This is a genomic window from Neorhizobium sp. 05N33 (assembly GCF_056397445.1).
Genome location: NZ_JBFTNK010000006.1, coordinates 168,182 through 224,932 on the forward strand (window position 1 = coordinate 168,182; position 56,751 = coordinate 224,932).

The window sequence follows — 56,751 nt, forward strand, 5'->3', positions numbered from 1 at the left end:
ATCGTCGCACGACGCTCATCAATACGCCGGCTTCGCTCGGGAAACCCTTTGTCCCCGACCGGTGACCGCGGAACCAAAAACAAAACGTCTTCAAGCCAATAGAGGTCAGGAAATGAAGAAACTGATTATCGCCCTTGCCGCATCGGCCGCCCTGATGGGCGGTTTTTCGACAGGCGCCCAAGCCCAGGAGAAGAAGAAGGTCTGTTTCATCTACGTCGGTTCGAAGACGGATGGTGGCTGGACCCAGGCGCATGAACTCGGTCGCCAGCAGCTCGACAAGGCATTAGGCGCCAAGGTTGAAACGCCCTTCCTCGAAAACGTTCCGGAAGGCCCGGATGCAGAACGCGCCATCGAGCGCATGGCTCGCTCGGGCTGCTCGCTGGTCTTCACCACCTCCTTCGGTTTCATGGACGCCACCGTCAAGGTCGCCGCGAAATTCCCGGATGTGAAGTTCGAGCATGCGACCGGCTTCAAGGCCGCTCCGAACCTCGCCACCTACAATTCGCGCTTCTATGAAGGCCGATACATCCAGGGCCAGATCGCCGCGAAGATGTCGAAGAAGGGCGTTGCCGGCTACATCGCCTCCTTCCCGATCCCTGAAGTGGTGATGGGCATCAACGCCTTCGAACTCGGCGCGAAGTCGATCAATCCGAACTTCAAGCTGAAGGTCGTCTGGGCCAATACCTGGTTCGACCCGGGCAAGGAAGCCGATGCCGCCAAGGCGCTGATCGACCAGGGCGTTGATATCCTGACCCAGCACACCGACACGACCGCTCCGATGCAGGTCGCCTCCGAGCGCGGCATCCTCGCCTTCGGCCAGGCCTCCGACATGATCGCGGCCGGCCCGAAGACGCAGCTGACCGCCATCGTCGACACCTGGGGTGCGTATTACATCAAGCGCACCAAAGCGCTGCTCGACGGCACCTGGAAGTCCGAGCAGATCTGGGACGGCCTGAAGGACGGCATCCTGACCATGGCGCCGTATACCAATATGCCGGACGACGTGAAGGCGATGGCCGAGGAAACAGAAGCCAAGATCAAGTCGGGCGAACTGCATCCGTTCACCGGCCCGATCAACAAGCAGGACGGCAGCGCATGGCTGAAGGCCGGCGAAAAGTCGGATGACGGCACCCTGCTCGGCATGAACTTCTACGTCGAAGGCGTGGACGACAAACTGCCGAAGTAACGAGGATTGGTCGGCCCGGCCGACGAAACGATCGGCGGATCGTTTCGAGCGACGAACGTCCGGAGCTAAGCGACGGGCAGTGGTCGAGTTCACAGAATGGAGGGCGCTTTTCGGGGCGCCCTTTTTGTTTCCGGCGCACATAAGGCTTTTATCGCCCGTCAATCATCTTGCTGGTATGAAGCGGCAAATCGCCTGAGAAGGAGAATCCCCATGAGCCGTTCCTGCCTTGCCGTCATCCTCGCCGCCGGCGACAGCACACGCATGAAATCGTCGATGTCGAAGGTGCTGCATCCGATTGCCGGGCGTCCGATGATCGCGCATGTGATGGCGGCGGTGGCATCGACCGGCGTGACCGAGGCGGCTCTGGTCGTCGGCCGCGACGCAGACGGAGTGGCCAGGGCCGGCGCGGTCGATGGTGTTTCCGTCGAGGCTTTTCTGCAGGCGGAGCGCCGCGGCACCGGCCATGCGGTCCTGACGGCGAAGCAAGCGATTGTCCGCGGTTACGACGACATCCTGGTCGCCTATGGCGACGTGCCGCTGATCACTTCCGCGCCGTTCGCGGAGGCGCGGGAAAAGCTTGCCGCCGGCGCGGATGTCGTGGTGATCGGTTTTCATACGGACAAGCCGACCGGTTACGGCCGCCTGCTGGTTGAAAACGGCGAGCTGATCGCGATCCGCGAAGAGAAGGATGCGACGGACGAAGAGCGCAAGGTCACCTGGTGCAATAGCGGCCTGATGGCGATTAACGGCCAAAAGGCGCTGTCGCTTTTGGAGGGCATCACCAATCAAAACGTCAAGGGCGAATATTACCTGACGGATATCGTCGAGATCGCCCGCGCCGCCGGCGGCAAGGTCGTGGCGGTCGATGCGCCGGAAACGGAAGTCGCCGGCTGCAACAACCGCGCCGAACTGGCCATGCTCGAAAGGCTCTGGCAGGAACGCCGCCGCCACGAACTGATGATCTCGGGCGTCAGCATGATTGCGCCGGAAACCGTGTTCCTTTCATATGATACGCAGATCGGTCAGGACGTGTTGATCGAGCCCAACGTCGTGTTTGGTCCGGGCGTTCGGATCGACGGCGGGGCCGTGATCCACGCCTTTTCGCATATCGAAGGCGCTCATGTGAGCGGCGGCGCGACCGTCGGACCTTTCGCGCGGCTTCGCCCCGGAGCCGATCTTGCGGCCGGCTCCAAGGTCGGCAATTTCTGCGAGGTCAAGAATGCCAGGATCGACGAAGGCGCCAAGGTCAACCACCTGACCTATATCGGCGATGCCTTTGTCGGCGCCCATGCCAATATCGGCGCCGGCACGATCACCTGCAACTACGACGGCGTCAACAAGCACGAGACGCGGATCGGCGCCAACGCCTTTGTCGGTTCGAACTCGTCGCTCGTTGCACCCGTCTCGATTGGCGACGGCGCCTATGTCGCCTCGGGAAGCGTCATTACCGACAATGTCCCGGCCGATGCGCTGGCGCTTGGCCGTGCCCGCCAGGAAGTGAAGCCGGAGCGCGCGAAAATCCTCCGCGAGCGGGCACTCGCCCTCAAGGTCGCCAGGAAGGCGCAAAAGTAGCCCGGCCATTAACATTTGCGCGTTACTTTCCGACATCGAAAGTGACCGGCGGGCCGATTGCGCAAAACCTGCAATCGGCTAGGAGTTCGCGCGGGTTCCACGAAGCGAAGAGGGTCGTTCATGTGCGGAATTGTCGGGATCGTCGGAAATTCGCCGGTGGCGGCGCGTCTCGTCGATGCGTTGCGAAGGCTCGAATACCGCGGTTATGATTCCGCCGGCGTGGCGACCGTCCACGAGGGCCGGATGGACCGCCGCCGCGCCGAGGGAAAACTCTTCAATCTCGAAAAGAAGCTCGACGCCGAGCCGCTGCCCGGCACGATCGGCATCGCCCATACCCGCTGGGCAACCCACGGCGTCCCGAACGAAACCAACGCCCATCCGCATTTCGTCGATGGCGCCGCCGTCGTCCATAACGGTATCATCGAGAACTTTTCTGAGCTGAAGGACGAACTGCTGGCCGAAGGCGCCGTCTTCGAAAGCCAGACCGATACGGAAGTCGTCGCACATCTGCTCGCAAAATACACCCGCCAGGGCCTCGACCATCGCGCCGCGATGCTGGCGACGCTGAACCGGGTCTCCGGCGCCTATGCGCTGGTGGTGATGTTCGAGGACGACCCGGGCACGATCATGGCCGCCCGTTTCGGACCGCCGCTCGCGATCGGCCACGGCCGCGGCGAGATGTTTTTGGGGTCCGATGCCATCGCGCTGTCTCCGTTTACCAACGAGATCACCTATCTGGTCGACGGCGACTGCGCCGTCATGACCCACAAGGGCGCCGAGATCATCGATTACGACGGCAAGCCGGTGACCCGGCAGAGCCAGATTTCCCAGGCATCGGCCTTCATGGTCGACAAGGGCAATCACCGCCATTTCATGGAGAAGGAAATCTACGAGCAGCCGGAAATCATCTCCCATGCGCTCAGCCATTACATCGATTTCGCGACCCATACGGTGAAGGCGAACGATACGGCGATCGATTTCGGCAAGGTTTCCGGCCTGGCGATCGCCGCCTGCGGCACGGCCTATCTGTCCGGCCTGATCGGCAAATACTGGTTCGAGCGTTATGCGCGTCTGCCGGTCGAAATCGACGTCGCCTCCGAATTCCGCTACCGCGAACTGCCGTTGTCGCCGTCCCAAGCGGCACTGTTCATTTCCCAGTCGGGCGAGACAGCCGATACTCTGGCCTCCCTGCGTTACTGCAAGGACAACGGCCTCAAGATCGGCGCGGTCGTCAACGTCAGGGAATCGACCATCGCCCGCGAATCGGATGCGATCTTCCCGATCCTCGCCGGCCCGGAGATCGGTGTCGCCTCCACCAAGGCCTTTACCTGCCAGCTTGCGGTTCTTGCCGCGCTCGCGATCGGTGCGGGTCGCGCCCGCGGCACGGTGACGGCGGGCGATGAGAAGGCGATGGTGAAACACCTCGCCGAAATGCCGCGGATCATGAGTCGGGTACTGAACGACATCCAGCCGCAGATCGAGGCGCTGTCGCGCGAGCTGTCGCGGTTCAAGGATGTCCTTTACCTCGGCCGAGGCACCAGTTTTCCGCTTGCCATGGAAGGTGCGCTGAAGCTCAAGGAAATCTCCTATATCCACGCCGAAGGGTATGCCGCCGGTGAGTTGAAACACGGGCCGATCGCGCTGATCGACGAACATATGCCGGTGATTGTCATCGCACCGCATGACCGTTTCTTCGAAAAGACCGTTTCCAACATGCAGGAAGTGGCGGCGCGCGGCGGCAAGATCATCTTCATCACCGACGAAAAGGGGGCGGCGGCTTCCAAGCTGCCGACCATGGCGACGATAGCATTGCCGAATGTCGACGAGATCATCGCTCCGATGATTTTCTCGCTGCCGATCCAGCTGCTTGCCTATCATACGGCTGTCTTCATGGGCACCGATGTCGACCAGCCGCGCAACCTGGCAAAATCCGTCACGGTGGAGTGATATCCACCGGCTTTTCCTTGCATCGCAACATCGCATCCGGCATTGTCGCAACAGATGATTGCGGCGATGCTGAGGGTATGCAGGAAAATCGGATGAGCGACAGTCCAGAGCGAATATCGCTGGCCGGCCGTCTCAGGAACAACTTCCTAACCGGCCTGATCATCTGCGCGCCGCTTGCCATCACCATCTGGCTCACCTTCACCTTTATCGACTGGGCCGATAGCTGGGTTACGCCCTACATTCCGCGGCGCTACGATCCACAATATTATTTCAACATCACCATTCCTGGCACCGGTCTGCTGATCGCCGTGGTGCTCATCACCATTATCGGCTTTCTCGGCAAGAACCTGATCGGTCGCTCGATCGTCAAGTTCGGCGAATCGATCCTGCACCGGATGCCGCTGATCCGCAGCATTTATAAGAGCATCAAACAGATCTTTGAGACGGTGCTGAAGGAACAGTCGACCTCCTTCAAGAAATGCGGGCTGATCGAGTTTCCGAGCCCCGGCATGTGGGCGCTGGTGTTCATCTCCGGCGACGCGCAGGGAGAGATCGCCGCAAAGCTCAATGCGGACGGAGAGGAAATGGTCGGTGTCTTCCTGCCGCCGACACCGGTTCCGACCGCCGGCTTCCTGATGTTCGTGCCGAAAAGCAAGATCATCATGCTCGACATGACGCCGGAAGAGGGTGCCAAGCTGCTGATATCGGGTGGCCTCATCGCGCCGGACTACAAGCCCATCCCCGGCCTGCCGACCGCCGTCCTGCCGGCGCCATAAGCGCCCGTGCGGGGCGTCACGTCAGTGTCACCGCAGCCGCCTAAGAAGAAGCAGGGAGCGCGCGTCGCAACATTCATTCGACGCGCAACGGCGGGAAGCCGCTGGCCCTTCTAGGCTTGAACAAGGAACCATTCCATGGGTTATGCGCGTAAGGCCGCACTGCTTGCGGCCACAATGATTGCTTCGTCTTTGATTTCGAACTCGGTCCTGCTGGCCGAGACGAGTGCTACGGGCGCCGGCATCACCATCGTCAACAAGGGCCTCGTCGCCGTCGGCCGCATTCCGGCCGGCCAGCGTGACAAGTTCGGTGAGACTTTCGGGTCCGGTTCCGGCATGGCGATCGACCCGACCGACTGGAAGAAGGATGCCGATGGTTATGCCGGTTCCCTCTGGTTGCTGCCCGATCGCGGCTACAATGTCGACGGCACGACTGATTACAATTCGCGTATCAACAAGATCGAGATCCGGCTGGCGCCGGCTGCCGCCGGCCAGGCCCTGTCCTCCGACAAGCAGCAGGCTGGCGTTCAGGCAAAGCTCGCGGAGACCATGCTGCTGACCGACGACGCCGGCAAGAACATGACCGGTCTCGATCCGGAGTCGGGCGTTCGCGCCGCTGCGGCCAGAATGCCGGCCATGCCGCAGGCCTCGACCGGCAAAGTCTCCCTCGATCCCGAGGCCGTCATCCGCCTGGCGGACGGTTCGCTTTTGATCAGCGACGAATACGGCCCTTATATCTATCACTTTTCCATTGATGGTAAGCTGATCTCCGCTACTCAGCCGCCGAAGGCCCTGCTGCCGATGCGCAAGGGCCGGTTGGACTTCTCTTCCAACAATCCCGGCCCTGGCGGCAAGGTACCGGATCCGAAGGATCCGGAAAGTGGTCGCCAGAACAACCAGGGCCTCGAAGGCATGGCGATGACCCCGGATGGCAAGTTCGTGATCGCCCTGCTGCAGTCCGCGCCCATTCAGGATGGCGGCGACTCCAGCTCGACGCGCATGAATACCCGCGCCCTGGTCTATGACGCTTCCGACATCGACAATCTCAAGCTCGCGCATGAATATGTCGTGCCGCTGCCGACCTTCGACAACAAGGGCAAGGTTGCCGTTGCCGCCGAGAGCGAAATCCTGGCGCTGTCCGATAAGGCCTTCCTGGTTCTGGCGCGCGACAGCAATAGCGGCCAGGGCGTGAAGGGCGACACGTCGGTTTACCGCAAGATCAACCTGGTCGATCTCACCAGTGCCACCGATATTGCCGGCACCGATTTCGACGGTCTCAAGCCGGTCGCTTCGAAGGGCAAGGTCGACGAGACCGTGAAACCTGCGGTCCTGACGTCGTTCATCGACATAAACGACGCCCAGGAACTCGCTCGCTTCGGCCTGCATAACGGCGCGCCGAACGACAGGAACAATCTTTCGGAAAAATGGGAAGCCATGTCGATCGCAAGCGCGCTCGATGCCTCCGCTCCGGACGACTTCTTCCTGTTTGTCGCCAACGACAACGACTTCTTGACCCAGGACGGTTTCCAGGTCGGCAACGCCTATAAGGCGGCCGGCGCCGCGGATGTCGACACCATGTTCCAGGTTTTCCGCGTCACGCTTCCGGGCGTTGCCAAGAAGTAAGGCCCCTAACGCAAGCCTTCTCCCCGACGGTCGGGGGGAAGGTCGAAGAAGGTCAGATGATCTTGACCATCATACACCCCCTGCCGACGGCCGCATCACCCGGCTCTCAGGAACCGGATCGCCTCGTCGCGGCGGTGCAGATAAAGCAGCACGCGCATGTTCTGGCCGCGCTCGCTGGTGAGTTCGGGATCCCGCTCCAGCAGATAGGCCGCGTCCTTGCGGGCGATTTCGAGCAGGTCCGCATGCGCCTCCAGGCTCGCAATCCGAAAACCGGGCGTGCCTGACTGCCGGGTGCCGAGCAGTTCTCCTTCGCCGCGCAGCTTCAGATCCTCTTCGGCGATCAGAAAACCGTCCTCGCTGTCGCGCAGGATCGATAGCCGCGCCCGCCCGGTTTCGCTGAGCGGTCCCTTGTAGAGCAGGATGCAGGTCGAAGCCTCGTCGCCGCGCCCGACGCGGCCGCGCAACTGGTGCAACTGGGCAAGGCCGAACCGCTCGGCATGTTCGATGACCATGATCGTCGCGTCCGGCACGTCGACGCCCACTTCGACCACGGTAGTCGCGACCAACAACCGGATTTCGCCGGTCTTGAAGGCGCTCATCACCGCGTCCTTCTCAGGCCCGCTCATCCGCCCGTGGATCAACCCGACATCACGGCCCAATTCCCTGGCGAGCACCGCATAACGCTCCTCCGCCGACATCAGGTCGGAAGCATCCGATTCCTCGACGAGCGGGCAGATCCAATAGGCTTTTTTCCCTTCGCCGATCGCGCCCCTGAGCCGGGCGACGATGTCGCCGATCCGTTCGGTTGGGATTGTCACTGTCTGGATCGGCTTGCGGCCGGCCGGTTTTTCGGTGAGCTTCGAGACGTCCATATCTCCGAATGCGGCGAGTACCAACGTGCGAGGAATGGGCGTTGCGGTCATCACCAGCATATGCGGGGAAATGCCCTTGGCGGTCAGCCGAAGACGCTGATGCACACCGAACCTGTGCTGCTCGTCCACCACGGCGAGCATCAGATTGTGATAGTTGATCGCATCCTGGAAGAGCGCGTGCGTGCCGACGATGATCTGCGCTTCGCCTGAGGCGATCCGCTCGATGATCTGGTCGCGCTCGCGCCCTTTGGTGCGGCCGGTCAGCACCTCGACCGCTACACCTGCAGCACCGGCGAGCTTCGAGATTGTCGAAAAATGCTGGCGGGCGAGAATTTCGGTCGGCGCCATCAGCACCGCCTGGCCGCCGGCCTCGACGGCCGCGGACATGGCGAGCAACGCCACCAGTGTCTTGCCGGCGCCGACATCGCCCTGCAGCAGCCGCAGCATGCGGTCTTCGCCGGCCATGTCCTTGATGACATCCTCGACAGCCGCCTTCTGGCTGGGCGTCAGCGAGAATGGGAGGTTTGCGATGATCTTTGCGGCCAGATCGCCTTTTACCCGGATTGGCTGGCCGGGGACCTTACGCACTCGCTGACGCACCAGCGACAGCGACACCTGGCCAGCCAGGAACTCGTCATAGGCGAGCCGGCGGCGGGCAGGGGCCTGTGGATCGATATCCGCCGCATCGCGTGGATCGTGCAGCCCACGAAAGGCCTCCGCCACCGAAGGAAAACCCTGGCGCACGGCCAGCGCCGCATCCGCCCATTCTGGCAGTTCCGGCATGCGGGCGACGGCGCCGTCGATCGCCTTGCGCAGCACTTTCGGCGTCAGGCCGGCCGTCATCGGGTATACCGGCTCCACCAGTGGCAGGTTTTCAGCCTCGGAGGACTTTACGATGAAATCCGGGTGCACCATCGAGGGCCGGCCGTTGAACCAGTCCACCTTGCCGCTCACCATCACCATCTCGTCGATCGGCAGCGACTTTTCCAGCCAATTGCCCTTGGCCCGGAAGAAGGTGAGCGCCAGCTCGCCCGTATCGTCGTGCAGGAAGACCCGATAGGGCATATTGGACTTGCCGGGCGGCGGCGGCTGATGGCGGTCGACCCGGCCTTCGATCGTGACGATCGCTCCTTGCGGCGAAAGCGCGATGCCCGGCCGGTTGCGCCGGTCGATCAGCGAGGAGGGGGCATGGAAGAGCAGGTCCACGACACGACAATCGTCAGGGTCCTCACGGCCGGTGACGCGGGCGATCAGTTCGGCAAGCTTCGGCCCGACACCGGCAAGCGAGGCGACGGGCGAGAACAGCGGATCGAGTATGGCGGGACGCATGGCGCGCAAAATGCGATGGATTTTGCCCATTTGGCAAGGTGACGAGGGCGGAAAAGCGTCCTATATGAACGGCAAAACAAGGACACGGCCATGACAGGACTATCCCGCACCAGCGCGGATCTCGACCCGCGCCGCCGGCGCATCCTCTATCGCTGCTGGCACCGCGGCATAAGGGAAATGGACCTGGTTCTGGGCAGCTTCGCGGAAGCCGAGATCGCCGATCTTGGAGATGCGGAACTCGACGAGTTCGAGGCGATCATGGGCGAGGACGACCACGACCTGCATGCCTGGATCACCGGAGCTCAGGCCTTGCCCGAGCATAGGAAGACACCGCTTTTTGCGCGCGTCGCAGCCTATAACCCGGATTTCGATCCCGTCACCAAAGCCTCCCTGGAAGCAAGGCTCGGAAACAAGATATGAATTCTGGCCCGATGATTCCCGGATTCGACGCGAAGAAGATCGCCGCGGCGCAGACCCCGCTGACCATAGGCAACGTGCCGCCGGGCATGGAGCCGCTGATCCTTGCCGAGCTCGCCCGTGCCGGCCAGGCGGTCGCCTATGTCATGTCAGACGGCCAGCGGATGCTCGACCTGGAGCAGATGTTGTCCTTCGTGGCGCCGGAAATCCCGGTCCTGACGCTGCCCGCCTGGGACTGTCTTCCCTATGACCGCGTCTCGCCGAGCGCCGACGTTTCGGCTCGCCGGCTGGCGGCCCTGTCCGGCCTTATCTCTCATGCCAGGAAGCCGCATGCAGCGATCGTGCTCGTCACCGTCAATGCAATGCTGCAGAAAATCGCTCCCGCCGAGATCATCGAAAGCCTCGCGTTCTCAGCCAAGCCGGGCAATCAGATCCGCATGGACGATATCGCGGCACGGCTGGAACGCAACGGCTTCGAGCGTGTCGCGACGGTCCGCGAAGTCGGCGAATTCGCCGTGCGCGGCGGCATTCTCGATGTCTTCGTGCCGGGCACGGAAGAGCCGGTGCGTCTCGATTTCTTCGGCGATACGCTGGAATCGATCCGATCCTTCGATCCCGCCAGCCAGCGTACGACCGGCCAGGCGCGCGCCCTCGACCTGAACCCGATGAGCGAGGTGACGCTGACGCCGGACACCATCAGCCGCTTCCGGAAGAACTACCTCTCTCTCTTCGGCGCCGCGACCCGCGACGATTCGCTCTATCAGGCAGTCTCTGAAGGCCGGCGTTACCCCGGCATGGAACACTGGCTGCCGCTGTTCTACGACGGTCTCGAAACCGCCTTCGATTACCTCAAGGGTTTCCGGATCGTCACCGACCACACGGCTCGCGAAGCGGCCGGCGAGCGTTCGAAACTGGTGCTCGACTATTACGAGGCACGGCGCGACAGCGGCACTCAAGGCAAGGGTGCGGCCGCTCAAGCGGCGCCCTACAAGCCGGTTTCACCAGGGCAGCTCTACCTGGAAAGCAAGGCTTTTGCCGCGGCGCTCGACGCCGTCAACGCGGTGCGTCTGACGCCGTTCAACGAGATGGATGCAGAAGGTCGCCGGGTGGTGACCTTGGGCGCCCATGCCGGTCCGCGCTGGGCGAAAAACCAGACGGAAGAAAAGGACCGCGACGAACGCGTCAACGTCTTCGACCTTGTCGTCAAGCATATCGCCGACAAGCGGGCCGAGGGTGCCAAGGTTCTTGTCACCGGCTGGTCCGCCGGCTCGCTCGACCGGCTGCTGCAGGTGCTCGACGAACGCGGGCTGAAGCGTATCAACCAGATCGACAAGCTTGCCGATCTCGACAAGCTGGAAAAAGGCGAAGCGGCTTCTGCGGTCCTCAGCCTCGAAGCCGGTTTCGAGACGGGCAATATCGTCGTCATCGGCGAGCAGGACATTCTCGGCGACCGCATGGTCCGCCGCGGCAAGCGCCGCAAGCGCGGCGCCAATTTCCTGACCGAAGTGGCCGGCCTCGACGAAGGTTCTCTGGTCGTCCATGCCGAGCATGGCATCGGCAAATTCGTCGGCCTGGTGACGATCGAGGCCGCCGGCGCCCCGCGCGCCTGCCTGGAACTGCATTACGCCGACCAGGCAAAACTCTTCCTGCCGGTCGAAAATATCGATCTCCTGTCGCGCTATGGCTCGGACGCGGCGGAAGCCCAGCTCGACAGGCTCGGCGGCGGCGCCTGGCAGGCCCGCAAGGCCAAGCTCAAGAAGCGGTTGCTCGACATGGCCGACGCGCTGATCCGCATCGCCGCCACCCGCATCACCCGCCGCGCGCCGGTTCTGACCACGCCCGAAGGGCTCTACGACGAATTCGCCGCCCGTTTCCCTTATGACGAGACCGAAGACCAGGCGAATGCCATCGATTCCGTGCGCGACGATCTCGGCGCCGGCCGGCCGATGGACCGTCTCGTCTGCGGCGACGTCGGTTTTGGCAAGACGGAAGTGGCGCTGCGCGCTGCCTTCTTCGCGGCAATGAACGGAGCGCAGGTCGCGGTCGTCGTGCCAACCACGCTTCTTTCCCGCCAGCATTTCAAGACGTTTCGCGAGCGTTTTCGCGGATTGCCGATCAAGGTCGAGCAGGCGTCGCGGCTGGTGCCCGCCAAGGAACTCGCCCAGACCAAGAAGGACCTTGCCGACGGCAAGGTCGATATCGTCGTCGGCACCCACGCGCTGCTCGGCGCCGGCATTCAGTTCGCCAATCTCGGTCTGCTGATCATCGACGAGGAGCAGCATTTCGGCGTCAAGCACAAGGAGCGGCTGAAGGAACTGAAGAGCGACGTGCATGTCCTGACGCTCTCGGCAACGCCGATCCCGCGCACGCTTCAACTTGCCATGACCGGCGTTCGCGAGCTGTCGCTGATCACCACGCCGCCGGTCGACCGCATGGCGGTCCGCACCTTCATTTCACCCTTCGATCCGCTGGTTATCCGCGAGACGCTCATGCGCGAGCATTATCGCGGCGGCCAGAGTTTCTACGTCTGCCCGCGGCTCGCGGACCTGCCGGAAATTCAGGCTTTCCTCCAGTCCGACGTGCCGGAATTGAAGGTCGCGGTTGCGCATGGCCAGATGGCGGCGGGCGAACTCGAAGACATCATGAATGCGTTCTACGACGGCAAATACGATGTGCTTCTGTCGACCACGATCGTCGAATCCGGCCTCGACGTGCCGACCGCCAATACGCTGATCGTCCATCGCGCCGACATGTTCGGCCTGGCGCAGCTCTACCAGCTTCGCGGCCGCGTCGGTCGTTCCAAGGTGCGCGCCTTCGCGCTGTTCACCCTGCCGGTCAACAAGACGCTGACGCAGATGGCCGAGCGCCGCCTCAAGGTGCTGCAATCGCTCGACACGCTCGGTGCCGGTTTCCAGCTCGCCAGCCACGACCTCGACATCCGCGGCGCCGGCAATCTGCTCGGCGAAGAACAGTCCGGCCATATCAAGGAGGTCGGTTTCGAGCTCTACCAGCAGATGCTGGAGGAAGCGGTCGCAGAAGTGAAGGGCGACGACGAGATCACCGATACCGGCTGGTCGCCGCAGATCTCCGTCGGCATCACCGTGATGATCCCCGAAACCTACGTTCCCGACCTGCATCTGCGCATGGGCCTCTACCGCCGTCTCGGCGAAGTCACGGACCTGTCGGAGATCGATGGTTTTGGCGCGGAAATGGTCGACCGTTTCGGCCCGATGCCGGTCGAGGTGCAGAACCTGTTGAAGGTCGTCTACATCAAGTCGCTCTGCCGCAAGGCAAATGTCGAGAAGCTCGACGCCGGCCCGAAGGGCATCGTTGTCACCTTCCGCGACAAACAGTTCCCGAACCCGGCCAATCTGGTCGGTTATATCGCCAAGCAGGGGACGCTCGCCAAGATTCGCCCAGACCACAGCGTTTTCCTCACCCGCGACCTGCCGTCCCCCGAAAAGCGGCTGACGGCCGCCGCCCAGGTGATGACCCAGTTCGCCGAACTGGCAAAGACATGATTATGTGTCGGATTTAGCGTCGGGTACGGTAACGACGGCGGCCTGCGCGTCGGTCGCGACAGAGGCGGGCAGCGGCACGTGGCGTGCCCGTTCGCGGGCGAGCGTTAGAAGGCCGGAGCCGATGATCAGCACGATGCCGACCAGCATCGGCAGGTCGACCTTGTCGCCGAAGATCAGATAGCCGAACAGGATGGCCCAGAGCATCTGGCTGTATTGGGTCGGCCCGATCACAGCGGCGGGCGCATAGTTTGCGGCATACATCAGCCAGACCGTCGCCAGCGCCGCCCATTGCGGCAGTGTCGGCCAGTGGAAGTCGGGGATCATCAGGATGCCGAGGATGACGAGAACGCCAAGGACGCCGGCGCCGTAAAGCGAGATGTGCTTCTCCGATGGCCCGACGGCGCGATAGACGATGATCGAGATCGCCCCGGAAAACCCTGCAAACACCGCGCCGACATGCCCGATCGAAAGCTCGCGGAAACCGGGGCGCAATATGACCAGAACGCCGATGAAGCCGATGATCACGGCGCTCCAGCGCCGGATGCCGACCGTCTCCTTGAGGAACAGCACCGACATGATCGTCACGAAGGACGGCAGCAGGAAGATCAGCGCGAAGGCTTCCGCCATCGACAGATAGGTGAAGGCCGCGACGCTGCCGATCGTCCCCATCGCCGCTGAGAAGAAGCGCAGCATCCATAACGGCCGGTTGGTACTTCTTACCACGTCCAGCCAGCTGTCGCCCGGCTTCATCAGATAAGGAAAACCGGCCAGCATGAAGACGGCGCCGAAAAAGCCCATTTCATAGGGCGTCAGCGCGCCCTCGATCATCTTGACGCTGGCATCGCTCCACGAATAGGCGGCAAACGAGGCGAAGGCGAGAAGAACGCCTTTCAGAGTCTGGTCGGTGCGCACGCGTTTCGCCGTTCTCAGATCATGCCCTTGCGGGCTTCTGCCTTCAGCTTGGCGATTTCCCGCAGCGCATTGGCAAATACGTCCGGCGTCTGGGCGCCGCTCACGGCATACTGTCCGTCGATGATGAAGAACGGCACGCCGGTCACGCCCATCTTCTGGGCCGCCTCGATCTCCCCAAGAACGGTGTCCTTGTCGGCGTCGCTTGCCAGCAGGTTCTCGATGACCTTGCGGTCGAGGCCAGATGCCTCGGCGATATCGGCGAGCACGGCATGGTCGCCGACATTGCGACCCTCCTCGAAATTCGCCTTGAACAGGGCGGTGGCGACCTTGTCCTGAATTTGGCGGTCTTCGACGATCGCCCAATGCAGCAGGCGATGCGCATCGAGCGTATTGGGGCCGATCTTGATCGCCTCGAAGTCATACTTGATCCCGACCTCTTCGCCGAGCTTCTTCAGCATGCTATGGGCGCGTTCGACGGCATCCCTGCCGCCAAGCTTGGCGGCAAGATCCGCCTGATGGTCGACGCCTTCGGGCGGATGGTCCGGGTTGAGCCGATAAGGGCGCCAGTTGATGTCGACCCCGATCTCGTCCTGAACTTCGGCGACCGCCAGTTCCATCCTAGCCTTGCCGAGGTAACACCAGGGGCAGACGATGTCCGAAACGATGTCGATGCCTACGCGCTCCATGGCGGCGTCCTTTCTTCGGTAACCGTAAGAGGCTGGATTATTGCGCCCGCTTATCCCACCAGGTGTTGAGCTGGTAGCCATAGAGCGGCAGTTTCTCCGGATAACCGATATACTTGCGACGCGCCACCCATTGATCGGGGATATGATAGAGCGGAACGAGATAGTGACCTGAAATCAGCATTCGGTCATAGGCACGCACGGTCGCCTCGAAATCCTCCTTGCTGCGCACCGTCAGCATGGTCTCGATCAGCTTGTCGAGATCGGCATCTGCAGTGCCGGCAAAATTGAAACTGCCGTCGCGATTGCGGGAATCCGATCCCCAGCGCCCGGCCTGTTCGATGCCGGGCGACAGCGACGAGGGATAGGATTTGACGATCATGTCATAGTCGAAATTGCCGGAGCGGGCCTGGTATTGTGCATCATCGACGGTGCGAATCGACATCTCGACGCCGATCATCTTCAGCGTCCGCTGATAGGCGATCGCCAGCTTTTCCTGGTCCTGGCTCTGGGTCATCACCTCGAAGGCAAGTGGTCTGCCGGAAGCGTCCGACATCCTGCCGTTCTTGATCGCATAACCGCCCTTCTTGAGAAGATCGACCGCATTGCGCAGCACCTTGCGATCCGCGCCGGAGGCATCGGTCTTCGGGAGGTGGTAAGTGCCATTGAGGACGGCCGGTTCGATCCTGTTCTTGATAGCCCCCAGGATCTGGAGCTCCCGCTCGTCGGCCGGCTTGCCGAGCGAGGAGAGGGGCGAGTTCTGCCAGAAACTTTCGGTGCGGGTGTAGGCGCCTTCGAAGAGGTTCTTGTTGGCCCATTCGAAATCGAAGGCGAGCGACAGGCCGGCGCGTACGTTCACGTCGGCAAAGATCGCTCTTCTCGTATTGAACACGAAACCGAGCATGCCGGTCGGCAGCTGCGGCTTGAACGCATCCTTGATCACATCGCCGTTCTGGACCGCCGGGAAATCATAGGCCCGCGCCCAGTGTGTCGGACTGCCGTCGAGATAGATATCGATCGCGCCTTTCTTGAAGGCCTCGAACAACGTGTTGTCCTGCAGGAAATATTCGACGCTGATCTGATCGTAATTGTCGAAACCCACCTTGGCGGGAACATCCTTGCCCCAGTAATCCGGATTTCGCTCATAGACGATCCGTTCTCCGGGCGAAACCGATTTGACCCGGTATGGTCCGGAGCCGACCGGCGGCTTCAGCGTCGACTGGTCGAACGTGGCTGGATCGATCACGTGTTTCGGCAGGATCGGCGTCGAGGTCGCGAGAATCAGCGGAAATTCCCGGTCGGCCTTGGCGTTGAAGGTGACGCGGACAGCATGCTCGCCGACCCTCTCGATTTTGTCGACGGGTGACAGCCGGCTCGAAAACGGGATGCGCCCCTTGTCGCGCAGCAATTCGAAGGTGAAAATCACGTCGTCCGGCGTCACCGGCTGTCCGTCCGACCATTTGGCCTTCGGATTGAGATTGAACTGGATGAAGCTGCGGTTGTCGTCCCATTCCGCGCTTTCGGCCAGCAGACCGTAAAGCGTGAAGGCTTCATCGCTGGAGCGGGTCATCAGCGGTTCGTAGATGAGGTGCCCGAGGATCGTATCCCACAGGCCACGCGCGGTAGTGCGCATGCTTTTGAGGATGAACGGATTGAGGTTGTCGAACGTGCCGACGACGCCATAGGAAATCTTGCCGCCCTTCTTCACAGCCGGGTTTACATAGGGAAAATGCTTATAGTCGGGGCCGAGCGCCGGGCTGCCGTGCATGGCGATCCCATGGACCGGTTCGGCCAATGCCGGAGCGCCGATCAGAAACGCGGCGATGAGGGGAAGAAAGCGTCGCATGGCACCCATGGCGGTGAAATCCTCGCTGATTCGCCTGCAAAATAGCGCATGCCATCAGGCCCACCAACCACCGCCATGTGCAAAAGAGTGATCGGCGGCATTAACTCCTTGTCAAAAAATACGAAAGAGGGACTGGATATCGATGCCTGCCCGATGTAACAGGTTGGCCAGACGGGCGGGTCATTCAATTGCCTCATTTGACCGACAGGTCACAGGCAGTAGGACACCCCGAGGGAGTTGACGGCGTCTGCCGTACCCAGCTGATTTCAGGAGACGGATCTCGTTATGATGCTTAAGGCAACCCAAGTTCTGCGGACGGCAATGTCTGCTCTCGCTCTTTCGGCCGGCGCAATCGCGCTGCCGGTTGCAGCTCTTGCACAGGATGCTCCGGCCGCGGGGGCTCCTGGCGCACCGCCGCTCGGCTGGTTCAAGACCTGCACAAAGCAGGACGACAGCGACCTCTGCGTCGTGCAGAACATCATTGCTGCCCAGAACGGTCAGCTCATCACCGCCGTCGGCCTGATCACGGTCGAAGGCAAGGTCAACCGCAAGATCATGCAGGTCTCTGTACCGACCGCGCGCCTCGTGCCGCCCGGCATCGTCATGCAGATCGATGGCGGCAAGGGCCAGAAGCTCGATTATATCGTCTGCCTTCCGGACAAGTGCACCGCCGAGGTGCCGCTGACGGACGCGATGATCGCCAGCCTCAAGAAGGGCAGCGAGGTGGTCTTCACCTCGATCAATTTCCGTCGCGCTCCGAACCCGATCAAGGTTCCGCTGACCGGCTTTACCGGCATCTTTGATGGCCCGGCCATGCCGCAGGAACAGATCGCCCAGAGCCAGCGCAGCCTTGAAGAAGGCATGCAGCGCAAGGCGGAAGAAACCCGCAAGAAGCTGGAAGACGCCCAGAACGCTGCAAAGCAGGGCCAGTAAGCTTTCAGCGGGAGCCAGACAATTTCAAAGCCCGGCCACGCGCCGGGCTTTCTGATTCCGGACACAAAAAAGCGCCGGCTGGGATGCCGACGCCTTTCCAGTTCTCGGAATGGAGTTTAGTGGGCCAGTATGATCTTGGGCTTCAACTGGCCCGATGGTCCGCGATCGAAGATCTGGTAGACCTGCGGATTGCGCAGCGGGGCATCATTTTCGTCATGCTCCAGGTTCTGCTCTGAAACATAGGCGACATATTCCGTCTCGTCATTCTCCGCGAGGAGATGATAGAAGGGCTGGTCCTTGTTCGGCCGGATTTCTGCGGGAATGGAATTCCACCATTCTTCCGTATTGGCGAATTCCGGATCCACATCGAACACGACGCCCCGAAACGGAAAAACCTTGTGGCGGACCACTTCTCCGATGGTGAATTTAGCGTTGCGTTGTTTCATGGTGCGATGTCCTTTCGCATCCTAATGTGGGAATAAAATTCTCCGACATCAAGAGATTAATGCAGGCGGGCCCACTTCGTTCCACGGATAGACTTAAGGCCTAGTGAGCCTCCACGGCCCTTTCGTCGCCAGGACTGCGCCGCCCACAACGAGCACCATGCCGGGTGCGTAACTATGCTTCGAAAAATTCGCTGAAGAGATATCGCTGCCATGGAACGACAAACGGCGGGCTTGTGACCCGCCGTTTCCAGTTTCACGAGGCGCTGACCGGATCAGGCCGAGTAATACATGTCGAACTCGACCGGATGCGGCGTCATTTCGAAGCGCATGACTTCCACCATTTTGAGCTCGATATAGGCGTCGATCTGATCGTCGTCGAAGACGCCGCCGGCGGTCAGGAACTTGCGGTCGCGATCGAGGTTTTCGAGCGCTTCGCGCAGAGAGCCGCAGACGGTCGGGATCTTCTTCAGCTCCTTCGGCGGCAGGTCGTAGAGATCCTTGTCCATGGCCTTGCCGGGATGGATCTTGTTCTTGATGCCGTCGAGGCCGGCCATCAGCATGGCGGCGAAGGCCAGATACGGGTTTGCCAGCGGGTCCGGGAAACGGACTTCGACACGCTTCGACTTTGGCCCGGTGCCGAACGGAATGCGGCACGAAGCCGAGCGGTTACGAGCGGAATAGGCAAGCAGAACCGGCGCTTCATAACCCGGGACGAGACGCTTGTAGGAGTTCGTCGTCGGATTGGTGAAGGCGTTGATTGCCTTGGCATGCTTGATGATGCCGCCGATATAGAAGAGGCAGCTTTCGGAAAGGCCGGCATATTCGTCGCCGGCGAAGGTCGGCTTGCCGTCCTTCCAGATCGACTGGTGCACGTGCATGCCAGAGCCGTTGTCGCCGAAGATCGGCTTCGGCATGAAGGTCGCGGTCTTGCCATAGGCATTGGCGACCTGGTGCACGACGTACTTGTAGATCTGGATCTTGTCGGCGTTGCGCACCAGCGTGTCGAACTTGACGCCGAGCTCGTGCTGGGCAGAAGCCACTTCGTGGTGATGCTTTTCGACGACCACGCCCATTTCGGCGAGCACCGTCAGCATTTCGGAGCGCATGTCCTGGAGGCTGTCGACCGGCGGAACCGGGAAATAGCCACCCTTGACGCGCGGACGGTGACCAAGGTTGCCAGTCTCGTAATCGGTGTCGTCGTTCGACGGCAGTTCCGACGAGTCGAGCTTGAAGCCGGTGTTATAAGGATCGGCCTTGTACTTGACGTCGTCGAAGACGAAGAATTCCGGCTCGGGGCCGACAAATACCGTATCGCCGATACCGGATGCCTTCAAATAGGCTTCGGCCTTCTTGGCGGTGCCGCGCGGATCGCGGTTATAGGCTTCGCCCGAAATCGGATCGAGAATGTCGCAAAAGATGACCATGGTCGACTGAGCGAAGAAGGGGTCCATGTGGACCGTCGCCGGATCCGGCATCAGCACCATGTCCGACTCGTTGATGGCCTTCCAGCCGCCGATCGAGGAACCGTCGAACATGACGCCATCGGCAAACATGTCCTCATCGACGCAGACGACGTCCATGGTCACATGCTGCAGCTTGCCCTTCGGGTCGGTAAAGCGCAGGTCCACGAACTTGACGTCGTTTTCCTTGATTTGTTTCATGATTTCGCTTGCGCTCGTCATATGACCTCCTCGATGTACGATGACGATGAAACCCCGGCCTTTGGCCTTGGGGCGGTATTTTGCGGGCGTTTAGATGGCGTCCACGCCCGTTTCACCGGTGCGGATGCGAATGACTTCCTCGATGTTGGAGACGAATATCTTGCCGTCTCCGATCCGTCCAGTCTGTGCAGCGTTGCGGATCGCCTCGATGACCGCATCCGCATTCTCGTCCGCCAGGACGACCTCGACCTTCACCTTGGGCAGAAAGTCGACGACGTATTCAGCGCCGCGATAGAGCTCCGTATGGCCCTTCTGGCGGCCAAAGCCCTTGGCTTCGGTCACTGTGATCCCCTGCAAGCCGACTTCCTGAAGGGCTTCCTTCACTTCGTCGAGCTTGAAAGGCTTGATGATCGCTTCGATCTTTTTCATGAGAAACTATATCTCCGCTTCTCTCTTGAAGCAGGCCGTTACCCGCTCGCCCATGCCAATGCAGTTATCGTGCCAAACTCACATGGCACTTTCAAAAAAACAATGCGGTTTTGCACCGATTCCCCATAAAACAGCAGGTTCAGTGGCAAAACTGCTTCCGTTTTTCTCGAAATTTGTGCGTTGCGACACAAGAATCGGAGTTTTTTGAAGTTTTTTCGGAACTTAAGTGATATCGAATATAGTCAAGGCGAAGTCACTTATTTAGGCAATTGCATAATTTTTATGCCATTCTGGCTAGAGAAGTGGCGCTTGTTTTCTGATCATCTTTCCGTTCAATAGCGCTATGGATGCTTCGCTTGTTTCACTGCTGCTGACGCCTGACGAGATGACGGCGGCGGATGCCGCCTCTGCCCGATCCGGCATTCCGTCCTTCGACCTGATGGACAGGGCAGGCCGCGCGATTTCTGCCGCCGCGCTTCGGCATTTTCCCGGCGCGTTGCGTTTTGTCGCACTCTGCGGTCCCGGAAACAATGGGGGGGACGGATATGTCGCGGCCCGCGCGCTTGCCGAAGCAGGCGCCGCCGTTGACGTCCATCATCTCGGCGATCCCAGAACACTGAAAGGCGATGCAAGAAGGGCGCGCGACCTCTGCGGCCTGCCGTCGAAACCGCTCGAAGCCTATCAGCCGCGGACCGGTGACGTGGTGGTCGACGCGCTGTTCGGTGCCGGCCTGACGCGCGAAGTGCCGGACATTGTCGCGGAGGTGATCCGCAAGATCGGCGAGGCGGGGATATCGGTTCTTGCGGTGGACCTGCCGTCCGGTCTCTGCGGGAGGCGGGGCGTGCCGCTCTGCGCCGCCTTTCAGGCCGCCCATACGGTCACTTTCATGGCCCGCAAGCCGGGCCACCTGCTGCTGCCGGGCAGGTCTCTCTGCGGTGACGTCGAGGTTTTCGATATCGGCATTCCAGCCCGCATCATTCGCGAGGTTGCCGGCAGGACGAAAGAGAATTGCCCTGAATTGTGGCGCGGTCTCCTGATCGAGCCGGGAAGTGAGACCCATAAATACCGACGGGGACATCTGGCCGTGTTTTCCGGCGAAGCCGGCAAAACCGGGGCCGCCCGCCTTTCGGCAACCGCGGGCCTGAGGGCCGGGGCAGGGCTGGTGACGGTCGGTTCGCCGGAGGACGCCATGCCGGTCAACGCGGCCTCGCTGACCGCGATCATGCTGCACCGGGTGGACACGCTCAAAGACCTGGAAAACTGGCTTCGCACGGCAAAACTTGCCGCTTTCGTGCTCGGACCGGGTTTCGGCATCGGCAAGAAGGCGAGGCAATTTGCACTGGCGTTGAAGGACCGCCCCCTGGTGCTCGACGCCGACGGCATTACCTCCTTCAAGGAAAAGCCCTCGGACCTGTTCGATGCCTTTGCCGGCGGAGAGCCCCATCTGGTCCTGACGCCGCACGAGGGCGAGTTCGCCCGGCTATTTCCCGACATCGCCGCGGATGACAATCTGAGCAAGGTGGAAAAGGCGGTGGCGGCTTCCGCCCGCGCTCACGCTGCCATTGTCTACAAGGGTGCCGACACGGTGATCGCCAGCCCCGACGGACGCGCCTACATCAATACCAACGGACCGCCGTGGCTGGCGACTGCCGGTTCCGGAGATGTGCTCGCGGGCATGATCGGCGCATTACTCGCCCAAGGCATGACCGCATTCGAGGCGGCCGCTGCGGGCGTCTACCTGCATGGCGAAGCCGGCAAGCGGGCGGGCAGGGGCATGACTGCCGAAGATCTCGCTACCCATGCCGGCGTACGGCTGGATCTCTAGCTGCGGCTTTCCAGAAGTTCGCGCATCGCCATCGCGCCATAGGGAGCGTTCACCTTGCCCTCGTGGATGAAGAAGGCGAAGACGTCGCGTGGCTCCTTCTTCGGCTTATGTTTGTCGTCGACCAGCGGCAGGTCGTCCGGCACGCCGCCCTCGGCCCAGGTTTCCAGCCTTTTCGCCCAGGCCTTCATGTCATCTTCGGCGTAGCAGGTCTTGATGTCGTCCGAGCCTTTTTGCAGGCGCGTGTAGACGAAATCCGCCGTGACATCCGCGATCATCGGATAGTCGAAATGGTCGGCACAGACCGGCGCGATATTATATTTCGCCAGCAGCGCGATAAATTCCGGCACCTTGAACGTGTCGTTGCGGACCTCGACCACATGGGTCAGCTTCAGCCCGTCCAGCCTGTTCGGCAGCAATTTCAGGAAGGCTTCGAAATCGTCCGCCTCGAACTTCTTGGTCGGCGCGAACTGCCAGAGCAGCGGCCCGAGATGATCGCCGAGCTCGGTCAGACCCTGGGTCAGGAATTTTTCGATCGACTCCCCCGCCTCGGCCAAAACCTTGCGGTTGGTAGTGAAGCGGCTGGCCTTCAGCGAAAAGATGAAGCCGTCTGGAACCTCGGATGCCCATTTGGCAAAGGTCTCCGGCTTCTGCGATCCGTAATAGGTGCCGTTGACCTCGATCACCTTCAGTTTGCTGGCAGCATATTCGAGCTGCTTCTTCCTCGCCAGTTTTTCAGGATAGAACGTGCCTTCCCAAGGCTCGAAGGTCCAGCCGCCGATGCCCGTGCGAATAGTGCCGGCTTTGGTCATCAATTCCCTCCCACATGCAGAGATTCACTCCGCCGCTTCCACCTTCTTGACCGGCCGACGCTCCAGCAGTTCCTTCAGGAATTGGCCGGTATAGGACCGCTTTTCCTTGACAATCTGCTCGGGCGTGCCGGCCGCGATCACTTCGCCGCCGCCTGTGCCGCCTTCAGGGCCGATATCGATGATCCAGTCGGCCGTCTTGATGACCTCGAGATTATGCTCGATGACCACCACGGAATTGCCCTGGTTCACCAGTTCCTGCAGCATTTCCAGAAGCTTGGCGACATCATGGAAATGCAGCCCGGTCGTCGGCTCGTCGAGGATATAAAGCGTGCGCCCCGTCGAACGTTTCGACAGTTCCTTCGCTAGCTTGACGCGCTGCGCCTCGCCACCCGAAAGCGTATTGGCCTGCTGGCCCACCTTGATGTACCCGAGGCCGACCTCGAAGAGCGACTGCAGCTTGTCGCGCACCGCAGGTACCGCCGAGAAGAACTCGACGCCTTCCTCGACCGTCATGTCGAGCACGTCGGCGATCGACTTGCCCTTGAAGGTGACGTCGAGCGTTTCGCGATTGTAGCGCTTGCCGTGGCAGACGTCGCAGGTGACGTAGACGTCGGGCAGGAAGTGCATCTCGATCTTGATGACGCCGTCGCCCTGGCAGGCCTCGCAGCGGCCGCCCTTGACGTTGAACGAGAAACGGCCCGGCTGGTAGCCGCGGGCCTTTGCCTCCGGCAAGCCGGCAAACCAGTCGCGGATCGGCGTGAAGGCGCCGGTATAGGTGGCGGGGTTTGAGCGCGGCGTCCGGCCGATCGGTGACTGGTCGATATCGATCACCTTGTCGATATGTTCAAAACCGTCGATCCTGTCGTGCTCTGCCGGGATTTCGCGGGCGCCCATGACGCGGCGCGCGGCGGATTTGTAAAGCGTCTCGATCAGGAAGGTCGACTTGCCGCCGCCGGACACGCCTGTCACAGCGGTGAACACGCCGAGCGGAATGGCGGCGGTGACATTCTTGAGGTTATTGCCGCGGGCGCCAAAAACCTTGATTTCCTTGCCCTTCTTGGGCTTGCGGCGCTCCGCCGGTACCGGCACGCCGAGTTCGCCCGACAGATATTTGCCGGTCAGCGATTTCGGATTGGCCATTACCTCGCTGGGCGTGCCTTCGGCCACCACCTGTCCGCCATGAATGCCGGCCGCAGGACCGATATCGACCACGTAGTCGGCACTCATGATCGCGTCTTCGTCATGCTCGACGACAATCACCGTATTGCCGATATCGCGCAGGTGTTTCAGCGTGTCGAGCAGGCGGGCATTGTCGCGCTGGTGCAGGCCGATCGACGGCTCATCGAGCACGTAGAGCACGCCGGTCAGGCCGGAGCCGATCTGCGAGGCAAGCCGGATGCGCTGGCTTTCGCCGCCGGAGAGCGTGCCGGAATTGCGCGACAGGCTGAGATAATCGAGGCCGACGTCGTTCAGGAACCGCAGGCGCTCGCGGATCTCTTTCAGAATGCGGACCGCGATCTCGTTCTGCTTGGCGTTCAACTGTTCCGGCAGCACCTCGAACCAGTCGCGCGCGATCCGGATCGACATCTCGGTGACCTGGCCGATATGCAGCTTGTTGATCTTTACGGCGAGTGCCTCCGGCTTCAGGCGATAGCCGTTGCAGGCCGGGCAGGGGGCTGCCGACATGTACCGTTCGATCTCCTCGCGCGCCCAGGCGCTGTCGGTTTCCTTCCAGCGGCGCTCGAGGTTCGGCACGATGCCTTCGAAATTCTTGACCGTCTTGTAGGAGCGGGCGCCGTCGGCATAGTGGAATTCGATCTTTTCCTCGGTGCCCTCGAGGATGGCTTTCTGCGCCTCCGCAGAAAGCTCGTTCCAGCGGCTGGACAGCTTGAAATCGAAAACCTTGCCCAGTGCTTCGAGCGTCTGATTGTAATAGGGCGACGTGGATTTCGCCCATGGCGCAATCGCGCCGTCGCGCAGCGTCCGGGCAGGTTCCGGCACGATCAGCGCTTCGTCCACCTTCTGTTGCGAGCCGAGACCATCGCAGGTCGGGCAGGCGCCAAAGGGATTGTTGAACGAAAACAGCCGCGGCTCGATTTCCGAAATGGTGAATCCGGAAACGGGGCAGGCGAACTTTTCAGAAAACAGCACCCGTTCGTGCGTCTCGTTGAGGGACTTGTTGGCGGATCCGCCGGCCGAAGTCTCTTCCGGCGGCAGGGGTTTGTCGGCGAACTCGGCAACCGCCAGCCCGTCGGCCAGCTTCAGCGAGGTTTCGAGACTATCGGCCAAACGCGCGGCAATATCGGAGCGAACCACGAGCCGGTCCACGACGATATCGATATCGTGCTTGTATTTCTTGTCGAGCGCCGGAACGTCGGCGATCTCGTAGAACTGGCCGTCGACCTTGACGCGCTGGAACCCCTTTTTCATCAGGTCGGCGAGTTCCTTTTTGTACTCGCCTTTGCGTCCGCGGATCATCGGTGCCAGAATATAAAGACGCGTGCCTTCCTCGAAGGCGAGGATGCGGTCGACCATCTGGCTGACCGTCTGGCTTTCGATCGGCAGGCCGGTCGCCGGCGAATAGGGCACGCCGACGCGCGCAAAAAGCAGGCGCATGTAGTCGTAAATTTCGGTGACAGTGCCGACCGTCGAGCGCGGATTGCGCGACGTCGTCTTCTGCTCGATCGAGATCGCCGGGGAAAGTCCGTCGATCTGGTCGACATCCGGCTTCTGCATCATTTCCAGGAACTGGCGCGCATAGGCCGAAAGGCTTTCGACATAACGCCGCTGGCCTTCCGCATAAATCGTGTCGAAGGCGAGCGAAGACTTGCCCGAGCCCGACAGGCCGGTCATGACGATCAGCGAATTGCGGGGCAAATCGAGATCGATGCCCTTCAAATTGTGCTCGCGCGCACCACGTATAGAAATGCTCTTCAGTTCGCTCATCTTCATGCTCTCGGGAGGATTGAAGGTCCTTATGTAGTGATTGATCCGCGGCTGTCGAGACGAAACTGCTGCGATGCGGCGCCGTTCCCGAGTCGGTTGACAGCACTATAGGAATAAAATAGAACAAATAAAGAACAAATTTGCCTGTGGATTAAAGATCGCAAAAGCCCAATGGCTGGCCCCAATGGGCTAGAGTGCCGCGATTGATTTTTGGTGCCGTTACCGGGCGGCAGATGAGGTGATGAATATGGCTGGTAGTGTGAACAAGGTAATCCTGGTGGGGAATGTGGGGGCTGATCCTGAAATCCGCCGGACGCAGGACGGCCGGCCGATCGCCAACCTTCGCATCGCCACGTCCGAAACCTGGCGCGATCGCAACAACGGTGAACGCCGCGAGAAGACCGAATGGCATACGGTCGTCGTCTTCAACGAAGGCCTTTGCAAGGTCGTCGAGCAATATGTGAAAAAGGGCGCCAAGCTCTATATCGAAGGCGCACTGCAGACCCGCAAGTGGCAGGACCAGACCGGCAACGACCGTTATTCGACGGAAATCGTGCTTCAGGGCTTCAACTCGACGCTGACCATGCTGGACGGTCGCGGCGAGGGCGGCGGCGACCGTGGTGGTGCTGGCGGCAATCGTGTCGGCAATGACTTCGGCGGCAACGATTTTGGCGGCGGCGACGATTACGAGCGCCGGCCTGCTGCGGGCGGTGCGAGCCGCGGCGGTCAGTCCTCCGGCGGTCAGCCGGCAGGCGGCAATTTCTCCCGTGATCTCGACGACGACATCCCGTTCTGATCTGTCGGTTACCATCGATCTCTGAAACGGCAGCTGCCTGAATTGTTGTTCAGGCGGCCGCCTTGTCGGCGAGCATCGCGACCAGGACGTCTGATTGCGATAGAATGCCCACCAGTTTGTTGTTCTCCCGGGTGACCGGCAGGTAGTGCAGCCCCTCCTCGGCGAAGATGACGATAGCGTCTGCGATCGGCGTGGTCGGGCCAACCGTCCTGACCGGCGCCGTCATGATGTCCTTGACCGTGTCGTTCGGCGCGCTGGCGCCCGACAGAACGAGGCGCACACGTTGGGCAAAACCGATTTTCGGCCGGCCTCTCGTCCAGTTCGCCTTGTCGAGAAAATCTGTCTGAGTGACGATGCCAACCACTTCCGCCCTGTCGTTGGTAACCGGCAGGGCCTTGAAATGGTGGGCGCGCATCAGGTCGTGCGCCTCCTTCAGCGTATTGTCCGGTGCGACCGCCACCACATCGCGGGACATGATGCTGGCGCAATCGAGGTGGCCGGCGCGCCGGCGATAGGAGCGTAATTCCGTCCGCCGCAGGATCGTTTCGAGGTCGTCGCGGTCGATATCCAGGAATTCGTCGTATTCTTTCAGGACATCATCGAGGTCGGCGGAGGTGAAGCCGATGCGCTGGATCGAGGCGGGATCTCTCGTGCCGTGATCGGCCGCCGCCGGCTTGGCCGCGTGCGGGTAACGACGTCCTGTCAGATTGTTGAAGGCCAGCGCGATCAGCAGCAGGATAAGCGAATTGCCGGCGACCGGCCAAATCACGAAACCGTATCCGAGTTCATGGATCGTCGGTCCGCCGAGCACTGCGGTCAGCGCGATCGCGCCGCTCGGGGGATGCAGGCAGCGAAGCGTCATCATCGCCGCGATGGCAACGGCGATCGCCACCGCCGAGGCCAGGAACGGATTGGTTATCAAAAGAGCGGCGGTCACGCCGACCAGGGCTGCGACGATATTGCCGCCGAGGATCGACCAGGGCTGTGCAAGCGGGCTGGAAGGCACTGCAAACAGCAGCACGGCCGAAGCACCCATAGGGGCGACTAGTGCCGGAAGCGTTGCATCGGCCTTCAAAGCCAGGCTTCCCAGCAGTCCGGTCACCAGAATGCCCGCGAGTGCGCCAAGCGCTGCACGCAATCTTTCCTTGGGACTGACGGGGGTGGCTTCCGGCAGGAGCCGGCGCAACATGCGGCGCATCATGGAGACCTTCGAGTGAGGTGGGGTTGAATCGCGTTTTAGCAGAAAATTCCGCTCTGTCGCCCAGGTCTTACCGAAGGGTGCGTCCTACCCGAAGAGTGCGGGCCTAAAGATTGAAGGCTGAGCGCACCCCGTCGACGACGAACTGGACGGAGAGCGCCGCAAGGATCACGCCGAGCAGACGGGTGAGGATTGCCCGTCCGGTGACCCCGAGGAAACGGTCGAGCCGTTCGGCCACCAAAAGCGTCGCATAGACGAGCAGCATGATCAGCGCGATGACGCCGATGAAAAGCGCGCGGTCTAGAACGCCGGGCAGGGTGCCGGAAAGCAGGACGGTGGCCGAGATCGCGCCGGGTCCGGCAATCAGCGGCAACGCCAGCGGAAACACCGCGATATTGTGGATGTGGTCGATGGTGATCGCCGCCTGGGATGTCTTTTCCTTTCGCTCCTGGCGTTTTTCGAACACCATTTCGAAGGAGATCCAGAAGAGCAGCAGGCCGCCGGCAATGCGGAAGGCGCCGATCGATATGCCGAGCAGCCCGAGCACGCTCGAACCGAACAGCGCAAAGACGGCGAGGATGCCGAAGGCGATAAGCGATCCTCGGAATGCGACCTGGCGGCGCTGGAGGGCAGTCATGCCGACGGTCAGGCCCAGAAAGACCGGCGCCAGACCGGGCGGGTCGAGTGTCACGAGCATCGTGGTCAGGGCATTGACCAGCATATCGGGGGTCGCCATATCCTCTCCCTGTCAGGCTGCAATCCTTGCAGTCGCATGCGAAGATTGTTAGGACAGGCCGGCAGCGAAAGAAAGCCCACCCCGTCAGCGTCGCGGCATGTTTCGACCTTGTTCAAAAGCCGTGTTAAAGCCGCAAAAGCTGTTCAAAACCATTGTGGAAATTGGCGCTCGGAACCGCTTTCCGCTATAAAAAAGAAACTGATTCCGAACAGAGATCGTGATCCGATTTGACTGAGCAAAGCACACCCGGCGGCGGAAAGCTGCCTCCAGGCATCGAACCCATTTCCATCATGGAAGAGATGCAGCGGTCGTACCTCGATTACGCCATGAGCGTCATCGTCAGCCGCGCCCTTCCTGACGTCCGCGACGGATTGAAGCCGGTCCACCGGCGCATCCTCTACGGCATGTCGGAACTCGGCATCGACTGGAACAAGAAATACGTCAAATGCGCCCGCGTGACCGGGGACGTGATGGGTAAATTCCATCCCCACGGCAACTCGGCGATCTATGACGCGCTGGCGCGTATGGCGCAGGACTGGTCGCTCCGCCTGCCGCTGATCGACGGTCAGGGCAATTTCGGCTCGATCGACGGCGACCCGCCGGCAGCCGAACGTTACACCGAATGCCGCCTCGAGAAGGCAGCCCACGCGCTGCTCGACGATCTCGACAAGGAAACCGTCGATTTCCGCGACAACTACGACGGCACGCTCTCCGAGCCCGTCGTGGTGCCGGCGAAATTCCCGAACCTGCTGGTCAACGGCGCAGGCGGCATCGCCGTCGGCATGGCGACCAACATTCCGCCGCACAATCTGGTGGAAGTGATCAACGGCTGCATCGCCCTGATCGACAATCCGGCGATCGAGCTGCCGGAAATGATGGAGATCATTCCCGGTCCGGACTTTCCGACAGGCGCCCTGATCCTCGGGCGGGCCGGTATCCGTTCCGCTTATGAAACCGGCCGCGGCTCGGTGATCATGCGCGGCGTCGCGGCAATCGAGCCGATGCGCGGCGACCGCGAGCAGATCATCATCACCGAAGTTCCCTTCCAGGTGAACAAGGCGACCATGGTCGAGAAGATCGGCGAATTGGTGCGCGAAAAGCGTATCGAGGGCATTTCCGACCTGCGCGACGAATCCGACCGCCAGGGTTACCGGGTTGTCGTCGAGCTGAAGCGCGATGCCAATGCCGACGTCATCCTCAACCAACTCTATCGCTACACGCCGCTGCAGACCTCCTTCGGTTGCAACATAGTGGCACTGAACGGCGGCAAGCCGGAACAGCTCGCGCTGCTCGACATGCTGCGCGCTTTCGTCTCCTTCCGCGAGGAAGTGGTTAGCCGACGCACGAAATACCTGCTGCGCAAGGCTCGCGAACGCGCCCACGTCTTGGTGGGCCTTGCGATCGCAGTCGCCAATATCGACGAGATCATCCTCCTGATCCGCCGCGCTCCCGATCCGCAGACGGCGCGCGAGCAGTTGATGACCCGTCGTTGGCCGGCTCAGGACGTCGATGCGCTGATCCGCCTCATCGACGATCCCCGCCACCGTATCAACGAGGACGGCACCTACAATCTGTCCGAGGAACAGGCCCGCGCTATCCTCGAGCTCCGTCTCGCCCGCCTGACGGCTCTCGGCCGCGATGAAATCGGTGACGAACTTAACAAGATCGGCGCCGAGATCAGCGACTATCTCGACATCCTGTCGTCGCGCCTGCGCATCCAGACGATCGTCAAGGACGAACTCGCCGCCGTGCGCGACGAATTCGGCACCCCGCGCCGTACGCAGATCCTCGATGCCGGTCTCGAAATGGACGACGAGGATCTGATTGCCCGCGAGGACATGGTCGTCACCGTTTCGCATCTCGGTTATATCAAGCGCGTCACGCTCGGCACCTATCGCGCCCAGCGTCGCGGCGGCAAGGGCCGTTCCGGCATGGCGACGCGCGACGAGGATTTCGTCACGCGCCTGTTCGTGGCCAATACCCATACACCGGTGCTGTTCTTCTCCTCGCGCGGTATCGTCTACAAGGAAAAGGTCTGGCGCCTGCCGATCGGCACCCCGCAGTCCCGCGGCAAGGCATTGATCAACATGCTGCCGCTGGAACCCGGCGAACGCATCACTACGATCATGCCGCTGCCCGAGGACGAGGCGACCTGGGATAACCTCGACGTCATGTTCTCGACCACTCGCGGCACCGTTCGCCGCAACAAGCTGTCTGACTTCGTGCAGGTTAACCGCAACGGCAAGATCGCCATGAAGCTCGAGGAGGAGGGCGACGAAATCCTCTCCGTCGAGACCTGCACCGATCAGGACGACGTGCTGCTGACCACCGCGCTCGGCCAGTGCATTCGCTTCCCCGTCGGTGACGTGCGCGTCTTTGCCGGCCGCAATTCGATCGGCGTGCGCGGCATCACGCTTGGCGACAGCGACCGCATCATCTCCATGACCATTGTCGGCCATGTGGATGCGGAGCCCTGGGAGCGTGCGGCCTATCTCAAGCGTTCGGCGACCGAACGTCGCGCCGCTGGCGTGGACGAGGAGGACATCGCTCTCGTGGGTGAGGAAGTCACCGAAGAGGGACAGCTCTCTGACGAGCGTTACGAGGAATTGAAGGCACGGGAACAGTTCGTGCTGACGGTTTCGGAAAAGGGTTTTGGCAAGCGGTCGTCCTCTTACGACTTCCGCACATCGGGCCGCGGCGGCAAGGGCATCCGCGCCACCGATACGTCCAAGACCGCGGAGATCGGCGAACTGGTCGCCGCCTTCCCGATCGAGGACAACGACCAGATCATGCTCGTGTCCGATGGCGGCGTGCTGATCCGCGTGCCGGTCAACGGCATCCGCATCGCCAGCCGCGCCACGAAGGGCGTCACGATCTTCTCGACGGCGAAAGACGAGAAGGTTGTTTCGGTCGAGCGTATCAGCGAGCCGGAAGGCGACGAGGAGAACGGCAATGGCCTGCCGGAGGAAATCGTCAGCGAAACCGGTGATCTCGGCGCCGCCGCCCCGGAAGCCGGCCCGACGGATGAGGGTGCGGCCGAATAGGCCGCATTCCCCCTAAAAACCGGGCACACTAAAAAGCCGGAGGATGAAAATCCTCCGGCTTTTGTTTGAACCGCTTGCGACGGGAAAGTCTGTGAAGGCGGTTCGCTACAGTGAAATCGTCAGAATGCGCTGTGACGGCGCGCGAAATCCCTGAAATCCTTCATGTCGGCACGTTCGCGCTGGAGCTCGGAAATCGTTGAGGCCACGGAAGCCACGAACATGATGCTGATCAAACCTGCAAGTACTGTCAACGTCACGAACATGGGGATCCTTTCTGGTCCGTGTATCCGCCTCAGTAGTACGAGAGATCGCTATAACGACCCGTTACCTGCGGATAATTCAGATCTGCCAATTGGGATTTATCTTGATAAAGGGTTACTGTTGCCGTCAGCATCACCGCAATCATGGCCGTCCAAACCAGGTTGATCATGGTGATCTTGTCCAGCATGATCGTTTTCCTTCTCGCGATCATCGCCATCTGTCCTTCTTGTTAGCCTGAACGCGCACCGCGCAAACAGGTTCCACCGCATTTTGAGAGATACTTAACCTTGCCGCTCTGAAGCCTCCTTGAATGCTCTGTTCATCTGGCGTTCAGAATTCAAAGTCTTTCAGGCTTCTTCCGATCCGAAGGCGACAACGAAAGCCTCCAGTGCAAAAGCGAGAACCACCGCTCCCATCACCATCAAAGCCAGCATTTGTCGTCGTTTCTCCCGAGATACGGACGGGTCTTTCACCCGCCACGATCGTCATAAGACCACAGGGCCGCTGAAACGCCCTTGAACGGGCCATTCATCTTTCGTTCAGAATTGCGAGATGCTTGCGGTAGAGCGGCTTCCGTGACAAAAGGCGTCAAAATTTCGCTGAAACAGGCCCGGACCTCGGCATGACAACTGCTTTTTATCCCGGTTCTTTCGATCCGATGACACACGGCCATCTGGACGTGCTTGTCCAGGCGCTGAATGTCGCGGACACGGTGATCGTCGCGATCGGCATTCATCCGGGCAAGGTGCCGATGTTCACCTTCGAGGAGCGGGCCGAACTCATCAGGGCGTCGCTTGCAGAGGCGCTGCCGGACAGGGCGGGCCATGTTTCGGTCGTTTCATTCGACAAGCTGGTGGTTGACGCCGCCCGCGCCAACGGCGCTGGGCTTCTGATCCGAGGCCTGCGCGATGGCACCGATCTCGATTATGAAATGCAGATGGCTGGCATGAACCGGCAGATGGCGCCGGATATCCAGACTGTTTTCTTGCCGGCCGGCACCGCCTCGCGGCCCATTACGGCCACATTGGTCCGGCAGATCGCAGCCATGGGCGGCGACGTCAGCGCCTTCGTGCCTGCCGCGGTCCTCAAGGCCCTGAACAACAAGCTGAAACGCTGATCGTTTCCGAACCCCGGAGTTCTTCCCATGAGACTGCTTCGTCTTGCCGTTGCCGGCGCTTTCGCCCTCGCTTCGATGGTCCTGCCGGCTCTCGCCGCGCCCGATGATTTCCTGACCATCCAGCTGAAGGATGGCCCGGTGGTGATCCAGCTGATGCCGGAAGTCGCACCGAAACATGTTGCGCAGATCAAGGCGCTCGCCGCCAAGGGCGAATACGACAACGTCGTCTTCCACCGCGTCATCAACGGCTTCATGGCCCAGACGGGCGACGTGCAGTTCGGCAAGCAGGGCGGCAAAAGCTTCAACCCGGCCCGCGCCGGCATGGGCGGTTCTGAAATGCCCAACATTCCGGCCGAATTCTCGAAGGTACCGTTCGAGCGCGGCATCGTCGGCATGGCGCGCTCGCAGGATCCGAATTCCGCGAACTCGCAATTCTTCATCATGTTCACCAAATATCCGAGCCTGGACGGCCAGTACACGGCAATCGGCAAGGTCGTGTCGGGCATGGAATTCGTCGACAAGATCAAGCGCGGCCAGGGCGGCAACGGCGAAGTCACCGATCCCGACAAGATGATCAAGGTCACTGTCGGCAAGAAGTAAGCGCCCAAAAGGCGAAGAACTAAACGAAGGGCGCCCCGTCGCGGACGACAATCGGGCGCCGAATTAAGGAGAAAGCACATGGCCGAGATCAAGGATCCGGAAAACACCCTCATTGTGGAAACCACCAAGGGCAAGGTTGTCATTTCGTTGCTTCCGGATCTGGCRCCGGGCCACGTTGCCCGCATCAAGGAACTTGCCCGCGAAAATGCCTATGACGGCGTCGTTTTCCACCGCGTCATTCCCGATTTCATGGCCCAGACGGGTGACGTGAAGTTCGGCAAGCAGGGTTCCGAGAGCTTCAACCCGGCCCGTGCCGGCATGGGCGGCTCGGAAAAGCCGGACCTGAAGGCTGAATTCTCCGCCGTTCCGCATGTCCGCGGCACCTGCTCCATGGCCCGTTCGCAGAGCCCGAACTCGGCCAATTCGCAGTTCTTCATCTGCTTCACCGATGCACCGTGGCTGAACAAGCAGTACACCGTCTGGGGTCAGGTCATCGAAGGCATGGACTTCATCGACCAGATCAAGAAGGGCGAGCCGGTCAAGGATCCCGACTCGATCGTGTCTGTTCGCGTCGCCGCCGACGTCTGATCTCGACGGAATAAATTGCCCGCTCCGTCTGCCGGCGGGGCGGGCTTCGCTTTTTTGGAAAATCCATGCGCGTCGATCTCTTCGACTTCGATCTCCCGGAAGAAAATATCGCACTCAGGCCCGCGAGCCCGCGCGACAGCGCCCGGCTGCTTGTTGTCCGGCCGCAGAACGAACCGGTGCTTGCCGATCACCGCGTGTTCGATCTGCCGGGTTTTCTGAGACCGGGCGACGCGCTGGTCTTCAACGACACCAAGGTCATACCGGCGCAGCTGGAAGGCATCCGTCATCGCGAAGGAGCGGGCGGCCAGCAGGTTTCCGCGACGCTGCACATGCGCGTCGCCCCCGATCGCTGGAAGGCCTTCGCCAAGCCGGGAAAACGCATCAAGATCGGTGACCGGATCGAATTCGGACATGGCGGCAATGCCTGCCTGATCGGTTCGCTTGCCGCAACCGTGGAAGACAAGGGCGAGGGCGGTGAAGTCACCCTGCGCTTCGATCTTTCCGGCCCGGCACTCGACGAAGCAATCATGGCGGTCGGGCACATTCCGCTGCCGCCCTATATCGCCGCCAAGCGCCCGGAAGACGCACAGGACCAAAAGGACTACCAGACCATCTACGCCCGCGAGGAAGGTGCCGTCGCGGCCCCGACGGCGGGCCTGCATTTCACGCCGGAGCTTTTCTCGAACCTCGATGCCGCCGGTATCGAACGGCATTTCGTGACGCTGCACGTCGGGGCAGGAACCTTCCTGCCGGTCAAGGCCGACGACACGACTGAGCACAAGATGCATCAGGAGATCGGCCATGTCAGCGCCGAGACTGCGGCGCGGCTGAATGCGGTGAAACGCGCCGGCGGCCGCATTGTCTGCGTCGGCACCACGTCGCTGCGGCTGATCGAGAGCGCTGCCGCCGATGATGGCACGATAAAGCCCTGGCGCGGCGCGACCGGCATTTTCATCACGCCCGGTTACCGGTTCAAGGCGGCCGATATGCTGATGACCAATTTCCACCTGCCGCGATCGACGCTGTTCATGCTCGTTTCGGCCTTCTGCGGTCTGGAGACGATGCGTGCGGCCTACGCCCATGCGATCGAAACCGGTTACCGCTTTTACTCCTATGGCGATTCCAGCCTTCTTTTCCGGGACAACCGATGACCGAGACTTTCCAGTTCAATCTCAAGGCCACCGATGGCGGCGCGCGGCTTGGCGAAATCACCATGCCGCGCGGCACGATCCGCACCCCGGCCTTCATGCCGGTCGGCACGGTCGGCACCGTCAAGGCCATGTACCTCGACCAGGTGCGCGATACCGGCGCCGACATCATCCTCGGCAATACCTACCATCTGATGCTGCGCCCGGGTGCGGAGCGCGTCGCCCGGCTGGGCGGCCTGCATGAACTGATCCGCTGGAAACATCCGATCCTCACCGATAGCGGCGGTTTCCAGGTCATGTCGCTGTCGGGCCTTCGAAAGCTCGACGAGAAGGGCGTCACGTTCAAGAGCCATGTGGACGGTAGCCTGCACCACATGTCGCCGGAGCGTTCGATCGAAATCCAGGGGCTGCTCGGCTCCGACATCCAGATGCAGCTCGACGAATGCGTAGCGCTGCCGGCTGAGCCGAAGGAAATCGAGCGGGCGATGGAACTGTCGCTGCGCTGGGCCGAGCGTTGCCGCGTCGCTTTCGGCGATCAACCGGGCAAGGCGATGTTCGGCATCGTCCAGGGCGGCGACCAGCCTGAGCTTCGCATTCGCTCTGCCGAAGGCCTGAAACAGCTCGATCTCAAGGGCTATGCGGTCGGCGGGCTCGCGGTCGGCGAGCCGCAGGACGTCATGCTGAAGATGCTCGAAACCACGCTTCCCGTTCTGCCGTTCGAAAAGCCGCGTTACCTGATGGGCGTCGGCACGCCGGACGACATGCTGAAATCGGTGGCGCGGGGCATCGACATGTTCGATTGCGTGATGCCGACCCGTTCGGGCCGCCACGGGCTTGCCTTCACCCGTCGCGGCAAGGTCAATATCCGCAACGCCCGCCATGCGGAGGACATGCGGCCGCTGGACGAGGAATCGAGCTGCCCGGCCGCCCGCGATTATTCCCGCGCCTACCTGCATCATCTCGTGCGAGCCGACGAAGCGCTTGGCGGCATGCTGCTCTCCTGGAACAACCTGAACTATTATCAGGACCTGATGAAGGGTATCCGCCAGGCGATCGTCGAGGGCCGGTTCGCCGATTTCTATGCCGAAACCCAGGAAATGTGGGCGAAGGGCGATATCGATCGCGTCTGATCAAACGGGCGTCAGATACCCTGGCTGGCGGTGTTGCGGATCATCCGCACGCCGTTGACCTTGTAGGACCCGTCGTCCATCAGCCGCATTTCGTAGATGGCCGTCCAGTCCTTGCCTTCCCTGGCGCTGATCATCACTTCCTGCAGCACCACTTCGCCGCCGCCGATCATCTTCGAGCGGCCGAAGGCATAGTTGCCGGCGTGGTAGACCGGTTCGTAGGTTTTCCGCACCATATCCAGGAACCGGTCCTTGTTGGGATAGAGACTGCGGATCCCGGGCGAGGCGAAGGAATAGGCCTTTTCCGCGTCGTCGTGCATCAGCGCGGCGATCTGGCTGGAAATCACCGCCTGGGCATTGGCGACCGGATCCTCGGCTTTGACGGCGGTAAAGGAACAGAGAGCGAAACACAGAACGACGGCAACATATCGAACCAGCATCGGGCTTTCTCCAAGGGCGAGCACCAGAAGGCTAGCGCCTTTAGGCGCAAGGAGAAGATGGCGCCTGCAAAATTTTCGCGCAACGCCTTTCTGGAAAGCAAACGAATCCGAATGATTACAGAATGATGACGTGTCGAAGCGGCCCCTGCCGTTATCCGCACGTTTTCGTGATATTCCGCCTGTGGGTGGCGCACGGCAGCGTCCCGTTATCGCCGCTTGTCGGTATCCACCGACGCTGTCAGGAATGCAGCGGGAAATTTGATTCGCCCGGACATGCATTTCGATGAAAAATCTTTTACCGCCGGCGCTGCTTTATTTCAGCAATGCCATCCTCTTCATTTCGCTGTTCACGCGGTTGCCGGCTATCCAGGCGTCGCTGGGAATCGACAAGGCCGGCCTCGGTCTGGCCCTGCTGAGCGCGCCTGTCGGTACCTTTCTGGCGTTGCCACTGGCCGGCCGCATCAACGACCGTCTGACACCGCGGCTGACGGCGCTCGTCACCTTGCCGATCTGCGCCCTGCTGACGCCGGCGCTGACAATCCTTCCGGTCGCCGGGTTCGTGATCTGTTTCTTTCTGTTCGGTTTTTTCCGCACCATTTTCGACGTGGCGGCCAACATGATTTCCGCCGGCATAGAGCAGCGGACGGGCCGGAAGGTACTGTCCCGCAGCCATGGTTTCTGGTCGGTCGGCCTGCTGGCCGGCTCTCTTTGTTCGGGCTTCCTGGCCGAAAAGGCGGTGACGCCCTTTGTGCAGCAGACGCTCGCCACCGGTTTCGTCATCGCCGCCTGTTTGTTCGTCTTCTGGGTTACCCCCAACGACCCGGCACCGGAGACGCCGCCCGATCGCAAGGGATCTGCCTACGTGCTTCCCGACAGGACGATCGTGCTGATCTGCGTCATGGTTTTCGGCCTCTGCATCGTCGAGGGCGCGATTTATGACTGGGGTATCTTTTTTCTGCGCGAACAGCTGAAGGCCGACCCGGCGATTGCCGGCGTGCTTTATGCTGCCTTTACCGTCGGTATGGGGTTGACGCGGCTTTCCGGCGACATGCTGCGGGATAGTTTCGGCCCCATGATCCTGGTGCGGGCCTCGGCCGTTTCCGTTGCTCTTGGGATTGTACTCCTTGTGGCGATGCCGAGCCTGACGCTTGCCGGCGCCGCACTTTTTCTGATCGGTTGCGGCGTGGCGCTGGCTTTTCCGCTGGCGGTCTCGACGACGATCGCGCTCGGCAAGGGCAGGCCCTCGGAAAACCTTGCGGCGCTGTCGCTGACGCTGATGCTGTCGACGATCGGCGTGCCGCCACTGCTCGGCTTCATCGCCGAGCATGTCAGCCTTGTCGCGACCTTCCTGGTATTGCTGCCTTGCGTGCTGGTCAGCTTCCTGATGGCGCCCGTCGCCGAAGGCCGCCGCCTGTCCTGGCCGCGCCGGCGGACATAGCCCCCATCGGATCCGCCCGTGGGCCCGATCGGACTAGCCTGTGGGAAAGGCTGGCAGGGGCATGACCCTGCCCATAATTGGCCATAACAGTGGGCGAGGGGTTGAGACCACTGGCCTTAGCCGTTAGACAATGAAATCGGATTTGCCGAAAACAGGTGACACTGTGATCGACCCTTATGAGATGCTTGGTGTTTCGCGGGAGGCGGATGGCGTTGCCATCAAGTCGGCCTATCGCAAACGCGCAAAAACGGTTCATCCGGACGCCGGCGGCGACGTCGATGCGTTCGGAAAACTGACGGCATCCTATGAACTTCTTTCCGATCCCGTTCGTCGCAAGGTCTACGACGACACCGGTTACGACCCGGAACTCGCCGATACCAAGGATCTGCAGGGGCTGATGATTCTCGAAACGCTGGTCAACGAGATCATCCTCGACGAGCGCGAGCCGGGCAGTTTTGATCCTGTCGCCGCCATGCGCCGCAAGCTGACCGACAAGATCGTCAACGCCCGCTTCCATATTCTGGAGATGGAGCGTCATCGCGCCCGCATCCGCAACCATATCGATCGCATCGGCCGCAAGCCTAATACGGACGTCTTGGGGCGCATGCTGAAATCCCGCTGCGTGGCGATCGACGACGCGATCGGCAAGGCCGAGACCGAGATTGGCAACATCGAGCAGGCCTATGGCATGCTGGATGGCTATTCCTACGAGGTCGAGGTGATCGAGATCAAGACCGCGGCGGAGTAGGCGTACAGCCGGTCTTGACACCCAATATAGCTTCAAGACATAGCTTCAGCCCATTCAATCCAAAGGGTTTTCGATGGCGTTGACCATACGTGAGGCCGTCCGCGAGGATGCGGCGACATTGCTCGGTTTCATTCGCGAGCTGGCGATCTACGAAAAAGCCGAGCACGAGGTCGCGGCGACCTCCGAGACGATCGGGAACTCCATCTTCGGCACCGGATCGGTGACCCATGCGCTGGTCTGCGAGCAGGACGGCGTTCCCATCGGCATGGCCATCTGGTTCTTCAGCTATTCGACCTGGCAGGCGAAGAACGGGCTTTATCTTGAAGACCTGTATGTGACGCCGAAGGCGCGCGGGCTCGGCGCCGGCAAGGCGATGCTGAAGCGGCTGGCGCGGATCGCCATCGAGAACGATTGCGGCCGGTTCGAATGGAGCGTGCTCGACTGGAACGCGCCGGCGATCCGGGTCTACGAGGCGATCGGCGCAGAGCCGATGAAAGAGTGGATCCGCTATCGGCTTTCGGGCGAGACTCTGAAGAGCTTTGCCGAGGGCTGATGGGGCAGGCGAGGTTGACGCTGGACGCGTGACCGTTATAAAGCCAGCGCACGGGGAAGTCGCCACTACGGTTTTTGACGATCCATGCACGCGACCAGAGCTTTTCCAGCTTTCGTCGAGCCACGCGCGGCCAGTAGGTGCGGTCGATCTGAAATGCCGTCCTTGATTGCGATCTGTTTGGCAGCCGCGGAGAATGCCGTGGCGAAGGTTTTTGCGTTGTCTGGCGAAAGCATCGTTTGAGAAACGGCCAAATTGTCCCCGACCGCACCAGTTTCCCCATCCTGACCAAATAGCAATTTGCCGTCTATTGCGATTTCGATCTTTGGGACAATACCCTTGAGGATTGGTTCGTGAGCAAATCCTGGAATAGCTCGGATCAATAAGCCGGATTCCGCGCTATCGCAGATGAACAATACCCCAGAACGAAGTGACGACATGAAATCTACCGTCACGCGCGTACCTTTGGAAAAAGGATCGTCCTCTAAATCGACGGTCCAAGCCTGAAAACCGGCGTCTACGACACCCGCCGAGGCCGCAACGAGGCCCACAGCAACCCAAAATGCACGCATAGCTACCCCCTGTGCTTCGAAGCAATGCTTGCAAGCCACTTGCATGGAAGTCAACTCCCTGTTGTATCTCTACTCAGAAACCTATCGAATGCTCGTAAGGAGCAACACGAGGCGAGAAACCCGTCCGGCTTGGCGCTGCTGATCTCGAAGAGGCAGAGGTCACTTGACAATCGGGATTACACTGGACCTTCATTCGCATGTGACGCCGGGCATGCAGGCGAATACGGCCGAGCAAGTTGACGCTGCGATCAAAGCTGCTAAAAAGCCAGTCATCGAGTGATTGGGTAGCAAGTCGGTAGCAATTGCCGTTTTTGAGAAATCAACAAAAAGTGGATTTGTCAGCCTTTTCAATCGGATGGAAGAGTGTCCGAGTGGTTTAAGGAACCGGTCTTGAAAACCGGCGTGCGGGAAACCGTACCGTGGGTTCGAATCCCACCTCTTCCGCCATTTGTCTCGACTCCACCGGGAACGTGTGCGCATATGCGCGATCAACCTTGGGGAGAGGGACATGAAATACATTATTTGTTTGATCGCGTTTTCGATGCTGGGCGGCTCGGCGACCTTTGCCGGCTCAGTTGACGGCTATTTCAATAGAAGCGGCACGTATGTCGCGCCCCACTACCAGAGCAGGAGCAACGGCACGGTCACCGATAACTACTCGTTCAAGGGGAACGCTAACCCATATTCAGGGACGACGGGGACCGACAGCTACAGCCACGATCGTACATCCCCTTATTTCAATGGGATGCCGAGTTCCAGCGGTCGCTACGGACATTCCGGCTCGCGTTACTGACGCTTAGTGACCAGTGAGAAATTCCTATAGATCGGCGCGATTCTGCCGGTAGTCCCTGCGGCGGTTCTCATGTTGACACCTAATGCTCTTCGTCTATGACATGCTTTGGAACTGGTGCAGGATCAGCCTAGCCGCAGCCTGGGAGCACATCCGATTGCCGAACCCTCCCTCTCACCGCGGCTCCACGGACAAGCTCAGGTAGGTCGGATCGAATTCCGCCACCTCTTGCAACCGTTGCCAGTCGAGAATAGTGATCGTCTGGTTGGACCAGGAGATCAGGCGTTCTCTTCTCAGCGTTTGGATGACGCGGTTCATGTGGACGAGCGACAATCCCAGGACATCGGCCATCTCGCCTTGCGAGAGCGGGAGATGAAAGGTCCAGCCGTTGGTGCGGCGGACCACGTCCAGCCGGACATAGAGTTCGCAAAGAATGTGGGCGAGGTGCGAAACTTTGGAGCGCCGCCCCATGGCGACGATCCAGGCGCGGTGGATCGAGCCGTGGATCAGCGTATCGAGCCATAACATCCGGGTCAGGTGCGGATGCTGTTCCGTCACCTGCTTCAGGTCTGAATGGTCGCAAAGGCTGACATGGCATGGGGAAAGCGCGACGACGCCGTGGTCCATGGTTTTCAGCAGGAAGGCATGCAGGTCGACGAAATCCCCGGCGACGTGGATTGCCGTGATCTGCCGCGTGCCTTCCTCCGTCAGTTTGTATCGGGCAGCGAACCCGTCGACGAGCAGGCTGCTGTAGCCGGGCCTCGATCCCTCCGCGACGAAATCCTCTCCCGCCAGAAAACGCCGCTCACGGCCGACGATGCGCCTGAGAATGTTGCGCTCTTCATCGGTAAGAACGTCGTGTTGTTCGAGGTTGAGAAGTAGAGAGTCGATCACGGTTATCCTCGGCGGCGCATCAATATCGAGGTAAAGAACGGATGAGGAGGCTATATAGATCCATCGGAAAGACTGACCCCTGGACGGGAACAAATGCCCGCAAAGGAAATTCGGACGATAAATACTCAAGGCAGTGAGCAACGCATGGCGCGGTACTTCTTCGATTTGATCAACGGTGACGGACCTGTGCGTGACAATGAGGGTCAGGAAATATCGACCCGCGAGGAGATCAGCCGGGAGGTCAGCCGGATCTTGTCGGACATCGCCCGCGAGGAGTTCCCCGAGCGGGGGAAGGGCGCGATCTCCATCGAAGTCCGTAACGAACATGGGCAGCCGGTGTTTACCGGGCGTCTATCGTTCCAGACGCGCTGGCATGATGAACCGGAACTCTGACTATGTAACCTCGAAGTTATTCGGGTGTGTACTTGGCTTTTAAAGCGGTCTTTATTTACGCATCATTAACCATATTGAATAGAATTTTATCTATGTGTCCCATTTCACTCGCATTTTCGCCACGTTGCCGGCAAAAGTTCATTTCCATTAAGTCCGCGGCATAGGGGTATGTCTCGGATCGGTTCAATGGCTGTGAAAAGTGGCGCGGTTACGAGGACCGTTTGCGGCGTATTGCAGTGAAGGCGGCATGGGACGGATGAGTTTGGGTTTGAGTGGCGGCAAGCTTTCGCTGGGTGCGAAATGGCTCGGGATAACGATGGTCTGCGCGGGGATGGCATCCTGCGCCACGACCGAGGCACCGAAGTCGAAACCCCGCAGCAAAGAGTATTTCTCCGAAAAGGAATATGGCGTAAAGGCGAGCCCGCGCGTAGTCGGCGACGGCCGGCCCGTGCCGAAGGGTGGCGGCCGGTTCATGGTCGGCCAGCCCTATGAGGTGAAGGGCCAGACTTACGTTCCGAAGGAAGATCCGAATTACAACAGGAGCGGTCTCGCCTCCTGGTACGGCTCGGCGTTTCACGGTCGCCTGACTGCCAATGGCGAAGTTTACGATAGCGACCACCTGTCTGCCGCGCATCCGACCTTTCCGCTGCCGAGTTATGCTCGTGTGACCAATATCGACAACGGCACCTCGGTCATCGTCCGGGTCAATGACCGTGGCCCGTATCATCCTGGCCGCATCATCGACGTCTCCGACAAGACGGCCGAGTTGCTCGACATGAAGCGGATCGGCACGGCGCATGTGAACGTGCAATATGTGGGCCGCGCCCGCATGGACGGAAAGGACATGCCGTTCCTGATGGCGTCCTACATCCGCAAGGGCGATCGCCTGCCGTCGATCCGGCCGGAAGGCCAGATCGCCACGGGCGTCATGGTCGCGTCGAACCAGACGCTGGGCGACCAGCTCCAGAGCTACGGCTCGGCCATACCGCGTCCGATGGCGCTGGCCGGCCGGACGCCGAGTGGCCCGGCGCCGGTATCCGCCGCGCCAGAGGCCTTCGAGGCTTTCGAGAATTTCTCGACATTGCCGCAGGTCGGTCCCCACCCGATCGAGCGGCCGGTTGTCGGCGGCGTTGCCGCCGCGCAGACCCGGCAGGTTGCGTCTTCCTATCCGCTCGAAGCTCAGGCAAGGCCCCCGCAGGGGCGGAGCCTAGAATCCGCCTACGCATCGGCGCCCCAGGCTAAAACTCCGCAGGTCATGTTCGGCAACATGGTGCTGGAAGGCCCCAAGGCCGCTCAAAAGCCCGCGCGCTGACGCAAGGGCGATTGCCGGGTGCAATCGCCGCTGCTACGCATGGGGCGGAACGGTTCGTGGGGTGATCATGCGGCGCCTGCTGATTCTTCTTTGCCTAGTATTGCTGCAAGCCGGCTTGCTTTCGCAAACCGTCGACGCGCAGGAACCACCGCCCGCCTTCGTGACCAAGGCGAAGCAGATCTATATGGTCGAGGCAAAGACCGGCACGGTGCTGCTCGCCTCCAACGAAAACCAGGGTTTTCCCCCGGCGTCGCTTGCCAAGCTGATGACCATGGAAGTGGTCTTCAGTGCGTTGAAGCGCGGGGAGATCAGCCGCGACACGACCTATCCGGTTTCTGAATTTGCCTGGCGCACCGGCGGCGCGCCCTCGGGCACCACGACCATGTTCGCGGCGCTGAAATCGCAGATTCGCGTCGAAGACCTCGTCAAAGGCGTCGTCGTCCAGAATGGCAACGATGCCTGCATCGTGCTGGCAGAGGGCATTTCCCATTCCGAACGCGAATTTGCAGCCCGGATGACGGCGCGCGCCAAGGATCTGGGTCTCGGCCGGTCGGTCTTCGGCAATTCCACCGGTCTGCCGGACACGGAGAGCCGCACGACCGCGCGTGACCTCGTCGAACTCTCTCGCCATATCTTCCGCGAATATCCGGAATTCTATCCGATCTACGCGCAGCCAGATTTCACCTGGAACAAGATCTTCCAGCGCAACAAGAACCCGCTTTTTTCACTCAATATCGGCGTTGACGGCCTGGGCGCCGGTTTTGCCGAAGGTTCGGGTTATGCCCTGGTGGCGTCTGTGGCCCGCAACGGCACGCGGCTGTTCCTCGCCATGGGTGGGCTTGCAAGCGACAAGGAGCGGCTGGAAGAAGCGAAAAGGGTGCTCGAATGGGGGCTTTCCTCGTTCGAGACCAAAGTCCTGTTCAAACAGGGCGAGGTGATCGGCCAGGCGAGCGTTTACGGCGGCACGACGGGTCATGTGGATCTCGTCGCCAAGGAACCAGTCGATATCTACCTGCCCGCCAATAATCCCGACCGCCTGTCCGGGCGAATCGTCTATCGGTGGCCATTGCGGGCTCCGGTAACCGAAGGCCAGGATGTCGGCGTGCTGAGGATTTCTGTAGGCGACCGGGTGGTGCGGGAAGTGCCGCTGGTAACCGCCAAACCGGTCGGAACGGGCAGCCTCGTCAGCCAGGCGACGGATGCATTGCTCGAGCTGATGTTCTTCTGGCTTTGACAACACGATGTTTCGCAGCGCACCCTTATGCGTTATAAGCTGACAAAAAATGAGTGCGGAAAGACGCGTGGCAGAACATTCCGGATTGTTCGTAACTTTCGAAGGCGGCGAGGGGGCTGGCAAATCCACCCAGATTCGCCGGCTGGCGGATCAGTTGCGCCGCCGCGGCCATGATGTGCTGATGACGCGGGAGCCTGGCGGCTCGCCGGGCGCGGAAGCCGTGCGCCATGTTCTGCTTTCGGGTGCGGCGGAAGAGTTCGGCGTGCGGATGGAGGCGATCCTGTTTGCCGCGGCCCGTAACGATCATGTCGAAGAGGTGATCCGCCCGGCGCTTGAAAGCGGCGCGGTCGTGCTCTGCGACCGGTTCATCGATTCCTCGCGTGTCTACCAGGGCGTCACCGGCAATCTGGAGCCTGACTATATCGAGGCGCTGCAGCGGGTGGCGATCAACGGCGTGGTGCCGGATTGCACGCTGATCCTCGATCTGCCGGCCGAAGTCGGCCTGAAACGTGCCCGCAAGCGCGGAGCCGACAGCGCGCCCGATCGTTTCGAGCGCGAAGAGATCGAAACCCACGAAAAACGCCGCGAGGCCTATCTCGAAATCGCCGAGGCGGAACCGGAACGCTGCCATGTGGTCGACGCCGAGCGCTCCGAAGACGAGATCGCCGACGAGATTTTCGCGATCGTCGAGCCCTTGGTGCGGGAACTGAGCTTTACCCAGAAGAGCAGTGCGGAATCGGTCGGATGAGCGAGGAAACCGCCGGTATTCTGGAAGGCGCCGTGCCGCCGGCGCGCAATCCGCATCTTTATGGCCACCAGACCGCCGAGGATTTTCTGGCCCGCAGCTATCGTTCGGGGAAGGGTCACCATGCGATCCTGATCGAAGGACCGGAAGGCGTAGGCAAGGCGACGCTCGCTTTCCGTTTTGCCAACCACGTGCTTTCGCATCCCGATCCCGCGACTGCGCCCGAGCATCTCACCGATCCCGATCTCAATTCGTCGGTCAGCCGGCAGATCGCCTCCGGCGCCTCGCACAACCTCCTGCATCTCGCCCGCCCGGTGGACGAGAAGACCGGCAAGACGAAAACGGCGATCACGGTCGACGAGGTGCGTCGGGCCGGGCATTTCTTCTCGCAGACGTCAGGCACCGGCAATTGGCGCATCGTCATCATCGATCCGGCCGACGATCTGAACCGCAATGCGGCGAACGCCATTCTGAAGATCCTCGAGGAACCGCCGCGCCGGGCGCTTTTCCTGGTCCTCTCGCATGCGCCCGGGAAATTGCTGCCGACGATCCGGTCGCGATGCCAATCGCTGAGGCTGTCGCCGCTCGGTGACAGAGACCTTGCAAAGGCGCTCGCGGGTCTGGGTACGCCGCTCGACGGCGGCAAGGTGGAAGAGATGGTGCTGGCCAAGTCCAAGGGCAGCGTTTCCCAGGCGCTGAAACTCCTGAACTACGGCGGCACCGAGATCATCTCCGCCTTCGAGGAGGTGGTCGCAGCCGACGGTCCGACAGCCCGCAAGGCGATGCACCGGCTCGCGGATGTGCTGTCCGGCAAGGACAGCGAAGTGATCTTCGGCTTTTTCCTGGAGCACCTGGGCGACCACCTGATCGACAAAGCGCGCAACGCAGCCCTTGCCGGCGATCTACCAACGGCCGACCGGCAGGCAAAACTGGTCAGCGACATGACTGAGAAGATCACCATCGCGCAGGCCTATAATCTGGACCGCAAGCAGACGATCCTGTCGATCCTCGAAGCAGCGCGACGCTGAACTTTAAGGGCAGGGGCGGGAGCCGCATAAGGAACTTTGTGTTTCGCATCAGCGAAACATGCGCTAAGAGCGGCATGATCCAAATCCAAGTGCCCGAGTGCCCCCGATGTCCGATAAGACGCCCTATTACATCACCACTGCGATTTCTTACCCGAACGGCAAGCCGCATATCGGCCATGCCTATGAGTTGATCGCGACGGATGCCATGGCGCGCTTCCAGCGCCTGGACGGCAAGGATGTTTTTTTCCTGACCGGCACGGACGAACACGGCCAGAAGATGCAGCAGACGGCGCGCGCCGAAGGCATTTCGCCGGAAGCGCTGGCCGAGCGCAATTCCGGTGAATTCCGGGCGATGGGCAAGCTGCTCAACGCGTCCAACGACGATTTCATCCGCACCACCGAGCAGCGTCACCACGAGGCCTCCAGGAACATCTGGAACCGCATGGCCGATAGTGGCGACATCTACAAGGATACCTATGCCGGCTGGTATTCGGTGCGCGACGAAGCGTTCTATGCCGAGGACGAAACGTCGGTGCGCGATGGCGTGCGCTACGGGCCGCAGGGAACCCCGGTGGAGTGGGTTGAGGAGTCCAGCTACTTCTTCAAGCTCTCCGAATACGGCGATAAGCTGCTGAAGCACTACGAGGAAAACCCGGATTTCATCGGCCCCAACGAGCGCCGCAACGAGGTGATCTCCTTCGTGAAATCCGGCCTGCGGGACCTGTCGGTATCGCGCACCACGTTCGATTGGGGTATCAAGGTACCCAATGATCCGGCGCATGTCATGTATGTCTGGGTCGATGCCCTGACCAACTACATCACCGCCACCGGCTATATGGAAGACCCGAACGGCCCGCGCGCCAAATACTGGCCGGCGGACGCGCATATCATCGGCAAGGACATCATCCGCTTCCATGCGGTCTATTGGCCGGCCTTCCTGATGTCGGCCAGGCTGCCGCTGCCGAAGCGCGTCTTTGCCCACGGCTTCGTGCTGAATGCCGGCGAGAAAATGTCGAAGTCGGTCGGCAATGTCGTCGACCCATTCGAGCTTCTGGAGAAGTTCGGGCTCGACTACGTGCGTTATTATCTCTGCCGCGAGATTTCCTTCGGCCAGGACGGCAATTGCAACGATCAGCTGATCGCCACCCGGGTCAATGCGGATCTGGCCAACGGCATCGGCAATCTTGCAAGCCGCTCGCTGTCGATGATCGTCAAGAACTGCGACGGCCATGTTCCGGAACCGGGCGAACTCACCGACGCCGACAAGCAACTGCTTGCCGCTGCCGACGGCCTGATTGCCGTCTGCCGCGAGGAAATGGACAAGCAGCTGATCAACCGCGCTCTTGCGGCGATCATCGGTATCGTTTCCGACACCGACCGTTATTTCGCGGCGCAGGCGCCGTGGGTGCTGAAAAAGACCGATCCGGCCCGCATGGGCACGGTGCTCTACGTGACGGCGGAAGTCGTGCGCCAGATCGCCGTTCTGCTGCAGCCTTTCATGCCGGACTCGTCGGCCAAGCTGCTCGATCTTGTGGCGTCTCCGATCGATAAACGGGATTTTGCGGCGCTCGGCGAAGCCGGTCGCCTGAAGCCCGGCACGCCGCTCGAAGCGCCGACGCCTGTCTTCCCGCGTTATGTCGCGCCGGAAGCGAGCGCATAGGGTCTTATCCATGCTGATCGATACGCATTGCCACCTGGATTTTGCCGATTTCGCCGAGGAGCGCGATGCAATCGTGTCGCGCGCCCACGAGGCCGGCGTCGGCCAGATGGTGACGATCTCGACGCGGGTTCGAAAACTCGACGGACTGCTGGCACTGACCGAGCGGTATCCGTCGGTCTTCTGCTCGGTCGGCACGCATCCGAACAACGCCGGCGAGGAACTGGACATCCAGACCGAAGACCTGGTGCGGCTCGCCAATGCGCATCAGAAGATCGTCGCGATCGGCGAGGCTGGGCTCGACTATTTCTACGACACGCAGACGCCGGCAGACCAGAAGACCGGGCTGATCCGCCATATCGCGGCCGCCCGGGAAACCGGCCTGCCGTTGGTCATCCACAGCCGCAGCGCCGACGAGGACATGGCCGAGATCCTGACGGCGGAAAGCGGGAAGGGGGCCTTCCCTTTCATCCTGCATTGCTTCTCGTCGGGCGCCGACCTCGCCCGCATCGGCGTTGAACTCGGCGGCTACGTATCCTTCTCCGGCATCCTGACATTTCCGAAATCGGAAGACCTGCGCGCGATCGCCAGAACCGTGCCGCTCGACCGTTTGCTGGTCGAGACCGATGCGCCGTACCTGGCGCCAAAACGCTGGCGCGGCAAGCGCAACGAGCCGTCCTACGTGGTCAACACGGCCGAAGTGCTGGCCGAATGCATGGGCGTCAGCTACGAGGAAATCGCTGAGGTTACCACGCAGAACGCGTTCCGTATCTTCTCCAAGATGCCGAGGCTCTGACCTGTGGCGAGGTATCGGCGACGCTTCACCATTCTTGGCTGCTCGTCGTCGCCGGGCGTAYCGCGGCTGAATGGCGACTGGGGCGCCTGCGATCCTAACAACCCGAAGAACCGCCGCACGCGTGCCGCCTTCATGGTCGAGCAGATCGGGCCTGATGGCGGCAGCACGGTGGTGGTGGTCGATACCGGCCCCGATTTTCGCGAACAGATGATCGCCGCCAAGGTGCAGCGGGTCGATGCGGTTCTCTATACCCACGCCCATGCGGATCATCTGCACGGCATCGACGACCTGCGCGGTTATTTCATCCTGCAGCATCATCGCATCCCGATCTATGCCGATGCATTCACCATGGAACGGATTCGCCAGGGTTTTGGCTATTGCCTCGAAACCCCGGCGGGCGGCAACTATCCGCCGATCGTGCGGCCGTTCCTGATCGACACCCTTGAGGAGCCGATCGTCATCGACGGACCCGGCGGACAGATCCGTTTCCTGCCGCATCTGCAGGTGCATGGCGACATCCATTCGCTGGGTTTCCGGATCGGTGACGTGGGCTATTGCAGCGACGTGAGCGACTTTCCGCCTGCAAGCGTTCCGAGGCTCGGCGGGCTTGATACGCTCATCATCGATACGCTGCAGTACCGATATCACCCGAGCCATCTGTCGCTGGAACAGGCGCTCGAATGGATCGCGAAATTTGCGCCGAAGCACGCTATCCTGACGCACATGCATCTTCCGCTCGACTACGATACGGTAATGGCGGAAACGCCGCCACATGTCGAACCGGCCTATGACGGCCTGACGTTCGAAGTTGCCGTCGATCTCTGATCGCTGCGGGGTTATGGAGTGACCAAGAACCCCAGGTCTGCCGGGCTTCTTTGCAATTCGGTTAGTTCCATAATCTATCTTATGCGATCTTCGCATATGGTCGGGGAACGTTATCAGCGTATTCCCGTTCCCTCCCGCTGAAGATGCCCGGCGGCTTGTCTTGGTCGTTGGCACAAGTCGTCAAGCTTGGTGCAAGCCAGCGTCCCTACCGTCGACCTCACCCGGAATGATTCCGGTTCAGATTGAGGACAATGATATGTCGAACGAAGCCAATACCCACCAGCCGTCTGAACAGTCTCTTGCGCTGTTCCTTCAGGACAACGACGCCGACAAGCTGACCGATATCCTGGTCGAAGCGCTCTACGAGGCCTTCCGCATTCTCGAAGACGAAGTCCGTCCCGAAACCTTTCACTAAATCTTGCCGCGCCGTTCGAATGCCGGGCCATGAAGGCCTCTTGCGCCAGGACGTCCCGAAAAGTGCTGCCATCTCGTCATCCGCCTTCCGCCTGAGCAGGCTCGCATGCCCGGGCTGCACCTTACTTCACGAAGTCTTGTGTTTGGCAGACGAACCCGGTTGCCGTATGGCATCGGCCACTTCCAACGGATTCTCCCATCATGTTCGCAAGCGCCACGCCCTTCCTCACGATCGGTCTTCTGATTCTGTCGAACGTCTTCATGACCTTCGCGTGGTATGGACACCTGAAATTCGAGAGCAAGCCGCTTTATCTCGTCATCATGGTGAGCTGGGGCATAGCCTTCTTTGAATATTGCGCCCAGGTGCCAGCCAACCGCATCGGCTACGGTTACTTCAATGCAGCGCAGCTGAAGACCATCCAGGAGATCATCACGCTCTCTGTCTTCGTGATTTTCTCGGTACTTTATCTTGGCGAGCCTATTCACTGGAAGCAGATCGTCGGCTTCGGGTTCATCGCGCTCGGATCCTTCTTCATCTTCACGAAATAGCGCAGACGTCGGGAACCCGCGCACCACAGATGGGTTCGGATCACCATGACGACGTCAGGTGATGCGATGAAGAAGCAGTCGGGCGATATCCGGATTGGCATTTCGGGCTGGACCTACAAGCCCTGGCGCGGCGTTTTTTATCCTGAAGGCCTGCCGCAGAAGCGAGAGCTGACCTACGCCGCCGAGCATTTCCGCTCGATCGAGATCAACGGCACCTTCTACGGACTTCAACGTCCGCAGAGCTTTGCCGCCTGGCATGATGCAACGCCCGACGACTTCGTCTTCGCAATCAAAGGTTCGCGCTACATAACCCATATGCGCCGCCTCACCGACATCGAGACGCCGCTTGCCAATTTCCTGGCGTCCGGCGTCCTGCGCCTCGGCAAGAAGCTCGGACCCATTCTCTGGCAGTTTCCCCCGCGGATGAAATTCGATGCGGAACGTTTCGAGCCCTTTCTGAAGCTGTTGCCGAAGAGCACGGAGGATGCCGTCGCGCTCGCCCGGCGGCACGACGCGCGTCTCGATGGGCGCTCCTATGTCGAAACGGATGCGAACCGGCCGATTCGCCACGCGTTGGAAATCCGTCACGACAGCTTCCGCTCGCCGGAGTTCGTCGACCTGCTGCGTCGCTACAAGGTCGGCCTGGTCGTCGCAGATACGGTCGAATGGCCTCTCCTGATGGATCTCACTGCCGATTTCGTCTATTGCCGCCTGCATGGCTCCGAACAACTTTACGTCAGCGGATATGACGACAAGGCCCTCGACCGGTGGGCGCAGCTCATTCGCCAATGGGCCAAGGGTCGCGACCCGAAGGACGGGGAGCGCGTGGGGCCACCCTCCCCGCCGCGGGCGCACGGGCTGGATGTCTATGTCTACTTCGACAACGACGTGAAAGTGCGCGCGCCGCGGGACGCGCAGGCCTTGGCCAACCGGCTGAATGCGGGTCCGATTGCGGCGAGTGTGAAGACCGCCAGACGCGCCTGAACGGGAGGTTTTCGCTTTTCCGTCAGCATGCCTTCATTTCCATCTCGGTTTGATTTAGAGACAGTCCTTCAATCCGCCTTTTCCGGGCGGCAGGACTGTTCGCAAGGTATGTTGATCGATGCTTGATTCCCTCAGAAACGCCGCCCGCTCCTGGGTCGCCAAGTCGCTTCTCCTGCTTCTGGTTGCGTCTTTCGCTATCTGGGGCGTTTCGCACTCCCTGGTGACGGCGAGCGGCAATACGGTGATGACCGTCGGTGACCAGCAGATTTCGAGCCAGGAATTCCGCCTCGCCTATCAGCGCCAGATCGCCAATCTCAGCCGCCAGTTCGGCACGCAGCTGACCGCCGAGCAGGCTCGCGCTTTCGGCGTCCAGAACGAGGTGTTCACACAGCTCGCGGCTGGTGCCGCACTCGATCAGCTTTCCCGTGACATGAACCTCGGCCTGTCGGAAGACCGCCTCGCCAAACTGATCGCCGAAGACCCGGCCTTCAAGGGCGTCAACGGCCAGTTCGACCGCAATCTCTTCACCTCGCGCCTGCGCAATGCCGGCATCCGCGAAGACGATTACATCAAGGAGCGCAGCAAGGTTGCGGTGCGCAGCCAGATCGTCGAGGCGGTTTCGGATGGCTTCCAGCCGCCGAAAGTGCTGGTCGATGCTTTGAAGAGCTATCGTGACGAGACCCGCTCGATCGATTATGTCCTGCTCTCCAATGCCAATATCGACCCTGTGAAGGCGCCGGCGAACGATGTGCTTTCTGCCTGGTTCGAAGGCGTGAAGACCCGTTACCGCGCACCTGAATACCGCACCTTTGCCTATGTGAAGCTGCAGCCGGGCGATATTGCCGATGCATCTTCGGTGACTGACGAAGCAGCGCGCGCCGAATACGAAAAGCGCAAGGATAGCTACAAGACGCACGAAACCCGCACCATCGAGCAGCTCCCCTTCCCCAACAAGGAAATGGCGCAGGCCGCAGCGGCACAGCTGAAGGACGGTACCGCCACTTTCGACCAGATCATCAAGGATCAGGGCAAGACCGCGGCGGACGTTCTGCTCGGTGATTTCACCAAGGAGAACGTGCCTGATCCGGCCTTTGCCGATCCGGCCTTCAAGATCACTGCCAGCGGCGGAACGACGGCTGTCATCGCCGGCACCTTCGGCCCGGTCATCCTGCGCGTCACCAATATCCGCCCGGAGACGACGCGATCGTTCGACGAAGTCAAGGAGGAGATCCGCAAGCGGCTTGCCGTCTCTTCCGCGTCCCAGGAAGTCTTGAGCGTCCACGACCGTTTCGAGGATATGCGCAGCGGCGGCACCTCGCTGGAGGATACCGCCAAGGCGCTCAACCTCAAGGCTGTCACCGTGACGTCGGATGCCTCCGGCCGCAACGAAAAGGAGCAGCGGATCACCGAGCTTCCCGCTTCGAACACGCTGCTTGGAGACGTTTTCCGCACCGAACCGGGCGCTGACACCATTCCGGTAAACCTCGGCAATGATGGTTACGTCTGGTTCGAGGTGCGCAATATCGTGCCCGAGCGGGACCGCCCCCTCGCCGATGTGCGCGACAAGGCCGTTGCCGACTGGACCGCCGAACAGCAGCGCCAGGCGCTTGCCGCCCGCGCGACCGAGCTCAAGGGCCGCCTCGACAAGGGCGAGACGCTGGCAGCCATCGCCACCGAACTCGGTGTTGCGGTCGAAAACAAGCAGGGCCTGCGCCGCGGCGCCGAGGATGCGATCTTCGGCAACGAGGCGATTTCGGCAGCCTTCGCCGGCCCGGTCAACACCACCGCGACCGCGCTCGGCTCCGATGGCGAAAGCCGCCTTCTGATGAAGGTCGCCGCCGTCGACCAGGCGACGACGGATGCGCTCTCCGGCGACCAGCAGCTGCAGCAGATGGCGAACGCTGCCGGTGACGACATGCTCGATCAGATGGTCAACAGTCTGAAGACCAGCTACGGCGTGTCCGTCAACCAGACCGTGGTCGACCGGGCCATGCTCCAGTGAAACAGAGGGACGGCCGACCATGCCTGAGCTGAAACCCCTGCTTGCCAAGGTTGCCAATGGCGAGAGCCTCAGTCACGAAGAGGCGCGAGGCGCTTTCGACATCCTGATGTCCGGCGAGGCGACGCCGTCGCAGATCGGCGGCTTCCTGATGGCGCTGCGCGTTCGTGGCGAGACTGTTGCCGAGATCACCGGCGCGGTCGAAACAATGCGATCGAAGATGCTGCCCGTCTCCGGCCCCGCTGACGCCATCGATATCGTCGGCACCGGCGGCGACGGCCTCGGCACCTACAACATCTCCACGCTTGCCTCCCTGATCGTCGCCGGCTGCGGCGTCCCGGTCGCCAAGCACGGCAACCGGGCGCTGAGTTCGAAATCCGGCACGGCCGATACGCTTGGCGTTCTGGGCGTCAACCTGGAGATCGGTCCCGACCAGATCTCCCGCTGCATCCGGGAAGCCAGCATCGGCTTCATGTTCGCTTCCATGCATCACGCGGCCATGCGCCATGTCGGCCCGAGCCGCGTCGAGCTCGGCACCCGCACGATCTTCAACCTGCTCGGCCCGCTTTCCAACCCGGCCGGCGCCAAGCGCCAACTCCTCGGCGTCTTCGCGCCAAAATGGCTCGGTCCGATCGCCGAAGTCCTGCGCGATCTCGGTTCGGAGACCGTCTGGATCGTCCACGGCGACGGCATGGACGAGATCACCACCACGGGCATTACCCAGGTGACGGCGCTGGAAGACGGTAAGATCCGCTCCTTCGAGCTGACGCCGATGGATTTCGGGGTTCAGCCTGCAACGCTGGACGAGCTCAAGGGCGGCGATGGCGTCCACAACGCGGCGGCATTGCGCGCCGTGCTCGGCGGTGCGAAGAATGCGTATCGCGATATTTCGCTCTGCAATGCGGCCGCCTCGCTGATCGTTGCCGGCAAGGCGGAAACGATCGCCGACGGCATGAGGCTTGCCACCCGTTCGCTGGAGAGCGGCGAGGCGGCGGCAGCGCTCGACCGTCTGGTTGCCGTCTCGAACGAAAAGGATTGAGGTCATGACGGACATCCTCAAGAAGATCGAAGCCTATAAACGCGAGGAAATCGCTGCTGCCAAGGCGAGCGTACCGCTTGCGGAGCTGAAGGCCCGCGCTGCGGACCAGCCTTCCCCGCGCGGTTTTCATCGCGCGTTGAGGGCTAGGCAGGATACCGGTGCCTTCGGCCTGATCGCCGAGATCAAGAAGGCAAGCCCGTCGAAGGGCCTGATCCGCCCGGATTTCGATCCGCCGTCGCTTGCCGCCGCTTACGAAGCCGGTGGCGCCACTTGCCTCTCCGTCCTCACCGATGCGCCGAGCTTCCAGGGCGCGCCGGAATTCTTGACCGCCGCCCGCAACGCCTGTTCGCTGCCGGCGCTGCGCAAGGATTTTATGTTCGAGACCTACCAGATCCACGAGGCGCGGGCCTGGGGTGCCGATTGCATCCTGCTGATCATGGCATCGCTTTCCGACGACGAGGCGCGCGAGCTTTACGATGTTGCCGCTGAACTCGGTATGGATGCGCTGATCGAGGTGCATGACGAAGAGGAAACGGAGCGGGCGCTGAAACTCCCCTCTCCGCTGATCGGCATCAACAACCGCAATCTGCGCACTTTCGAACTCAACCTCGAAACGAGCGAGCGGCTGGCGCCGATGGTGCCGGCCGACAGGCTGCTCGTCGGCGAAAGCGGCATCTTCACCCATGAGGACTGCCAGCGCCTGAAAAAGGTCGGCATCAACACCTTCCTCGTCGGCGAAAGCCTGATGCGCAAGGACGACGTGGCCGCTGCTACCCGCCTTCTTTTAACCGGCGAGGCTGCGGCCCAGGCGGCGGAATAATGACGGGCCTCACCCATATCGGCGCGTCCGGCGAGGCGCATATGGTCGATGTCGGCGACAAGGCCGAAACCAGCCGCTCGGCGACCGCCGAAGGTTATATCCGCATGCTGCCGGAAACGCTGGCAACGATCCGGAAGGGCAATGCCAAGAAGGGCGATGTGATTGGCACCGCTCGGCTCGCCGGCATCATGGCCGCCAAGAAGACTTCGGATCTTATCCCGCTCTGCCATCCGCTGATGCTGACCAAGGTGGTCGTGGACATCACCGAGGACGAGCAGCTTCCGGGCCTCCGGGTGACCGCAACCGCGAAACTCACCGGCAAGACCGGCGTCGAGATGGAAGCGCTGACGGCCGCCTCGGTCGCCTGCCTGACGATCTACGACATGGCCAAGGCCGTCGACCGGGCCATGGAGATCGGCGGCATCCGCCTTCTCGAAAAGACCGGCGGCAAATCCGGAACCTATCGCGCAGAGGACTGAGACATGGCGTTACTGCCCGTTTCCGAAGCGAGGAACCGCCTGCTCGGCAAGGCGAGCCCGATCGCAGCGGTGGAAACCATCGCTCTTGGCGACGCAAATGGCCGCGTCCTTGCTGTAGATCTCGTTGCCCGCCTGACGCAGCCTCCCTTCGACGCGTCTGCCATGGACGGCTATGCGCTCAAGGCGTCCGACGCAGCGGCGATCGGCTCGGAGTTGGTGGTGATCGGTACCGCTGCCGCCGGCCACGCCTTCGAAGGCACGGTTGGCAAGGGCGAGACTGCGCGCATCTTCACCGGCGCCCCGCTGCCGGAAGGTGCCGATTCCATCCTCATCCAGGAAGATGCCGAAAAGCTTGAAGGCGACCGCATTCGCACCAGGTTCGAAGTCACTAGGGGCCGGCATGTGCGCCCTCGCGGCCAGGATTTTGCCGAGGGCGAAACCGTGCTCCCGGCCGGCACGCTCATCGACTTCTCGCATCTGACGGTCGCCGCGGCCATGAACCACCCGGAGCTTTCCGTCTATCGCCGGCCCCGCGTCGCAGTCCTTGCGACCGGAGACGAGCTTGTGCCGCCCGGCGCCACGCCCGGGAACGCGCAGATCATCGCCTCCAACACCTTCGGCGTTTCCGCGCTGGTGCGCGACAATGGCGGCGAAGTTCTCGATCTCGGCATCGTCCGCGACCGGCCTGAAGATATCACCG

Annotated in this window: 53 protein-coding genes and 1 tRNA gene (2 of these 54 only partly in view); 38 read left to right on the forward strand and 16 right to left on the reverse strand. The window is 61.3% G+C overall.

Features of this window, described 5'->3' with window-relative positions:
• The 6 genes from AC1DLT_RS17435 to AC1DLT_RS17460 form a co-directional block, all read left to right on the forward strand.
• Positions 1-65, forward strand: the final stretch of a protein-coding gene (locus AC1DLT_RS17435) for an ABC transporter permease (protein WP_477487552.1). Its footprint begins 862 nt before the window's first position; 65 of the gene's 927 nt are visible here — the last part of the coding sequence; its start codon lies beyond the left edge, outside the window; the stop codon is at positions 63-65.
• A 47-nt stretch (positions 66-112) separates the two neighbouring features.
• Complete coding sequence (locus AC1DLT_RS17440; protein ID WP_038542966.1) at positions 113-1,186, forward strand: BMP family ABC transporter substrate-binding protein; 1,074 nt, start codon at positions 113-115, stop codon at positions 1,184-1,186.
• Between the two features lie 210 nt (positions 1,187-1,396).
• A complete protein-coding gene (glmU, locus tag AC1DLT_RS17445) occupies positions 1,397-2,758 on the forward strand; it encodes a bifunctional UDP-N-acetylglucosamine diphosphorylase/glucosamine-1-phosphate N-acetyltransferase GlmU (protein ID WP_038542969.1) in 1,362 nt (453 codons plus the stop codon).
• A gap of 120 nt (positions 2,759-2,878) precedes the next feature.
• Complete coding sequence (glmS, locus tag AC1DLT_RS17450) at positions 2,879-4,705, forward strand: glutamine--fructose-6-phosphate transaminase (isomerizing) (RefSeq protein WP_038542971.1); 1,827 nt, start codon at positions 2,879-2,881, stop codon at positions 4,703-4,705.
• 92 nt (positions 4,706-4,797) lie between these two features.
• Positions 4,798-5,481: a DUF502 domain-containing protein gene (locus tag AC1DLT_RS17455; RefSeq protein ID WP_038549191.1), complete on the forward strand. Its 684-nt coding sequence runs from the start codon at positions 4,798-4,800 to the stop codon at positions 5,479-5,481.
• 135 nt (positions 5,482-5,616) lie between these two features.
• On the forward strand, positions 5,617-7,101 hold the full coding sequence (locus AC1DLT_RS17460; RefSeq protein ID WP_477487553.1) for an esterase-like activity of phytase family protein: 1,485 nt from the start codon (positions 5,617-5,619) through the stop codon (positions 7,099-7,101).
• 95 nt (positions 7,102-7,196) lie between these two features.
• Here the strand turns inward: AC1DLT_RS17460 and recG are convergent, their stop codons facing one another.
• Complete coding sequence (gene recG / locus AC1DLT_RS17465; protein ID WP_477487554.1) at positions 7,197-9,302, reverse strand: ATP-dependent DNA helicase RecG; 2,106 nt, start codon at positions 9,300-9,302, stop codon at positions 7,197-7,199.
• A 90-nt stretch (positions 9,303-9,392) separates the two neighbouring features.
• On the opposite strand from recG, the gene AC1DLT_RS17470 reads away from it, so the two are divergent.
• Both AC1DLT_RS17470 and mfd read left to right on the forward strand, forming a co-directional pair.
• On the forward strand, positions 9,393-9,722 hold the full coding sequence (locus tag AC1DLT_RS17470) for an FAD assembly factor SdhE (protein ID WP_477487555.1): 330 nt from the start codon (positions 9,393-9,395) through the stop codon (positions 9,720-9,722).
• An 11-nt stretch (positions 9,723-9,733) separates the two neighbouring features.
• Positions 9,734-13,240 carry a transcription-repair coupling factor gene (mfd, locus tag AC1DLT_RS17475; RefSeq protein WP_477487703.1) on the forward strand — a complete coding sequence of 1,169 codons (3,507 nt, stop codon included), beginning with the start codon at positions 9,734-9,736 and terminating at the stop codon, positions 13,238-13,240.
• Here mfd and AC1DLT_RS17480 read toward each other — a convergent pair whose 3' ends face one another.
• From AC1DLT_RS17480 to AC1DLT_RS17490, 3 genes are read right to left on the reverse strand one after another with little or no spacing between them, the layout of a single operon-like run.
• On the reverse strand, positions 13,241-14,152 hold the full coding sequence (locus tag AC1DLT_RS17480; RefSeq protein WP_477487556.1) for a DMT family transporter: 912 nt from the start codon (positions 14,150-14,152) through the stop codon (positions 13,241-13,243).
• Between the two features lie 14 nt (positions 14,153-14,166).
• Entirely contained in the window at positions 14,167-14,838 is a 672-nt protein-coding gene (locus tag AC1DLT_RS17485; RefSeq protein WP_477487557.1) for a DsbA family oxidoreductase, read from the reverse strand.
• Between the two features lie 37 nt (positions 14,839-14,875).
• Complete coding sequence (locus tag AC1DLT_RS17490; RefSeq protein WP_477487704.1) at positions 14,876-16,681, reverse strand: extracellular solute-binding protein; 1,806 nt, start codon at positions 16,679-16,681, stop codon at positions 14,876-14,878.
• 285 nt (positions 16,682-16,966) lie between these two features.
• Here AC1DLT_RS17490 and AC1DLT_RS17495 point away from each other — a divergent pair, with 285 nt between their 5' ends.
• Entirely contained in the window at positions 16,967-17,614 is a 648-nt protein-coding gene (locus AC1DLT_RS17495) for an invasion associated locus B family protein (protein ID WP_038542985.1), read from the forward strand.
• A gap of 116 nt (positions 17,615-17,730) precedes the next feature.
• On the opposite strand, the gene hspQ is transcribed toward AC1DLT_RS17495, so the two are convergent.
• From hspQ to AC1DLT_RS17510, 3 genes are all read right to left on the reverse strand, one after another.
• A complete protein-coding gene (hspQ, locus tag AC1DLT_RS17500) occupies positions 17,731-18,060 on the reverse strand; it encodes a heat shock protein HspQ (protein ID WP_007753924.1) in 330 nt (109 codons plus the stop codon).
• Positions 18,061-18,332: 272 nt separating this feature from the next.
• Entirely contained in the window at positions 18,333-19,742 is a 1,410-nt protein-coding gene (gene glnA, locus AC1DLT_RS17505; protein WP_037087011.1) for a type I glutamate--ammonia ligase, read from the reverse strand.
• 69 nt (positions 19,743-19,811) lie between these two features.
• A complete protein-coding gene (locus AC1DLT_RS17510; protein ID WP_038542987.1) occupies positions 19,812-20,150 on the reverse strand; it encodes a P-II family nitrogen regulator in 339 nt (112 codons plus the stop codon).
• 343 nt (positions 20,151-20,493) lie between these two features.
• Here AC1DLT_RS17510 and AC1DLT_RS17515 point away from each other — a divergent pair, with 343 nt between their 5' ends.
• Positions 20,494-21,975 carry an NAD(P)H-hydrate dehydratase gene (locus AC1DLT_RS17515; RefSeq protein ID WP_477487558.1) on the forward strand — a complete coding sequence of 494 codons (1,482 nt, stop codon included), beginning with the start codon at positions 20,494-20,496 and terminating at the stop codon, positions 21,973-21,975.
• Here AC1DLT_RS17515 and AC1DLT_RS17520 read toward each other — a convergent pair.
• Positions 21,972-22,784, reverse strand: a complete 813-nt coding sequence (locus tag AC1DLT_RS17520; RefSeq protein WP_477487559.1) for a DUF72 domain-containing protein — start codon at positions 22,782-22,784, stop codon at positions 21,972-21,974. The genes AC1DLT_RS17515 and AC1DLT_RS17520 overlap by 4 nt on opposite strands.
• Positions 22,785-22,808: 24 nt before the next feature.
• Positions 22,809-25,730 carry an excinuclease ABC subunit UvrA gene (uvrA, locus tag AC1DLT_RS17525; protein WP_038549195.1) on the reverse strand — a complete coding sequence of 974 codons (2,922 nt, stop codon included), beginning with the start codon at positions 25,728-25,730 and terminating at the stop codon, positions 22,809-22,811.
• Positions 25,731-25,977: 247 nt separating this feature from the next.
• Between uvrA and AC1DLT_RS17530 the strand changes: the two genes are divergently transcribed.
• Entirely contained in the window at positions 25,978-26,526 is a 549-nt protein-coding gene (locus tag AC1DLT_RS17530) for a single-stranded DNA-binding protein (RefSeq protein WP_007763736.1), read from the forward strand.
• A 49-nt stretch (positions 26,527-26,575) separates the two neighbouring features.
• Here AC1DLT_RS17530 and AC1DLT_RS17535 read toward each other — a convergent pair whose 3' ends face one another.
• Positions 26,576-27,724 (reverse strand): HPP family protein, encoded by a 1,149-nt coding sequence (locus tag AC1DLT_RS17535; RefSeq protein WP_038549199.1) that lies wholly within the window; start codon positions 27,722-27,724, stop codon positions 26,576-26,578.
• A 106-nt stretch (positions 27,725-27,830) separates the two neighbouring features.
• A complete protein-coding gene (locus AC1DLT_RS17540) occupies positions 27,831-28,460 on the reverse strand; it encodes a MarC family protein (RefSeq protein WP_038542993.1) in 630 nt (209 codons plus the stop codon).
• 227 nt (positions 28,461-28,687) lie between these two features.
• On the opposite strand from AC1DLT_RS17540, the gene gyrA reads away from it, so the two are divergent.
• Positions 28,688-31,504, forward strand: a complete 2,817-nt coding sequence (gene gyrA / locus AC1DLT_RS17545; RefSeq protein WP_477487560.1) for a DNA gyrase subunit A — start codon at positions 28,688-28,690, stop codon at positions 31,502-31,504.
• Positions 31,505-31,623: 119 nt separating this feature from the next.
• Here gyrA and AC1DLT_RS17550 read toward each other — a convergent pair whose 3' ends face one another.
• Positions 31,624-31,767 (reverse strand): hypothetical protein, encoded by a 144-nt coding sequence (locus tag AC1DLT_RS17550; RefSeq protein WP_247033037.1) that lies wholly within the window; start codon positions 31,765-31,767, stop codon positions 31,624-31,626.
• A gap of 29 nt (positions 31,768-31,796) precedes the next feature.
• Entirely contained in the window at positions 31,797-31,952 is a 156-nt protein-coding gene (locus tag AC1DLT_RS17555; protein ID WP_155414821.1) for a hypothetical protein, read from the reverse strand.
• 435 nt (positions 31,953-32,387) lie between these two features.
• Here AC1DLT_RS17555 and coaD point away from each other — a divergent pair, with 435 nt between their 5' ends.
• The 5 genes from coaD (at position 32,388) to tgt (ending at position 36,348) form a co-directional block, all read left to right on the forward strand.
• A complete protein-coding gene (gene coaD / locus AC1DLT_RS17560; RefSeq protein WP_038542997.1) occupies positions 32,388-32,882 on the forward strand; it encodes a pantetheine-phosphate adenylyltransferase in 495 nt (164 codons plus the stop codon).
• 27 nt (positions 32,883-32,909) lie between these two features.
• The gene (locus AC1DLT_RS17565) at positions 32,910-33,482 is read left to right on the forward strand and encodes a peptidylprolyl isomerase (protein ID WP_477487561.1); all 573 of its coding nucleotides are present in this window, start codon (positions 32,910-32,912) and stop codon (positions 33,480-33,482) included.
• Between the two features lie 78 nt (positions 33,483-33,560).
• Positions 33,561-34,070, forward strand: coding sequence for a peptidylprolyl isomerase (locus AC1DLT_RS17570; protein WP_038543001.1), 510 nt, complete (start codon positions 33,561-33,563; stop codon positions 34,068-34,070).
• Positions 34,071-34,135: 65 nt separating this feature from the next.
• The gene (gene queA, locus AC1DLT_RS17575; RefSeq protein WP_477487562.1) at positions 34,136-35,221 is read left to right on the forward strand and encodes a tRNA preQ1(34) S-adenosylmethionine ribosyltransferase-isomerase QueA; all 1,086 of its coding nucleotides are present in this window, start codon (positions 34,136-34,138) and stop codon (positions 35,219-35,221) included.
• Entirely contained in the window at positions 35,218-36,348 is a 1,131-nt protein-coding gene (gene tgt / locus AC1DLT_RS17580; protein ID WP_477487563.1) for a tRNA guanosine(34) transglycosylase Tgt, read from the forward strand. Before queA ends, tgt begins: the two co-directional genes overlap by 4 nt.
• Positions 36,349-36,359: 11 nt before the next feature.
• Here tgt and AC1DLT_RS17585 read toward each other — a convergent pair whose 3' ends face one another.
• Entirely contained in the window at positions 36,360-36,785 is a 426-nt protein-coding gene (locus AC1DLT_RS17585) for a DUF4864 domain-containing protein (protein WP_477487564.1), read from the reverse strand.
• A 283-nt stretch (positions 36,786-37,068) separates the two neighbouring features.
• Here AC1DLT_RS17585 and AC1DLT_RS17590 point away from each other — a divergent pair, with 283 nt between their 5' ends.
• From AC1DLT_RS17590 to AC1DLT_RS17600, 3 genes are all read left to right on the forward strand, one after another.
• A complete protein-coding gene (locus AC1DLT_RS17590) occupies positions 37,069-38,223 on the forward strand; it encodes an MFS transporter (protein WP_477487565.1) in 1,155 nt (384 codons plus the stop codon).
• 130 nt (positions 38,224-38,353) lie between these two features.
• On the forward strand, positions 38,354-38,971 hold the full coding sequence (locus tag AC1DLT_RS17595) for a J domain-containing protein (RefSeq protein ID WP_038586878.1): 618 nt from the start codon (positions 38,354-38,356) through the stop codon (positions 38,969-38,971).
• A 73-nt stretch (positions 38,972-39,044) separates the two neighbouring features.
• Positions 39,045-39,524, forward strand: a complete 480-nt coding sequence (locus tag AC1DLT_RS17600; RefSeq protein WP_477487566.1) for an N-acetyltransferase family protein — start codon at positions 39,045-39,047, stop codon at positions 39,522-39,524.
• A 65-nt stretch (positions 39,525-39,589) separates the two neighbouring features.
• Here AC1DLT_RS17600 and AC1DLT_RS17605 read toward each other — a convergent pair whose 3' ends face one another.
• Positions 39,590-40,093 carry a hypothetical protein gene (locus tag AC1DLT_RS17605; RefSeq protein ID WP_477487567.1) on the reverse strand — a complete coding sequence of 168 codons (504 nt, stop codon included), beginning with the start codon at positions 40,091-40,093 and terminating at the stop codon, positions 39,590-39,592.
• 357 nt (positions 40,094-40,450) lie between these two features.
• Between AC1DLT_RS17605 and AC1DLT_RS17610 the strand changes: the two genes are divergently transcribed.
• Positions 40,451-40,540 (forward strand) — tRNA-Ser (locus AC1DLT_RS17610).
• 61 nt (positions 40,541-40,601) lie between these two features.
• Entirely contained in the window at positions 40,602-40,886 is a 285-nt protein-coding gene (locus AC1DLT_RS17615; RefSeq protein WP_477487568.1) for a hypothetical protein, read from the forward strand.
• Between the two features lie 171 nt (positions 40,887-41,057).
• On the opposite strand, the gene AC1DLT_RS17620 is transcribed toward AC1DLT_RS17615, so the two are convergent.
• Entirely contained in the window at positions 41,058-41,777 is a 720-nt protein-coding gene (locus AC1DLT_RS17620) for a Crp/Fnr family transcriptional regulator (RefSeq protein ID WP_477487569.1), read from the reverse strand.
• A gap of 93 nt (positions 41,778-41,870) precedes the next feature.
• On the opposite strand from AC1DLT_RS17620, the gene AC1DLT_RS17625 reads away from it, so the two are divergent.
• The 16 genes from AC1DLT_RS17625 to AC1DLT_RS17700 form a co-directional block, all read left to right on the forward strand.
• Complete coding sequence (locus AC1DLT_RS17625) at positions 41,871-42,170, forward strand: DUF6894 family protein (protein WP_477487570.1); 300 nt, start codon at positions 41,871-41,873, stop codon at positions 42,168-42,170.
• 256 nt (positions 42,171-42,426) lie between these two features.
• Positions 42,427-43,482, forward strand: coding sequence for a septal ring lytic transglycosylase RlpA family protein (locus AC1DLT_RS17630; protein ID WP_477487571.1), 1,056 nt, complete (start codon positions 42,427-42,429; stop codon positions 43,480-43,482).
• 67 nt (positions 43,483-43,549) lie between these two features.
• Positions 43,550-44,716, forward strand: coding sequence for a D-alanyl-D-alanine carboxypeptidase family protein (locus AC1DLT_RS17635; RefSeq protein WP_477487572.1), 1,167 nt, complete (start codon positions 43,550-43,552; stop codon positions 44,714-44,716).
• Positions 44,717-44,765: 49 nt separating this feature from the next.
• Positions 44,766-45,464, forward strand: a complete 699-nt coding sequence (gene tmk, locus AC1DLT_RS17640) for a dTMP kinase (protein WP_304655747.1) — start codon at positions 44,766-44,768, stop codon at positions 45,462-45,464.
• On the forward strand, positions 45,461-46,489 hold the full coding sequence (locus AC1DLT_RS17645; protein WP_477487573.1) for a DNA polymerase III subunit delta': 1,029 nt from the start codon (positions 45,461-45,463) through the stop codon (positions 46,487-46,489). The genes tmk and AC1DLT_RS17645 overlap by 4 nt, the downstream gene beginning before the upstream one ends.
• Positions 46,490-46,595: 106 nt before the next feature.
• Positions 46,596-48,149 (forward strand): methionine--tRNA ligase, encoded by a 1,554-nt coding sequence (gene metG, locus AC1DLT_RS17650; RefSeq protein WP_477487574.1) that lies wholly within the window; start codon positions 46,596-46,598, stop codon positions 48,147-48,149.
• Between the two features lie 10 nt (positions 48,150-48,159).
• The gene (locus AC1DLT_RS17655) at positions 48,160-48,942 is read left to right on the forward strand and encodes a TatD family hydrolase (RefSeq protein ID WP_038543024.1); all 783 of its coding nucleotides are present in this window, start codon (positions 48,160-48,162) and stop codon (positions 48,940-48,942) included.
• A 3-nt stretch (positions 48,943-48,945) separates the two neighbouring features.
• Positions 48,946-49,767 carry an MBL fold metallo-hydrolase gene (locus AC1DLT_RS17660; RefSeq protein ID WP_477487575.1) on the forward strand — a complete coding sequence of 274 codons (822 nt, stop codon included), beginning with the start codon at positions 48,946-48,948 and terminating at the stop codon, positions 49,765-49,767.
• 256 nt (positions 49,768-50,023) lie between these two features.
• Positions 50,024-50,182 carry a hypothetical protein gene (locus AC1DLT_RS17665; RefSeq protein ID WP_167551672.1) on the forward strand — a complete coding sequence of 53 codons (159 nt, stop codon included), beginning with the start codon at positions 50,024-50,026 and terminating at the stop codon, positions 50,180-50,182.
• A 200-nt stretch (positions 50,183-50,382) separates the two neighbouring features.
• Positions 50,383-50,730, forward strand: coding sequence for a DMT family protein (locus AC1DLT_RS17670; protein WP_038543032.1), 348 nt, complete (start codon positions 50,383-50,385; stop codon positions 50,728-50,730).
• A gap of 66 nt (positions 50,731-50,796) precedes the next feature.
• Positions 50,797-51,714, forward strand: coding sequence for a DUF72 domain-containing protein (locus AC1DLT_RS17675; RefSeq protein WP_477487705.1), 918 nt, complete (start codon positions 50,797-50,799; stop codon positions 51,712-51,714).
• Between the two features lie 118 nt (positions 51,715-51,832).
• Entirely contained in the window at positions 51,833-53,716 is a 1,884-nt protein-coding gene (locus AC1DLT_RS17680; RefSeq protein ID WP_477483536.1) for a peptidylprolyl isomerase, read from the forward strand.
• A 19-nt stretch (positions 53,717-53,735) separates the two neighbouring features.
• Entirely contained in the window at positions 53,736-54,752 is a 1,017-nt protein-coding gene (gene trpD / locus AC1DLT_RS17685; RefSeq protein WP_477487576.1) for an anthranilate phosphoribosyltransferase, read from the forward strand.
• A gap of 4 nt (positions 54,753-54,756) precedes the next feature.
• The gene (gene trpC / locus AC1DLT_RS17690; protein WP_477487577.1) at positions 54,757-55,572 is read left to right on the forward strand and encodes an indole-3-glycerol phosphate synthase TrpC; all 816 of its coding nucleotides are present in this window, start codon (positions 54,757-54,759) and stop codon (positions 55,570-55,572) included.
• A complete protein-coding gene (gene moaC / locus AC1DLT_RS17695) occupies positions 55,572-56,051 on the forward strand; it encodes a cyclic pyranopterin monophosphate synthase MoaC (RefSeq protein ID WP_477483539.1) in 480 nt (159 codons plus the stop codon). Before trpC ends, moaC begins: the two co-directional genes overlap by 1 nt.
• A 3-nt stretch (positions 56,052-56,054) precedes the next feature.
• On the forward strand, positions 56,055-56,751 hold the 5' portion of the coding sequence (locus tag AC1DLT_RS17700) for a molybdopterin molybdotransferase MoeA (protein ID WP_477487578.1). 518 nt of this gene lie beyond the right edge of the window; 697 of the gene's 1,215 nt are visible here — the first part of the coding sequence; it begins with the start codon at positions 56,055-56,057; its stop codon lies beyond the right edge, outside the window.

Excerpts from the sequence above, each read along its gene's own strand:
- AC1DLT_RS17440 (WP_038542966.1), top strand. The coding sequence starts at position 113 with ATGAAGAAACTGATTATCGCCCTTGCCGCATCGGCCGCCCTGATGGGC.
- glmU (WP_038542969.1), top strand. The coding sequence starts at position 1,397 with ATGAGCCGTTCCTGCCTTGCCGTCATCCTCGCCGCCGGCGACAGCACA.
- glmS (WP_038542971.1), top strand. The coding sequence starts at position 2,879 with ATGTGCGGAATTGTCGGGATCGTCGGAAATTCGCCGGTGGCGGCGCGT.
- AC1DLT_RS17455 (WP_038549191.1), top strand. The coding sequence starts at position 4,798 with ATGAGCGACAGTCCAGAGCGAATATCGCTGGCCGGCCGTCTCAGGAAC.
- AC1DLT_RS17460 (WP_477487553.1), top strand. The coding sequence starts at position 5,617 with ATGGGTTATGCGCGTAAGGCCGCACTGCTTGCGGCCACAATGATTGCT.
- recG (WP_477487554.1), bottom strand. The coding sequence starts at position 9,302 with ATGCGTCCCGCCATACTCGATCCGCTGTTCTCGCCCGTCGCCTCGCTT.
- AC1DLT_RS17470 (WP_477487555.1), top strand. The coding sequence starts at position 9,393 with ATGACAGGACTATCCCGCACCAGCGCGGATCTCGACCCGCGCCGCCGG.
- mfd (WP_477487703.1), top strand. The coding sequence starts at position 9,734 with ATGATTCCCGGATTCGACGCGAAGAAGATCGCCGCGGCGCAGACCCCG.
- AC1DLT_RS17485 (WP_477487557.1), bottom strand. The coding sequence starts at position 14,838 with ATGGAGCGCGTAGGCATCGACATCGTTTCGGACATCGTCTGCCCCTGG.
- AC1DLT_RS17490 (WP_477487704.1), bottom strand. The coding sequence starts at position 16,681 with ATGCGACGCTTTCTTCCCCTCATCGCCGCGTTTCTGATCGGCGCTCCG.
- AC1DLT_RS17495 (WP_038542985.1), top strand. The coding sequence starts at position 16,967 with ATGATGCTTAAGGCAACCCAAGTTCTGCGGACGGCAATGTCTGCTCTC.
- hspQ (WP_007753924.1), bottom strand. The coding sequence starts at position 18,060 with ATGAAACAACGCAACGCTAAATTCACCATCGGAGAAGTGGTCCGCCAC.
- glnA (WP_037087011.1), bottom strand. The coding sequence starts at position 19,742 with ATGACGAGCGCAAGCGAAATCATGAAACAAATCAAGGAAAACGACGTC.
- AC1DLT_RS17510 (WP_038542987.1), bottom strand. The coding sequence starts at position 20,150 with ATGAAAAAGATCGAAGCGATCATCAAGCCTTTCAAGCTCGACGAAGTG.
- AC1DLT_RS17515 (WP_477487558.1), top strand. The coding sequence starts at position 20,494 with ATGGATGCTTCGCTTGTTTCACTGCTGCTGACGCCTGACGAGATGACG.
- AC1DLT_RS17520 (WP_477487559.1), bottom strand. The coding sequence starts at position 22,784 with ATGACCAAAGCCGGCACTATTCGCACGGGCATCGGCGGCTGGACCTTC.
- uvrA (WP_038549195.1), bottom strand. The coding sequence starts at position 25,730 with ATGAGCGAACTGAAGAGCATTTCTATACGTGGTGCGCGCGAGCACAAT.
- AC1DLT_RS17530 (WP_007763736.1), top strand. The coding sequence starts at position 25,978 with ATGGCTGGTAGTGTGAACAAGGTAATCCTGGTGGGGAATGTGGGGGCT.
- AC1DLT_RS17535 (WP_038549199.1), bottom strand. The coding sequence starts at position 27,724 with ATGCGCCGCATGTTGCGCCGGCTCCTGCCGGAAGCCACCCCCGTCAGT.
- AC1DLT_RS17540 (WP_038542993.1), bottom strand. The coding sequence starts at position 28,460 with ATGGCGACCCCCGATATGCTGGTCAATGCCCTGACCACGATGCTCGTG.
- AC1DLT_RS17550 (WP_247033037.1), bottom strand. The coding sequence starts at position 31,767 with ATGTTCGTGACGTTGACAGTACTTGCAGGTTTGATCAGCATCATGTTC.
- AC1DLT_RS17555 (WP_155414821.1), bottom strand. The coding sequence starts at position 31,952 with ATGCTGGACAAGATCACCATGATCAACCTGGTTTGGACGGCCATGATT.
- coaD (WP_038542997.1), top strand. The coding sequence starts at position 32,388 with ATGACAACTGCTTTTTATCCCGGTTCTTTCGATCCGATGACACACGGC.
- AC1DLT_RS17565 (WP_477487561.1), top strand. The coding sequence starts at position 32,910 with ATGAGACTGCTTCGTCTTGCCGTTGCCGGCGCTTTCGCCCTCGCTTCG.
- queA (WP_477487562.1), top strand. The coding sequence starts at position 34,136 with ATGCGCGTCGATCTCTTCGACTTCGATCTCCCGGAAGAAAATATCGCA.
- tgt (WP_477487563.1), top strand. The coding sequence starts at position 35,218 with ATGACCGAGACTTTCCAGTTCAATCTCAAGGCCACCGATGGCGGCGCG.
- AC1DLT_RS17585 (WP_477487564.1), bottom strand. The coding sequence starts at position 36,785 with ATGCTGGTTCGATATGTTGCCGTCGTTCTGTGTTTCGCTCTCTGTTCC.
- AC1DLT_RS17590 (WP_477487565.1), top strand. The coding sequence starts at position 37,069 with ATGAAAAATCTTTTACCGCCGGCGCTGCTTTATTTCAGCAATGCCATC.
- AC1DLT_RS17595 (WP_038586878.1), top strand. The coding sequence starts at position 38,354 with ATGAAATCGGATTTGCCGAAAACAGGTGACACTGTGATCGACCCTTAT.
- AC1DLT_RS17600 (WP_477487566.1), top strand. The coding sequence starts at position 39,045 with ATGGCGTTGACCATACGTGAGGCCGTCCGCGAGGATGCGGCGACATTG.
- AC1DLT_RS17605 (WP_477487567.1), bottom strand. The coding sequence starts at position 40,093 with ATGCGTGCATTTTGGGTTGCTGTGGGCCTCGTTGCGGCCTCGGCGGGT.
- AC1DLT_RS17615 (WP_477487568.1), top strand. The coding sequence starts at position 40,602 with ATGAAATACATTATTTGTTTGATCGCGTTTTCGATGCTGGGCGGCTCG.
- AC1DLT_RS17625 (WP_477487570.1), top strand. The coding sequence starts at position 41,871 with ATGCCCGCAAAGGAAATTCGGACGATAAATACTCAAGGCAGTGAGCAA.
- AC1DLT_RS17630 (WP_477487571.1), top strand. The coding sequence starts at position 42,427 with ATGAGTTTGGGTTTGAGTGGCGGCAAGCTTTCGCTGGGTGCGAAATGG.
- AC1DLT_RS17635 (WP_477487572.1), top strand. The coding sequence starts at position 43,550 with ATGCGGCGCCTGCTGATTCTTCTTTGCCTAGTATTGCTGCAAGCCGGC.
- tmk (WP_304655747.1), top strand. The coding sequence starts at position 44,766 with ATGAGTGCGGAAAGACGCGTGGCAGAACATTCCGGATTGTTCGTAACT.
- AC1DLT_RS17645 (WP_477487573.1), top strand. The coding sequence starts at position 45,461 with ATGAGCGAGGAAACCGCCGGTATTCTGGAAGGCGCCGTGCCGCCGGCG.
- metG (WP_477487574.1), top strand. The coding sequence starts at position 46,596 with ATGTCCGATAAGACGCCCTATTACATCACCACTGCGATTTCTTACCCG.
- AC1DLT_RS17655 (WP_038543024.1), top strand. The coding sequence starts at position 48,160 with ATGCTGATCGATACGCATTGCCACCTGGATTTTGCCGATTTCGCCGAG.
- AC1DLT_RS17665 (WP_167551672.1), top strand. The coding sequence starts at position 50,024 with ATGTCGAACGAAGCCAATACCCACCAGCCGTCTGAACAGTCTCTTGCG.
- AC1DLT_RS17670 (WP_038543032.1), top strand. The coding sequence starts at position 50,383 with ATGTTCGCAAGCGCCACGCCCTTCCTCACGATCGGTCTTCTGATTCTG.
- AC1DLT_RS17675 (WP_477487705.1), top strand. The coding sequence starts at position 50,797 with ATGAAGAAGCAGTCGGGCGATATCCGGATTGGCATTTCGGGCTGGACC.
- AC1DLT_RS17680 (WP_477483536.1), top strand. The coding sequence starts at position 51,833 with ATGCTTGATTCCCTCAGAAACGCCGCCCGCTCCTGGGTCGCCAAGTCG.
- trpD (WP_477487576.1), top strand. The coding sequence starts at position 53,736 with ATGCCTGAGCTGAAACCCCTGCTTGCCAAGGTTGCCAATGGCGAGAGC.
- trpC (WP_477487577.1), top strand. The coding sequence starts at position 54,757 with ATGACGGACATCCTCAAGAAGATCGAAGCCTATAAACGCGAGGAAATC.
- moaC (WP_477483539.1), top strand. The coding sequence starts at position 55,572 with ATGACGGGCCTCACCCATATCGGCGCGTCCGGCGAGGCGCATATGGTC.